This is a genomic window from Pseudoalteromonas rubra (assembly GCF_001482385.1).
GTDB classification, from domain to species: Bacteria; Pseudomonadota; Gammaproteobacteria; order Enterobacterales; family Alteromonadaceae; genus Pseudoalteromonas; species Pseudoalteromonas ardens.
On record NZ_CP013611.1, the window covers coordinates 3107501 to 3164640 of the forward strand.

Annotated in this window: 55 protein-coding genes, 1 tRNA gene, 2 rRNA genes and 1 pseudogene (1 of these 59 cut by a window edge); 47 read left to right on the forward strand and 12 right to left on the reverse strand. The window is 48.2% G+C overall.

Annotated features, from left to right (window positions below):
- Positions 1-23 precede the first annotated feature (23 nt).
- From AT705_RS13510 to AT705_RS13545, 9 genes and pseudogenes are all read left to right on the forward strand, one after another.
- Positions 24-99: transfer RNA gene (locus AT705_RS13510), tRNA-Ala, on the forward strand.
- Positions 100-377: 278 nt separating this feature from the next.
- Positions 378-3257, forward strand: a 23S ribosomal RNA gene (locus AT705_RS13515).
- Between the two features lie 116 nt (positions 3258-3373).
- Positions 3374-3488 (forward strand): 5S ribosomal RNA (gene rrf / locus AT705_RS13520).
- A 964-nt stretch (positions 3489-4452) separates the two neighbouring features.
- Positions 4453-4575 carry a hypothetical protein gene (locus AT705_RS25970; RefSeq protein WP_257721225.1) on the forward strand — a complete coding sequence of 41 codons (123 nt, stop codon included), beginning with the start codon at positions 4453-4455 and terminating at the stop codon, positions 4573-4575.
- 168 nt (positions 4576-4743) lie between these two features.
- Positions 4744-5352 carry a transcriptional repressor LexA gene (lexA, locus tag AT705_RS13525; protein WP_010387178.1) on the forward strand — a complete coding sequence of 203 codons (609 nt, stop codon included), beginning with the start codon at positions 4744-4746 and terminating at the stop codon, positions 5350-5352.
- 331 nt (positions 5353-5683) lie between these two features.
- A complete protein-coding gene (gene coxB / locus AT705_RS13530) occupies positions 5684-6796 on the forward strand; it encodes a cytochrome c oxidase subunit II (RefSeq protein WP_237113830.1) in 1113 nt (370 codons plus the stop codon).
- On the forward strand, positions 6793-8385 hold the full coding sequence (ctaD, locus tag AT705_RS13535; protein WP_049865969.1) for a cytochrome c oxidase subunit I: 1593 nt from the start codon (positions 6793-6795) through the stop codon (positions 8383-8385). Before coxB ends, ctaD begins: the two co-directional genes overlap by 4 nt.
- A pseudogene (locus tag AT705_RS13540) lies at positions 8382-8891 on the forward strand (cytochrome c oxidase assembly protein); the annotation flags it as partial. The gene ctaD and the pseudogene AT705_RS13540, both read left to right, overlap by 4 nt.
- Positions 8892-9024: 133 nt before the next feature.
- Positions 9025-9888 carry a cytochrome c oxidase subunit 3 gene (locus tag AT705_RS13545; protein WP_058796969.1) on the forward strand — a complete coding sequence of 288 codons (864 nt, stop codon included), beginning with the start codon at positions 9025-9027 and terminating at the stop codon, positions 9886-9888.
- On the opposite strand, the gene AT705_RS24940 is transcribed toward AT705_RS13545, so the two are convergent.
- Positions 9883-10095, reverse strand: coding sequence for a DUF2909 domain-containing protein (locus AT705_RS24940; RefSeq protein ID WP_082668995.1), 213 nt, complete (start codon positions 10093-10095; stop codon positions 9883-9885). The genes AT705_RS13545 and AT705_RS24940 overlap by 6 nt on opposite strands.
- A gap of 71 nt (positions 10096-10166) precedes the next feature.
- Here AT705_RS24940 and AT705_RS13550 point away from each other — a divergent pair, with 71 nt between their 5' ends.
- The 13 genes from AT705_RS13550 (at position 10167) to AT705_RS13610 (ending at position 22556) form a co-directional block, all read left to right on the forward strand.
- The gene (locus AT705_RS13550) at positions 10167-10832 is read left to right on the forward strand and encodes an SURF1 family protein (RefSeq protein ID WP_167551989.1); all 666 of its coding nucleotides are present in this window, start codon (positions 10167-10169) and stop codon (positions 10830-10832) included.
- Positions 10825-11322 (forward strand): hypothetical protein, encoded by a 498-nt coding sequence (locus AT705_RS13555; protein WP_058796971.1) that lies wholly within the window; start codon positions 10825-10827, stop codon positions 11320-11322. Before AT705_RS13550 ends, AT705_RS13555 begins: the two co-directional genes overlap by 8 nt.
- Positions 11319-12311 carry a COX15/CtaA family protein gene (locus tag AT705_RS13560; RefSeq protein ID WP_058796972.1) on the forward strand — a complete coding sequence of 331 codons (993 nt, stop codon included), beginning with the start codon at positions 11319-11321 and terminating at the stop codon, positions 12309-12311. Before AT705_RS13555 ends, AT705_RS13560 begins: the two co-directional genes overlap by 4 nt.
- Positions 12312-12314: 3 nt before the next feature.
- Positions 12315-13220, forward strand: a complete 906-nt coding sequence (cyoE, locus tag AT705_RS13565) for a heme o synthase (protein WP_058796973.1) — start codon at positions 12315-12317, stop codon at positions 13218-13220.
- Positions 13217-13819, forward strand: coding sequence for an SCO family protein (locus AT705_RS13570; protein ID WP_058796974.1), 603 nt, complete (start codon positions 13217-13219; stop codon positions 13817-13819). Before cyoE ends, AT705_RS13570 begins: the two co-directional genes overlap by 4 nt.
- Positions 13820-13944: 125 nt before the next feature.
- A complete protein-coding gene (locus tag AT705_RS13575; RefSeq protein WP_058796975.1) occupies positions 13945-14217 on the forward strand; it encodes an STAS domain-containing protein in 273 nt (90 codons plus the stop codon).
- 9 nt (positions 14218-14226) lie between these two features.
- The gene (locus tag AT705_RS13580) at positions 14227-14589 is read left to right on the forward strand and encodes a response regulator (RefSeq protein ID WP_010387164.1); all 363 of its coding nucleotides are present in this window, start codon (positions 14227-14229) and stop codon (positions 14587-14589) included.
- 18 nt (positions 14590-14607) lie between these two features.
- On the forward strand, positions 14608-16719 hold the full coding sequence (locus AT705_RS13585) for a chemotaxis protein CheA (RefSeq protein WP_058796976.1): 2112 nt from the start codon (positions 14608-14610) through the stop codon (positions 16717-16719).
- The gene (locus AT705_RS13590; protein ID WP_058796977.1) at positions 16716-17231 is read left to right on the forward strand and encodes a chemotaxis protein CheW; all 516 of its coding nucleotides are present in this window, start codon (positions 16716-16718) and stop codon (positions 17229-17231) included. The genes AT705_RS13585 and AT705_RS13590 overlap by 4 nt, the downstream gene beginning before the upstream one ends.
- Position 17232: 1 nt before the next feature.
- Positions 17233-19920 (forward strand): methyl-accepting chemotaxis protein, encoded by a 2688-nt coding sequence (locus AT705_RS13595; protein WP_058796978.1) that lies wholly within the window; start codon positions 17233-17235, stop codon positions 19918-19920.
- Positions 19921-20082: 162 nt separating this feature from the next.
- Positions 20083-20904, forward strand: a complete 822-nt coding sequence (locus tag AT705_RS13600; RefSeq protein WP_058796979.1) for a CheR family methyltransferase — start codon at positions 20083-20085, stop codon at positions 20902-20904.
- Entirely contained in the window at positions 20901-21515 is a 615-nt protein-coding gene (gene cheD / locus AT705_RS13605; protein ID WP_058796980.1) for a chemoreceptor glutamine deamidase CheD, read from the forward strand. Before AT705_RS13600 ends, cheD begins: the two co-directional genes overlap by 4 nt.
- Before the next feature lie 9 nt (positions 21516-21524).
- Positions 21525-22556, forward strand: coding sequence for a protein-glutamate methylesterase/protein-glutamine glutaminase (locus tag AT705_RS13610; RefSeq protein WP_058796981.1), 1032 nt, complete (start codon positions 21525-21527; stop codon positions 22554-22556).
- On the opposite strand, the gene AT705_RS13615 is transcribed toward AT705_RS13610, so the two are convergent.
- Entirely contained in the window at positions 22543-23580 is a 1038-nt protein-coding gene (locus AT705_RS13615; RefSeq protein WP_157576788.1) for a polysaccharide deacetylase family protein, read from the reverse strand. The genes AT705_RS13610 and AT705_RS13615 overlap by 14 nt on opposite strands.
- Positions 23581-23619: 39 nt before the next feature.
- Between AT705_RS13615 and AT705_RS13620 the strand changes: the two genes are divergently transcribed.
- Entirely contained in the window at positions 23620-24888 is a 1269-nt protein-coding gene (locus tag AT705_RS13620) for an MATE family efflux transporter (protein ID WP_058796983.1), read from the forward strand.
- A 46-nt stretch (positions 24889-24934) separates the two neighbouring features.
- Here the strand turns inward: AT705_RS13620 and AT705_RS13625 are convergent, their stop codons facing one another.
- On the reverse strand, positions 24935-25213 hold the full coding sequence (locus tag AT705_RS13625) for a hypothetical protein (RefSeq protein ID WP_058796984.1): 279 nt from the start codon (positions 25211-25213) through the stop codon (positions 24935-24937).
- A gap of 6 nt (positions 25214-25219) precedes the next feature.
- Complete coding sequence (gene nfuA, locus AT705_RS13630; protein WP_058796985.1) at positions 25220-25795, reverse strand: Fe-S biogenesis protein NfuA; 576 nt, start codon at positions 25793-25795, stop codon at positions 25220-25222.
- Between the two features lie 155 nt (positions 25796-25950).
- On the opposite strand from nfuA, the gene AT705_RS13635 reads away from it, so the two are divergent.
- Entirely contained in the window at positions 25951-28482 is a 2532-nt protein-coding gene (locus AT705_RS13635; RefSeq protein WP_058796986.1) for a M14 metallopeptidase family protein, read from the forward strand.
- Here the strand turns inward: AT705_RS13635 and AT705_RS13640 are convergent.
- The gene (locus AT705_RS13640; RefSeq protein WP_058796987.1) at positions 28479-29153 is read right to left on the reverse strand and encodes a ComF family protein; all 675 of its coding nucleotides are present in this window, start codon (positions 29151-29153) and stop codon (positions 28479-28481) included. The two genes, AT705_RS13635 and AT705_RS13640, sit on opposite strands and share 4 nt — an antisense overlap.
- Positions 29154-29210: 57 nt before the next feature.
- Here AT705_RS13640 and bioH point away from each other — a divergent pair, with 57 nt between their 5' ends.
- From bioH to AT705_RS13655, 3 genes are all read left to right on the forward strand, one after another.
- Positions 29211-29948 (forward strand): pimeloyl-ACP methyl ester esterase BioH, encoded by a 738-nt coding sequence (bioH, locus tag AT705_RS13645; protein ID WP_058796988.1) that lies wholly within the window; start codon positions 29211-29213, stop codon positions 29946-29948.
- Positions 29949-30050: 102 nt separating this feature from the next.
- On the forward strand, positions 30051-30359 hold the full coding sequence (locus tag AT705_RS13650) for a hypothetical protein (RefSeq protein ID WP_010387144.1): 309 nt from the start codon (positions 30051-30053) through the stop codon (positions 30357-30359).
- Positions 30359-31264 carry a putative metalloprotease CJM1_0395 family protein gene (locus tag AT705_RS13655; protein WP_058796989.1) on the forward strand — a complete coding sequence of 302 codons (906 nt, stop codon included), beginning with the start codon at positions 30359-30361 and terminating at the stop codon, positions 31262-31264. Before AT705_RS13650 ends, AT705_RS13655 begins: the two co-directional genes overlap by 1 nt.
- 80 nt (positions 31265-31344) lie before the next feature.
- Here the strand turns inward: AT705_RS13655 and AT705_RS13660 are convergent, their stop codons facing one another.
- Both AT705_RS13660 and greB read right to left on the reverse strand, forming a co-directional pair.
- On the reverse strand, positions 31345-33681 hold the full coding sequence (locus AT705_RS13660) for a Tex family protein (protein ID WP_058796990.1): 2337 nt from the start codon (positions 33679-33681) through the stop codon (positions 31345-31347).
- An 85-nt stretch (positions 33682-33766) separates the two neighbouring features.
- Entirely contained in the window at positions 33767-34240 is a 474-nt protein-coding gene (gene greB, locus AT705_RS13665; protein ID WP_010387141.1) for a transcription elongation factor GreB, read from the reverse strand.
- Positions 34241-34461: 221 nt separating this feature from the next.
- On the opposite strand from greB, the gene ompR reads away from it, so the two are divergent.
- The 3 genes from ompR to AT705_RS13680 are packed head-to-tail and all read left to right on the forward strand — an operon-like array spanning position 34462 to position 37228.
- Positions 34462-35181, forward strand: coding sequence for an osmolarity response regulator transcription factor OmpR (gene ompR / locus AT705_RS13670; RefSeq protein WP_010387140.1), 720 nt, complete (start codon positions 34462-34464; stop codon positions 35179-35181).
- Entirely contained in the window at positions 35182-36531 is a 1350-nt protein-coding gene (gene envZ, locus AT705_RS13675; protein WP_058796991.1) for a two-component system sensor histidine kinase EnvZ, read from the forward strand. It abuts the gene before it with no gap.
- Positions 36532-36583: 52 nt separating this feature from the next.
- Positions 36584-37228, forward strand: a complete 645-nt coding sequence (locus AT705_RS13680) for a hypothetical protein (protein ID WP_237113730.1) — start codon at positions 36584-36586, stop codon at positions 37226-37228.
- A gap of 322 nt (positions 37229-37550) precedes the next feature.
- On the opposite strand, the gene AT705_RS13685 is transcribed toward AT705_RS13680, so the two are convergent.
- The 3 genes from AT705_RS13685 to hslR form a co-directional block, all read right to left on the reverse strand.
- Positions 37551-39089, reverse strand: coding sequence for a phosphoenolpyruvate carboxykinase (locus AT705_RS13685; RefSeq protein ID WP_058796992.1), 1539 nt, complete (start codon positions 39087-39089; stop codon positions 37551-37553).
- Between the two features lie 259 nt (positions 39090-39348).
- On the reverse strand, positions 39349-40194 hold the full coding sequence (gene hslO, locus AT705_RS13690) for an Hsp33 family molecular chaperone HslO (RefSeq protein ID WP_058796993.1): 846 nt from the start codon (positions 40192-40194) through the stop codon (positions 39349-39351).
- Positions 40195-40205: 11 nt separating this feature from the next.
- Entirely contained in the window at positions 40206-40616 is a 411-nt protein-coding gene (gene hslR, locus AT705_RS13695) for a ribosome-associated heat shock protein Hsp15 (RefSeq protein WP_058796994.1), read from the reverse strand.
- Between the two features lie 241 nt (positions 40617-40857).
- Here hslR and gspC point away from each other — a divergent pair, with 241 nt between their 5' ends.
- The 13 genes from gspC to AT705_RS13760 all read left to right on the forward strand — a co-directional run bounded on the left by gspC (position 40858) and on the right by AT705_RS13760 (position 52847).
- Positions 40858-41748, forward strand: a complete 891-nt coding sequence (gene gspC, locus AT705_RS13700) for a type II secretion system protein GspC (RefSeq protein ID WP_058796995.1) — start codon at positions 40858-40860, stop codon at positions 41746-41748.
- 28 nt (positions 41749-41776) lie between these two features.
- Positions 41777-43837: a type II secretion system secretin GspD gene (gspD, locus tag AT705_RS13705; RefSeq protein WP_049863344.1), complete on the forward strand. Its 2061-nt coding sequence runs from the start codon at positions 41777-41779 to the stop codon at positions 43835-43837.
- Positions 43830-45383 carry a type II secretion system ATPase GspE gene (gene gspE / locus AT705_RS13710; RefSeq protein ID WP_058796996.1) on the forward strand — a complete coding sequence of 518 codons (1554 nt, stop codon included), beginning with the start codon at positions 43830-43832 and terminating at the stop codon, positions 45381-45383. The genes gspD and gspE overlap by 8 nt, the downstream gene beginning before the upstream one ends.
- A complete protein-coding gene (gene gspF, locus AT705_RS13715; RefSeq protein ID WP_058796997.1) occupies positions 45383-46609 on the forward strand; it encodes a type II secretion system inner membrane protein GspF in 1227 nt (408 codons plus the stop codon). The genes gspE and gspF overlap by 1 nt, the downstream gene beginning before the upstream one ends.
- 72 nt (positions 46610-46681) lie before the next feature.
- Positions 46682-47107 (forward strand): type II secretion system major pseudopilin GspG, encoded by a 426-nt coding sequence (gene gspG / locus AT705_RS13720; protein WP_010387120.1) that lies wholly within the window; start codon positions 46682-46684, stop codon positions 47105-47107.
- A gap of 5 nt (positions 47108-47112) precedes the next feature.
- The gene (locus tag AT705_RS13725; protein ID WP_237113731.1) at positions 47113-47736 is read left to right on the forward strand and encodes a prepilin-type N-terminal cleavage/methylation domain-containing protein; all 624 of its coding nucleotides are present in this window, start codon (positions 47113-47115) and stop codon (positions 47734-47736) included.
- Entirely contained in the window at positions 47733-48128 is a 396-nt protein-coding gene (gspI, locus tag AT705_RS13730; protein ID WP_049863346.1) for a type II secretion system minor pseudopilin GspI, read from the forward strand. The genes AT705_RS13725 and gspI overlap by 4 nt, the downstream gene beginning before the upstream one ends.
- Positions 48128-48847, forward strand: a complete 720-nt coding sequence (gene gspJ, locus AT705_RS13735) for a type II secretion system minor pseudopilin GspJ (protein ID WP_058796998.1) — start codon at positions 48128-48130, stop codon at positions 48845-48847. The genes gspI and gspJ overlap by 1 nt, the downstream gene beginning before the upstream one ends.
- A complete protein-coding gene (gene gspK / locus AT705_RS13740; protein ID WP_058796999.1) occupies positions 48828-49826 on the forward strand; it encodes a type II secretion system minor pseudopilin GspK in 999 nt (332 codons plus the stop codon). The genes gspJ and gspK overlap by 20 nt, the downstream gene beginning before the upstream one ends.
- The gene (gene gspL / locus AT705_RS13745; RefSeq protein WP_058797000.1) at positions 49826-51034 is read left to right on the forward strand and encodes a type II secretion system protein GspL; all 1209 of its coding nucleotides are present in this window, start codon (positions 49826-49828) and stop codon (positions 51032-51034) included. Before gspK ends, gspL begins: the two co-directional genes overlap by 1 nt.
- On the forward strand, positions 51031-51507 hold the full coding sequence (gspM, locus tag AT705_RS13750) for a type II secretion system protein GspM (protein WP_049863350.1): 477 nt from the start codon (positions 51031-51033) through the stop codon (positions 51505-51507). The genes gspL and gspM overlap by 4 nt, the downstream gene beginning before the upstream one ends.
- A gap of 2 nt (positions 51508-51509) precedes the next feature.
- Positions 51510-52268: a type II secretion system protein N gene (locus AT705_RS13755; RefSeq protein WP_058797001.1), complete on the forward strand. Its 759-nt coding sequence runs from the start codon at positions 51510-51512 to the stop codon at positions 52266-52268.
- A 3-nt stretch (positions 52269-52271) separates the two neighbouring features.
- Positions 52272-52847, forward strand: coding sequence for a UPF0149 family protein (locus AT705_RS13760; protein WP_058797002.1), 576 nt, complete (start codon positions 52272-52274; stop codon positions 52845-52847).
- A 5-nt stretch (positions 52848-52852) separates the two neighbouring features.
- Here the strand turns inward: AT705_RS13760 and AT705_RS13765 are convergent, their stop codons facing one another.
- Together AT705_RS13765 and AT705_RS13770 are read right to left on the reverse strand one after the other, a co-directional pair.
- On the reverse strand, positions 52853-53056 hold the full coding sequence (locus AT705_RS13765) for a hypothetical protein (RefSeq protein WP_058797003.1): 204 nt from the start codon (positions 53054-53056) through the stop codon (positions 52853-52855).
- Positions 53056-53412: a hypothetical protein gene (locus tag AT705_RS13770; RefSeq protein ID WP_058797004.1), complete on the reverse strand. Its 357-nt coding sequence runs from the start codon at positions 53410-53412 to the stop codon at positions 53056-53058. The genes AT705_RS13765 and AT705_RS13770 overlap by 1 nt, the downstream gene beginning before the upstream one ends.
- A 233-nt stretch (positions 53413-53645) precedes the next feature.
- Here AT705_RS13770 and ccoG point away from each other — a divergent pair, with 233 nt between their 5' ends.
- The 4 genes from ccoG to AT705_RS13790 all read left to right on the forward strand — a co-directional run.
- Positions 53646-55073, forward strand: coding sequence for a cytochrome c oxidase accessory protein CcoG (ccoG, locus tag AT705_RS13775; RefSeq protein WP_058797005.1), 1428 nt, complete (start codon positions 53646-53648; stop codon positions 55071-55073).
- A gap of 116 nt (positions 55074-55189) precedes the next feature.
- Positions 55190-56164: a serine/threonine protein kinase gene (locus AT705_RS13780; RefSeq protein WP_058797006.1), complete on the forward strand. Its 975-nt coding sequence runs from the start codon at positions 55190-55192 to the stop codon at positions 56162-56164.
- A 19-nt stretch (positions 56165-56183) separates the two neighbouring features.
- Positions 56184-56807 (forward strand): thiol:disulfide interchange protein DsbA/DsbL, encoded by a 624-nt coding sequence (locus AT705_RS13785; RefSeq protein WP_058797007.1) that lies wholly within the window; start codon positions 56184-56186, stop codon positions 56805-56807.
- A 12-nt stretch (positions 56808-56819) separates the two neighbouring features.
- Positions 56820-57140, forward strand: the 5' portion of a protein-coding gene (locus AT705_RS13790) for a thiol:disulfide interchange protein DsbA/DsbL (RefSeq protein ID WP_010387104.1). 315 nt of this gene lie beyond the right edge of the window; only the first 321 of its 636 coding nucleotides appear in the window; its start codon is at positions 56820-56822; its stop codon lies beyond the right edge, outside the window.

Sequence of the window (57140 nt, forward strand, 5' to 3'; positions counted from 1 at the left end):
AACAATGTTATTCCTAGTAATGTGGGGCTATAGCTCAGCTGGGAGAGCGCCTGCCTTGCACGCAGGAGGTCAGCAGTTCGATCCTGCTTAGCTCCACCACTTTACTACCTACTCCTCATAGATAAACACTCTTACCAACGACTTGGTACTCTGAGAGTTTTTAACTCTGAGAAGTAATTCTCTTGCTCTTTAAAAATTTGGAAAGCTGATATTAAATTCTCGGAATGACAATGAAAATTGTTGTTCTATAGAGTTTTCGAAAGAAAAATGCCGATAAATTCGAAAGAATTTATTAGCGTCTACTTTAGTATTACTTAACTTCTGGCGAAGTTAAAACTGTCTTTGACACTACAATTCAAAACTATTTTGGGTTGTATGGTTAAGTGACTAAGCGTACACGGTGGATGCCTTGGCAGTTGGAGGCGATGAAGGACGTACTAACTTGCGATAAGCCTAGTTGAGCCAGTAAGAGGCGCTTGAGACTAGGATTTCCGAATGGGGAAACCCGGCCCTTTGGGTCATCATGCAGTGAATACATAGCTGTATGAAGCGAACGCGGAGAACTGAAACATCTAAGTACCCGTAGGAAAAGAAATCAACCGAGATTCCGAAAGTAGCGGCGAGCGAAATCGGATTAGCCCTTAAGCTTTAATGTAGTTAGTGGAACATTCTGGAAAGTATGACGATACAGGGTGACAGTCCCGTACACGACAACTTATTTAAAGTGAAATCGAGTAGGTCGGAGCACGTGAAACTTTGACTGAATATGGGGGGACCATCCTCCAAGGCTAAATACTCCCAACTGACCGATAGTGAACCAGTACCGTGAGGGAAAGGCGAAAAGAACCCCTGTGAGGGGAGTGAAATAGAACCTGAAACCGTGTACGTACAAGCAGTAGGAGCCCCTCGAGGGTGACTGCGTACCTTTTGTATAATGGGTCAGCGACTTATATTCTGTAGCAAGGTTAACCATTTAGGGGAGCCGTAGCGAAAGCGAGTCTTAACTGGGCGCTTAAGTTGCAGGGTATAGACCCGAAACCCGGTGATCTAGCCATGGGCAGGTTGAAGGTCAGGTAACACTGACTGGAGGACCGAACCCACTAACGTTGAAAAGTTAGGGGATGACCTGTGGCTAGGAGTGAAAGGCTAATCAAACCGGGAGATAGCTGGTTCTCCCCGAAATCTATTTAGGTAGAGCCTCGGACGAATACTTACGGGGGTAGAGCACTGTTAAGGCTAGGGGGTCATCCCGACTTACCAACCCTTTGCAAACTCCGAATACCGTAAAGTACTATCCGGGAGACACACGGTGGGTGCTAACGTCCATCGTGGAGAGGGAAACAACCCAGACCGTCAGCTAAGGTCCCAAAGTGTATGTTAAGTGGGAAACGATGTGGGAAGGCTAAAACAGCTAGGAGGTTGGCTTAGAAGCAGCCATCCTTTAAAGAAAGCGTAATAGCTCACTAGTCGAGTCGGCCTGCGCGGAAGATGTAACGGGGCTAAACATACCACCGAAGCTACGGCTGCGAACTTAGTTCGCGGGGTAGGGGAGCGTTCTGTAAGTGGCTGAAGGTGTGCCGGGAGGCATGCTGGACATATCAGAAGTGCGAATGCTGACATGAGTAACGATAATGCGGGTGAAAAACCCGCACGCCGGAAGACCAAGGGTTCCTATCCCATGTTAATCAGGGTAGGGTGAGTCGACCCCTAAGGCGAGGCTGAAGAGCGTAGTCGATGGGAAACGGGTTAATATTCCCGTACTTGGTATAAATGCGATGGGGGGACGGAGCAGGCTAGGCAAGCATGGCGTTGGTTGTCCATGTGAAAGGCTGTAGGCTGGTGACTTAGGAAAATCCGGGTTGCTAAGGCTGAGAGTCGAGACGAGCCACTACGGTGGTGAAGTTGTTGATGCCCTACTTCCAGGAAAAGCCTCTAAGCTTCAGTTTATATCGAATCGTACCCTAAACCGACACAGGTGGTCAGGTAGAGAATACTAAGGCGCTTGAGAGAACTCGGGTGAAGGAACTAGGCAAAATTGTACCGTAACTTCGGGAGAAGGTACGCTCTTACTTGTGAAGACTTCGCGTCGTAAGCAGGCGAGAGCCGCAGTGACCAGGTGGCTGGGACTGTTTATTAAAAACACAGCACTGTGCAAAATCGTAAGATGACGTATACGGTGTGACACCTGCCCGGTGCCGGAAGGTTAATTGATGGGGTTAGCTTAGGCGAAGCTCTTGATCGAAGCCCCGGTAAACGGCGGCCGTAACTATAACGGTCCTAAGGTAGCGAAATTCCTTGTCGGGTAAGTTCCGACCTGCACGAATGGTGTAACCATGGCCACGCTGTCTCCACCCGAGACTCAGTGAAATTGAAATCGCAGTGAAGATGCTGTGTACCCGCGGCTAGACGGAAAGACCCCGTGAACCTTTACTACAGCTTGGCACTGAACATTGACCCTACATGTGTAGGATAGGTGGGAGGCTTTGAAACGCAGTCGCTAGATTGCGTGGAGCCGTCCTTGAAATACCACCCTTGTAGTGTTGATGTTCTAACTTAGGTCCCTAATCGGGATTGAGGACAGTGCCTGGTGGGTAGTTTGACTGGGGCGGTCTCCTCCCAAAGAGTAACGGAGGAGCACGAAGGTTGGCTAAGTACGGTCGGACATCGTACGGTTAGTGTAATGGTAGAAGCCAGCTTAACTGCGAGACAGACACGTCGAGCAGGTACGAAAGTAGGTCATAGTGATCCGGTGGTTCTGAATGGAAGGGCCATCGCTCAACGGATAAAAGGTACTCCGGGGATAACAGGCTGATACCGCCCAAGAGTTCATATCGACGGCGGTGTTTGGCACCTCGATGTCGGCTCATCACATCCTGGGGCTGAAGTCGGTCCCAAGGGTATGGCTGTTCGCCATTTAAAGTGGTACGCGAGCTGGGTTTAGAACGTCGTGAGACAGTTCGGTCCCTATCTGCCGTGGGCGTTTGAGAATTGAGAGGGGCTGCTCCTAGTACGAGAGGACCGGAGTGGACGAACCGCTGGTGTTCGGGTTGTCATGCCAATGGCATTTCCCGGTAGCTACGTTCGGAATCGATAACCGCTGAAAGCATCTAAGCGGGAAGCGAGCCTCGAGATGAGTTCTCACTTTAACTATAAGTTAACTGAAGGGCCGTTGAAGACTACAACGTTGATAGGCGAGATGTGGAAGTGGTGTGAGCCATTGAGCTAACTCGTACTAATTACCCGTGAGGCTTAACCATACAACGCCAAAGTGGTTTTGTTTGTTAGAAGTTAAGAAATAAAGTAGACGATAAGAATTTAATACGCTTTTCCAGATTTTAGTGAGATGTTGATAAACATCTTGCACACAGAATTTCCTGGTGAACATAGCATTTTGGAACCACCTGACCCCATGCCGAACTCAGTAGTGAAACGAAATAGCGCCGATGATAGTGTGGGGTTTCCCATGTGAAAGTAGGACATCGCCAGGGCCTAATAAAAGAAAGCCCGATTCGAAAGAGTCGGGCTTTTTTGCGTTTGAAATTTTAAAAAGCGTCGATGAAGCTGTAGATAGAGTAGCGTTGTCTATTCATCCATGAAGTTGGTATCTAGCAACCTTTGGACACACTTCCTTGTGGAGGGCTCCCGGCGCGTAACGCGTGTTATCGGCGTCCATACCTCGCGTTCATTGCGCTGCGAAGCGGTGCTTCGGTCACAATTCACCCATGTGAAAGCAGGACATTGCCAAGCTCCTAATAAAAGGTCGATGAAAGACATTCATCCATGAATTTCATCGACATTCGTACTTCCATGTACGTCAAACCCGTTGCAGCAATGCAGCTGGTTTTTTGCTATGTGCGATTTAAAAACGTGCCGAGGAAGCCGTAGATAGAATAGCATCGCCTATTCATCCATGAAGTTGGGTTGGATGTTGGAATAGGCCTGCGTTCTCTAAAAAGGCTTATTTCACCTTGCGCAAAGTAAATGCACTCGCGTTGCTCGCTGTCATTGTACTTTACACTTAATTCATCCATGAATTTCATCGACATTCGTACTTCCTTGTACATCAAAGCCCGATTCGAAAGAGTCGGGCATTTTTGCATTTGAAATTTAAAAAAGCGTCGATGAAGCTAGTATCTAGCAGTCTTTGGTGACACTTCCTTGTGGAGGGCTCCTTTTTGCGTTGTGAACAGGTCTGCGTTCTCTAAAATAGCTCATTTCACCTTGCGCAAAGTAAATGCACTCGCGTTGCTCGCTGTCATTGTACTTTACACTTAATTCATCCATGAATCTCATCGACATCCGTATTTCCATGTACGTCAAACCCGTTGCAGCAATACAGCGGTTTTTTTGCTATATGCGATTTAAAAAAGTTGTATAACTTTGCGATCACAAAGCCGAACCCCCGTCATCCCGCACTTGATGTAGGCACTGCTGACAGGCGATACGGAGAGCATGAATGGCAAGTCATCAGTGCAGCAGAGTAAGGAGGAAGTAGGTCCGGAAGCCCCCAATCTCGATACTCTATCGAATGCGTTCAGTGAAACAGAGAAAAACGAGTGTAGCGTTGATTGGTAAGTACCGTTTCACATAGAAGTCGGTTACTTTATACATGATGCTGCAGAGGTGGTGTATTATTAGGCTAGGTAATTGAATACGAGTTTAAGGTTCGCGCAGAATAACCGTTGCGAAAAAATGATAACTGTATATACTCACAGTAAATGCACTGTATGGAAAACCAGTTATATGCGACCACTCACCAAACGACAAGAACAAGTTTTTGAACTCATAAAAGTCTTTATCAAAGATACGGGCATGCCTCCGACTCGGGCTGAGATTGCTGAGTCGCTTGGGTTTCGTAGTGCGAATGCTGCAGAAGAGCATTTAAAAGCGTTAGCGAAGAAAGGTGTTATAGAAATGGTACCAGGTGCAAGCAGGGGAATTCGGCTAGTAGAAAATGAACCTGAACAACTTGGTTTGCCCTTAGTTGGTCGAGTTGCTGCCGGAGAACCTATTCTTGCTCAGGAGCATATTGAGAGTCACTGTTCTGTCGATCCTACAATGTTTCACCCTGCGGCCGATTATTTGTTGCGCGTCAACGGTATGAGTATGAAAAATATTGGCATCATGGATGGGGATCTACTTGCAGTGCACCGTACCCAGGTTGTAAATAATGGCCAGGTTGTCGTCGCACGCGTAGAAGAAGACGTCACGGTTAAGCGCTTTGAAAAGTTAGGAAAGAAAGTCTATCTACATGCAGAAAACGAGGATTTTTCGCCCATTGAAGTTGATTTAGAGCAGCAAAGCTTTTCGGTAGAAGGCCTGGCAGTCGGTGTTATCCGAGGTGATGTTTAAATAATTTCCGTGTGCAGCCTGGTTTTTCTTGACTGGGCTGTTTTTACTTCTTGTATACACTTTCAAGCAACCATATCAATGGTGCTTGTGTATAAGTAACCCCTAACAAACAGCTATTTTTCAACTGTTTCCCAACCTTAAAAACAAAATCTACAAGAGACAAAAACTTGCTAAACGGTCAAATTTTGACTAATTGTTAAATGGTCGTGCAGTACTCATGGGATAACCCAAGTGAAATGACAGTCATCCGATAATAAGAACCATTGCTTCTCACGCTCGAAGCAATTGAGGGAGACGTCTAATGAAAATAGCCAAACTCATCACAATTGCGATGTGTTTATTCGTCAGTGTGGCCACGCTCGCAAGCGACTACAATATGCGTACAGGCGTAACTGACATCAGTAATCAGGTATATCAGTTACACATGACCATCTTCTGGATCTGTTGTGTAATTGGGCTGATTGTCTTTTCAGTTATGTTTTGGGCATTAATCCATCATCGGCGCTCTAAAGGTGCGGAGCCTGCGCAGTTTCATGAAAGTACAAAAGTTGAAATCCTCTGGACCGCTATTCCATTTCTAATTTTGGTTGCGATGGCTGTGCCTGCGACAAAAACACTGATTGCGATGGAAGACACTGATAAGGCAGATCTGACTATCAAAGTAACCGGGTCACAATGGAAGTGGCATTACGAATACTTAGGTCATGACGTCGATTTTTACTCTCTGATGTCCACACCAAGAGCTCAGATAGATAATATGGAAAGTAAGACTGAAAACTATCTGTTGGAGGTCGATAAGCCACTGGTGATCCCGACGGGTAAGAAAGTGCGGTTTTTACTGACTTCTGATGATGTGATCCATTCTTGGTGGGTACCTGATTTTGCGGTAAAAAAAGATGCTAATCCGGGGTTCATTAATGAAGCATGGACGAATGTCAATGAGCCCGGCACCTATCGAGGCCAATGTGCAGAGCTATGCGGCAAAGACCATGGTTTTATGCCTGTTGTCGTAGAAGCCAAGCCCGAGGCGGAATTTCAGGCATGGCTTACCAACGAGAAAGCACAAAGAACACTTGCCGCGCAGCAAGAGGCTGCGCTTTTGGAGCAAACACTTAGCAAAGATGAGTTAATGGCGACTGGAGAGCGTGTTTACATGGCTTACTGCGCAGCATGTCATCAACCCACAGGGCTCGGCCTGCAAGGGGTGTTTCCTGCCTTAAAGGGAAGCGCTATGGTCACCGGCGACCTCCAAGCACATATTGAAATTATTATGGACGGACGCCCTGGCACTGCGATGCAGGCTTTTGCAAAGCAGTTGTCATTAAAAGAAGTCGCTGGAGTTATCACTTACAAAAGAAATAGTTGGGGTAATGATACCGGAGAAGTTATTCAACCTAGCCAAATACAAGCTTACCTTGACGGCAAACAGGAGGAAGCCAAATGACTTCGAGTACACAGCAGGCTGCTCATGAACAAGAGCATGAACATCATGGTCCGGCAACTGGTATCAAGCGTTGGCTTTTTACGACAAATCACAAAGACATAGGATCTTTGTATTTGCTCTTTTCTTTATTGATGTTCCTGATTGGCGGCGGTATGGCCATGGTTATTCGGGCAGAATTATTTCAGCCGGGCCTTCAGCTCGTCGACCCACACTTTTTCAATCAAATGACTACAGTGCATGGGTTGATTATGGTATTTGGTGCTGTGATGCCTGCCTTTACTGGCCTGGCGAACTGGATGGTTCCCATGATGATTGGTGCCCCTGATATGGCATTACCGCGGATGAATAACTGGAGTTTTTGGATTCTGCCGTTTGCCTTTCTCATATTACTTGCTTCATTATTTATGGAAGGTGGCGGCCCTGCGTTTGGCTGGACTTTCTATGCACCACTTTCCACCACTTACAGTAACGACAATACAGCACTGTTTGTTTTCGCTGTGCATATCATGGGAGTAAGCTCCATTATGGGCGCTATCAATGTGATCGTGACGATAGTGAACATGCGTGCGCCAGGTATGACATGGATGAAGCTCCCTCTGTTTGTGTGGACTTGGCTAATTACGGCATTTTTATTAATCGCTGTGATGCCCGTATTAGCGGGTGCCGTTACTATGGTTTTGACAGACAAGTATTTTGGCACGAGCTTCTTCGATGCGGCAGGCGGAGGTGACCCAGTGATGTTCCAGCATATTTTCTGGTTCTTCGGTCACCCGGAAGTATATATTATGATTTTGCCAGCGTTTGGCGTGATTTCTACCATAGTGCCTACTTTCTCAAGAAAGAAGCTTTTTGGATATGCTTCTATGGTATACGCAACCTCCTCCATTGCGCTGTTATCTTTCATCGTGTGGGCACACCATATGTTCACCACCGGTATGCCGTTGGCCGGTGAGCTTTTCTTTATGTATGCGACCATGTTGATCTCTGTGCCTACGGGTGTGAAGGTGTTCAACTGGGTAGCCACAATGTGGCGTGGCTCTATCAGTTTTGAAGTCCCTATGCTATTTGCTATCGCGTTTATTGTATTGTTTACACTCGGTGGTTTTTCCGGGCTGATGCTGGCCATTACCCCTGCCGATTTCCAGTATCACGACACTTATTTTGTGGTCGCACATTTTCACTATGTATTGGTCACGGGGGCGGTCTTCTCAATCATGGCGGCTGCTTACTACTGGTTACCTAAGTGGACTGGTTATATGTATAGCGAGACATTGGCTAAGTGGCATTTTTGGTTGTCTCTGGTGAGTGTGAATATCCTATTTTTCCCAATGCATTTTGTGGGGCTTGCGGGCATGCCGCGACGGATCCCGGATTATGCGCTTCAGTTTGCTGATTTCAATGCCTTGATCAGCATTGGTGGTTTTGCATTTGGCTTATCACAGTTGCTATTTGTGGCTGTGGTGTTTAAGTGCATCGCAGGCGGTCAGCGTGCGCCTGCCAAAGTATGGGATGGTGCAGAAGGGTTGGAGTGGGATGTTGCTTCGCCAGCACCTTACCACACTTTCAGCACGCCACCAGAGGTGAAATGATGCATACCCCGTTACTGAGAAAACTCGTGCTATTGGTTTTGGGTATGTTTGCATTTGCATTTGCCCTGGTACCGCTGTACGACGTGTTCTGTGACATAACGGGCTTGAATGGCAAAGTTGAGTTGACCGCCGCTGAGGCCAGCGAAGAGCAAGACTTGGCAAGGCAGGTCGATGTGAGTTTCACAACCCATACGCAAGGGCAGGCGCCGTTCAAAGTAAAAGCTGCGACATATCAGGTAACAGTGACGCCCGGTACATTAACAGAAGTGAGCTTTACGGCCGAGAATCTGAGTGGAGATGCTCGGGTTATGCAGGCAATTCCGTCTGTTTCACCTGGCATGGCGGCTAAATATCTACACAAGCTCGCGTGCTTTTGCTTTGACCAGCAAAGTATGCAGGCGCGTCAGAAAATGTCGTTTACGCTGCGCTTTTATGTGGATACCGAGCTGCCAACTGACATCGCCGAACTGACTCTTGCCTATACCTTATACGACATCACCGACAAAACAGCGACAGTTATAAGTCCGCTATTGCACCCAGGCACAGCGCTATTCGGTGAGCTCAGGCGTGGCACAGTCGGGGACGATTATGTTCACAGTATACAAGCCGCGGTGTATCAACAAATACGAGGATTAAGTCATGGCTAGTGGTTATGAAAAATACTATGTACCAGAGCAAAGTCCATGGCCCATTGTGGGGGCTGTTGCTTTGTTTGGTGTAGCCGTAGGAGGTGGATTAACGGTGATGAAGAGCCCCGGTGGCCAATTCATTTTGTATGCCGGGATTGGTCTACTGCTGTTTATGTTGGCTGGGTGGTTTCGACATGTTATTCGGGAGTCCCAAGGAGGGCTCTACTCAGCGCAAATGGATCGCTCATTTCGACAGGGGATGGCGTGGTTTATTTTCTCTGAAGTGATGTTTTTCGCCGCGTTTTTTGGGGCCTTGTTGTACGCTCGCATGTTTGCGGTTCCTTGGTTGGGTGGGGCTAGTAATAATGCCATGACACATGAGTTACTGTGGCCAAGCTTCGAAGCTGTGTGGCCATTACTTAACACCCCGGGGGGAGACACAACGCAAGCCATGGGTTGGCAAGGTCTCCCTTTGATAAACACCGTTATTTTATTGATTTCTTCCGTGACACTTCATTTTGCTCATGCTGCGATGGAGCAAGGGCAGAGAAACAAAGTAAAGCTGTTCCTAGGATTAACCATTCTACTGGGTTTTGCATTTTTGGTCTTGCAGATAGAAGAGTATGTTTATGCTTATCAGGATTTAGGACTGACTCTGGAGTCAGGTATCTACGGCAATACTTTCTTTATGCTCACCGGTTTTCACGGTATGCATGTGACACTCGGCGCGATTATCTTGACGATTGTTTGGTTACGGGTGATGAAAGGCCATTTCAGTGAACATAACCACTTTGCGTTTCAGGCCGGTGCTTGGTATTGGCATTTTGTTGATGTGGTTTGGTTGTGCCTGTTTGTATTTGTTTATGTGTTATAAGCCTGGGGCTGGATTGAAATGAAGCCAACCTAACCCTTTTGCAATGAGAATAAGCAATAACACACTTGCTGAAAAAAATACTCTTTTACCCAGGAGCCGGGACATTGACTCACCAGAGTGAGTGCCTTTGAGCATAATAAACAAAGCTCGAAACAAGTTGTAGATGGTGCTGAAAAGCAAAACAATAATAATTAATTTGAGTAGCATGGCATATGACGCAGATAAGTATATGTAGATCAAAGGTTAGCGCATATTGCACGATTTTGGCAGTGTCCCTTGTGGTATGCACATGCCTGGCTCTCTCTGTTTGGCAATGGCAAAGAGCAGCCCAAAAGGCATACCTGCTCGAAAAGCGACAAAGTGGTCAGGTAATTGCCGATTTTAATGCGACCACTGACCTGCAAAATCAACGAGCGTTGGAAGGGCAACAATTTCGATTGCATGGCCATTTTGATGATTCGCGCTATTGGTTGCTCGACAATCAGATTGTTAATGGGACACCTGGCTACGATGTGATTACCCTATTTCGTCCCATCTATAGCGAAGAATGGCTGGTTGTGAACCTTGGGTTTATTCCCGCGACACACAGCCGGGCTGTGTTGCCTCAGGTAGCGCTCCCCAGCTCGTTACAAACCGTGAATGTGGAATTCAAAATAGGCAAGTGGGCTGGCTTTACGTTAGCTACCCAGCCAGACTTGAACACGGCCCAACCTGAGCTGCTCCAATATCTTGACCACGCCTTTTTCGTGGGACAAACACAACGGCCTATTGCCGTGTCCTTAGCTTATGCGTCAGACCAAATCATAAACGATATTCAGCCTCACTATGAAGCCGTTGTGATGGGGCCGGATAAGCACCGGGCTTATGCGTTGCAATGGCTTTTGTTAGCTGTGGCAGCAATGGTCGTCCCCTACTTAGCTTACAAAAGGAAAAGTGATGAATAAGGTGCCTGGATTGTTTTTAGCGTGTTGTATTTTACCTCTGATTGTCGCGTGGGGGGTACTTTGGTCTGGGTGGCAACCAGACAGTACGACTAACAACGGGAGTTTTTTAACGCAGGAGGTTGTACTGAATGTGCCTGTTCAGGCGCACAAGTCATGGTTTATTGCGTTAAGTCAGCCTGACGATTGCACTCAGCTATGTTTGGGCCAGCAGGCCTTAATGGAGCAGCTTACTGTGGCATTGGGTAAGCACCGTCAGCAAGTCGGTTTGCTCTTGTTAGGTCAAGGGCAAAGTGACAAAGCCAGCGTGTTACCCGAAGTACCGTCTTTATCACCGGGGGCATTCTATTTGGTCGATAAACGTGGATTGGTGGTGCTTGAGTATTTACCACAGCAAGATCAAACCGCTAACCGGGTATTGCTTAAAGGGTTGTTGAAGGATTTGAAAAAGCTGCTGTCTTATGAGCGAAGTAGTTCAGGAGGTAAGTCATGACACAAAGTTTTAAAAAATTGGTGCTCATGTCGGCACTGCTAGCAGCGCTGGTTGTGTCCTTGGGGGCTTATACCAGACTAAGCAATGCAGGTTTGGGGTGCCCGGATTGGCCTGGGTGCTATGGGTTTTTGACGGTGCCGAACGAAGCGCATGAGTTGGTGTCAGCACAACAGCAGTTTCCCGGTAGCGAAGTACACCAAAAGAAAGCTTGGATCGAAATGATCCACAGATATTTTGCTGGTAGCTTAGGTTTGGTTGTTGCTGCAATTTTCTTTATGGCGCTGCGTCAGCCCAACTACGGTGCAAGTGTCAGAGGTTTGTCGACATTACTGGTTGTATTAATTGTGTTTCAGGCACTACTCGGCATGTGGACCGTGACAATGAATTTGCAGCCCCTGATAGTGATGGGCCACTTGCTAGGCGGGTTCACCATACTGAGTTTATTAACTTTGCTTTGGCTCAGGGCCAGTCAGCCAGCGACTGTCGTCATTCCTCATGCCACTGGATTGAAAGTGATGACGCTGGTAGTACTTACAGTGTTGGTATTACAAATTGCATTAGGTGGGTGGCTTGCCGCGAATTATGCTGCACCACACTGTCGTGGATTGCCATTGTGTGAGAACGGAGAGTTGTTCTCACTGAGCAGCCTATTTCAGCTACCGCATTCTTCTGCCAGTTACGAATTTGGTGTTTTGCCTTTTGAAACTCGCTTGTCTATTCATCTGGTCCATCGGCTTTGGGCTATGGTGACACTCATCGCTATATTGGCACTGTGCTGGCGCTTATATTTACGAATTCCTGACACACAAGTACGACCCGTCATTTTGCTTCCGGCAATTCTGGTGCTTTGTCAGGTGTTGTTAGGCGGTGCGATAGTGCATTGGCAGTTCCCATTATTGCTGACGCTATTTCACAATGTCATGGCAGCGCTGCTACTGCTGAGTATGGTGCGGGTTTGCTATCTGCTGTTTTATCAATCTAGGGGATAAGTTATGGCCATTAGTGTGCAACAACTCGGATCAGCAATCCCTGATTTCTATGCAGGCTTTAAGCCTTATGTGGCGATCACCAAAGCTAAGGTGGTCATGATGTTGGTACTGACTGCCTGGGTGGGGGTTGCGCTCGCCCCGGATGTAGGACGAAGCATCGGCCATCAACTGATGAGCTTATTGTCAATTGGGTTAATCTCTGCCTCAGCTGCGGCAATTAATCATGTTGTTGACCGTAATAGAGATCGAAAAATGGCGCGGACACGCCACCGCCCCCTGGCGATGCAGCAACTCTCAGTGTCAAAAGCACTCATTTTTGCCGTTAGCCTGGCTGTTGCCGGAACCCTTGGCCTGTTGTTGTTCAGTAATTGGCTGTGTACGGTTCTAACGCTACTAGCTTTACTTGGCTATGCTGTTGTTTACACTATGTTCCTTAAGCACATGACACCGCAGAATATTGTTATTGGCGGGCTGGCAGGCGCTTTACCTCCTTTGCTGGGGTGGGTCAGTGAAACAGGCGCTTTGGCAGCGGAGCCTTGGCTGCTCGTTATGATTATTTTCGCTTGGACGCCGCCGCATTTCTGGGCATTGGCCATCGCCCGAGAAGCTGATTATGCCAGAGCGGGGATCCCCATGTTGCCTGTCACACATGGGATCCAGTTCACTAAATTGTGTATGGTCGTTTATACCTTGCTATTGGCTGTAACATGCGTACTGCCCTATTTGATAGGCATGGTCGGGTATGCGTATCTGGTTGCCGCAAGTATTCTTAATGGACTGTTTATTTACCTGATTGTACGGTTGTATATAAGTCATACAGTGCAACAAGCGATGGGGGTTTTTCGTTTTTCTATCTGGTATTTGCTGTTACTCTTTGTCTCTCTATTTGTTGACAGAGCACTGGTATGAAAATCATTTTTCCTCTTTTTTTAATGTTCTCGCTACTTAGCGGGTGTCAGCCTGCTCCCCAAGTGTCAGAGTTCGCTGTTCATTATGAGCAACCTCGTACGCTCAAGCCTTTTGCTTTGGAAGACCAAAATGGGGCGCAAATTACGGCTGAGCAGTTAAAAGGGCAATGGAGCTTATTATTTTTGGGGTACACTCATTGTCCCGATATATGTCCAATGACTTTGGCAAAACTTACTAATATTGCCGCGCAGTTAGAGTCTCATCAGGCTGTTAACGTGTGGTTTGTAGCAGTAGACCCGCAGCGGGACACGCAACCAAAGCGAAAGCAATATATTGATTACTTTAACCCGGATTTTGTCGCAGCGTCTGCGCCTCACAACGTACTGTTTCCTTTTGTGCGTGACATTGGCTTGATCTACGCGATCAACAATAGTGATCAACCTGAGTACTATGTTGATCATAGTGCTTCGATTGCATTGGTGAACCCACAGGCACAACTGGAAGCCATATTTAAACCGGAATTTAAGGCCGGTGAAGTGCCTGTTATTAATGAGGCTCAGCTAATTAACGATTTTAAAATTATTGTGCCGGGACAGTAGGTGACGGATGTAAAGTCACTGAATTTAATAATTAATTATTTCTTTTCCGTGATAAGTATGGCAATTTCACGGTCACGGTCTAATCTATTCATATCAATAAGATTTGCAAGGAATGTGCAAGGCACATGATTAAACTTCCCTCGGAGCTGGTCATAAACCAGGTTGAAGAATTACATCAACAGTTGCTGCTCGAACTTGATGCTGGCCATGCTATTTCACTAGACATCAGTGAAGTCCAGCGTGCAGATACCGCATCGATCCAACTGTTGTGCGCGTTGCAAAAATATTTACTGGATATTGGGCAACATATTTCCTGGGTGGGAGAAAGTGCTGCATTGTCTTCATCTGTTGAAAAATTAGGGTTAACCGAACTTTTATCTATCAGTAGTACGAATTAAGAGGTCATTATGAAAAAGATTTTAGCTGTGGATGATTCTGCTTCGATGCGTCAAATGGTTGGCTTTACACTAAAAAAAGCGGGGTTTGATGTTGTAGAGGCAAAGGATGGCAGTGAAGCACTCAATCTGGCTAAGCAACAAGGGTTTGATGCCGTGATCTCGGACGTGAACATGCCTGTTATGGATGGCATTACCTTGATTCGAGAGCTGAGAAGTTTGCCAGACTATAAATTTACACCGCTTCTGATGCTCACAACCGAATCAGGCCTAGACAAGAAAAGTGAAGGTAAAGCCGCAGGCGCAACGGGCTGGATTGTTAAACCATTTAACCCTGAACAATTACTGGCTGTGCTGAAAAAAGTCATCCGTTAACCCCCGTGAGGTGCTGCCATGAGTATCGATTTAAGTCAGTTTTTCGATGTTTTTTTTGAAGAAAGCTTTGAAGGGCTCGATGCGATGGAATCTGAGCTGCTTAACCTCGAGCCAGGGAAAGAAGATCAGGAAACCATTAATACTATTTTCCGGGCTGCACATTCGATTAAAGGGGGCAGCGGTACTTTTGGTTTTACAGCAGTTTCTGATTTTACTCATGTATTAGAAACCTTGCTCGACCAGATCCGCAATGGGCAGCGACAACTCGTTGCTGAGCACGTCAATTTATTACTCAAAGCAATCGATTGCTTACGGGCTATGCTGACGGCCTTGCAAGCCCAAGAAGAGCCAGAGCAACAAGAAGCCAATGAATTAAAACAACGCTTCGAAGCGATTTTAAATGGCGAAAACAGCACCGGTGTACCGGAACAGGCGATCAGCGAGCCTGAAGAGCAAGCTGCTCTTCCCATCACTTTTCAGATCGATTTTAAGCCATTGCCCTACTTATTTAAAACCGGTAATGAACCGTTATATATGATTGCGGAGTTGTCTGAGCTGGGAGAGCTGGAAACGCAGGCATTGCACGATGAAGTCCCCAAATTAAAGCAGCTCAATGCTGAAGATTGTTATCTTTATTGGCGGTTTTTCCTGACCACAACGCGCGGTGAAAGCGCGATCAGAGAGATTTTCGAGTGGGTTGAAGATGACGCGGAAATCACCATAGTGCAATGTGGAGGCCTGTTCGAGGAGCCTGATGATCATAGCGAGTCACCAAATATCCCGCTGAGTGTTCCGGCGGAAGCTGAGTTGCCGGTACAGGCCCCAGAGCCTTCCAAAATGGTTCAAGACAACAAAGAAGAAACGGTGCCGGTCAAGGATGCACGTAAAAACACAGACCCCAGCACAACCTCTATCCGGGTTGGCATAGACAAAGTAGATTCGCTGATTAACATGGTTGGTGAACTGGTGATTACACAGGCTATGTTGAGTCAGATTGGAGAGCAGGAAATTACCGAGTCTAGCATTGCAGCACTACAGGAAGGTTTGGCACAGCTGGCACATAATACGCGTGATTTGCAGGAAAATGTGATGCGTATTCGCATGCTGCCCATCAGCTTTGTCTTTAGTCGGTTTCCAAGGTTGGTACGGGACATCTCTCAAAAACTCAATAAGCAAGTTGAACTCAAGCTGATCGGAGAGCAAACCGAGCTTGATAAAACCGTCATGGAAAAACTGTCTGATCCTATGGTGCATCTGGTACGCAACTCCTTGGACCATGGACTAGAAACGCCCGAAGAGCGCATCGCTCAGGGCAAGGACCCCGTTGGTACTGTCACATTAAATGCGTTTCACCAGGGGGGCAATATTGTCATCGAGATTATGGACGACGGAAAAGGGCTGGATACAGAGAAAATTCGCAGCAAAGCCATCCAGAATGGGCTTATTCAGGAGCAGGATGAGCTCACTGTTGATGAGATTAATGAACTGATTTTTATGCCGGGATTTTCAACCGCTGACAACGTTAGCGAAATATCCGGTCGCGGTGTCGGGATGGACGTCGTACGTAAAAATATTCAGGCATTGAATGGCTCTGTAGAGGTTAGTTCGGAAGCGGGAGTGGGGTCTACTTTTACGATTCGCTTGCCATTGACACTGGCGATACTGGATGGTCAGCTGGTTCAGGTTGCTGATCATACTTATATAATTCCACTGATCTCTATTGTTGAGTCGTTGCAAATTGATATTGCTAAAGTCAGTAATGTGGGTAAAGGTTTGCAGGTTCTGCGTTTGCGTGATGAGTATATTCCGATTCTTCGATTGTATGACATTTTTAATCACAAGGGCGCACGAGAAGAACTGGACAAGACCTTGTTGGTGGTAGTTGAAAACGATAATTACAAAGTAGGCATATTGGTCGATGACCTGCTAGCGCAACAGCAGGTGGTAATCAAAAGTTTGGAAGCCAATTATCAGCGTGTTGATGGTATATCAGGCGCTACGATTTTAGGCGATGGCACGGTGTCTTTGATCATCGATATCAGCGGGTTAATAAAACTGAGCGGCTTGAGGCGGCCGGGGTCTTCTGAGTTGCTTGTGGACTTAAAAGCGGATGAGGGTATCCCCGCATGACAGAGCATATGAACTTAAATCAGCAGCTGGTACTGGATACAGAGACGGACGAAAAACAGTTTCTGACTTTTATGATGGATGAAGAAGAGTATGGGATTGATATTTTGGCGGTCCAGGAAATTCGAGGCTGGGAGCCTGTAACGGTGATCCCTAATTCCCCACCATTTGTGAAAGGGGCGATGAACCTGCGCGGCACGATTGTACCAATCATTGATTTGCGACAGCGATTTGGCATTACTCACATTGGCTATGGTCCACTCACTGTGGTGATAGTGGTATCAGTAACACTGAAAGAGCAAGACAAGTTGATGGGCATTGTTGTAGATGCAGTGTCCGATGTGTACAGCATTTCAGAGGAAAAGGCGAAGGATGTCCCTGACTTTCAGGACTCTGATAATGCTCAATTTGTTCATGGGTTGGTTAATGTTGGGGAAAAAATGGTGGTGTTATTAAATTTGAAGAAAGTGCTTGATTTACACGACAAGAGTTGTGCAAAGAGCAACGGGGGCTGAAATGAGTAGTCAGAGTATCCAAAGTAGTTTAAACAATAAAATCGTAATTGCGGGTGTGATACTGGTTATCAGCATCGTACTGGGCATTCAGCTTGGAGCATCGGGCTCTGAAAGCATGCAGCTGGTGGCGGTGGCGCTACCCTTATTTGGGGTGGTTGTCGCGCTGGGTTACCTCAAAATGGCTCTGTCATCGGTGAGTGCCCAACTGGGTTGTGTATATCGAGTGTTGCCACATATGACAGTGGCAGATCAGGAACAATTACAAGGCCTGGACCTGACGGATTTTCCCGAGCTATTTCAAGCGCTAAAAACCGCGCATGATGAGGATGACCAAACGGATCTGACGCAAAGTCTGATGCTGGCCCTGAAAGGCTGTCAGGCGAACATCATGGTGGCAGATGCTGACTTGAATATTGTGTATCTGAATGACTCCGTAAAATCAATGTTGAGGGTGAATGAACAGCAGTTACAGGTTGATTTACCGGGCTTCAGTGTTGCAGGCTTGATAGGCACAAACATTGATTCCTTTCACAAAAACCCAAGCCATCAGCGCAGCATCTTGGCCAACTTGCGCGAAACTTATCAGACCCGAATCACAGTTGCAGGACTGACTTTTGATTTGATAGCGACGCCGGTATTTGATGAAGGGCATCGCATCGCAACCTTGGTGGAATGGAAAGATCAAACAAAGTGGCTTGCCGCAGAAGAAAAGCACAGGAATTTGGCAGAGAAAAACGCACGAATTTCTCGTGCTCTAGATGTGTGCCAGGCGAATGTCATGTTGGCAGATGAAGACCTTAACATTGTGTATGTGAATGAGTCTGTATCTGCAATGCTCAGACGTAATCAGGCACAGCTGCGCACCGCATTGCCGAACTTTGATGTTGATACCCTGATTGGTACCAATATTGATGTATTCCACGAAAACCCTCAACACCAGAGGGGGTTGCTGAACACACTGTCGAATGTGTATAACACGGATATTGTGGTAGCTGGATTTAATTTTGGCCTGATCGCAACACCAGTGTTTGATCAGACCGGGAATCGGATTGGTACTGTCGTTGAGTGGGAAGACAAAACAGAGCGTTTGGCTGCTGAACATCAAGCTAAACAGACTGCTGGCGAAAACCTTCGCGTACGTCGTGCTCTGGATAACGTGCAAACCAATACGATGATTGCGGACTCAGACAACATCATTGTGTATATGAATCAGTCGGTACTCGAGATGATGAGAAACGCTGAGTCAGATATTCGTAAGGATTTACCTAACTTTGACAGCAGCCAACTGATTGGTCAGAACATAGATGTATTCCACCGCAATCCAGCCCATCAAAGACGCTTACTGGAAACCTTGTCTCAACCTTACAAGACCGAAATAAAGGTAGGCGGACGCACCTTTGGTTTGGTTGCTAACCCAATTGTGACTGACACGGGCGAACGAGCTGGTACTGTGGTTGAGTGGGAAGACAGAACGGGTGAGGTTGCAATTGAGCAGGAAGTGAATACGGTCGTTGAGTCTGCTCGCTCTGGTGATTTGTCTATGCGCTTGGAAGAAAATGATAAGCAGGGCTTTTACTTGCGTTTGACCCAGGGGCTAAATGGCCTGCTGGAGAGTGTAGATAGCGCAGTGGCAGATACCGGAAATATGCTTGATGCACTTGCCCGGGGAGATCTGACACAACGTATTGAGGCAGACTATCAAGGGGCTTTTGACAAGCTAAAACAGGATGCGAACAGCACCGCAGATAAACTAACTAATGTATTGGAGCGGATCAGTACCTCTGCGTCTTTGGTCGCCAGTGGCGCTGAGGAAATATCGCAGGGTAATGCCGATCTGAGTCAGCGTACGGAAGAACAGGCGTCCTCATTGGAGGAAACTGCTTCGAGCATGGAGCAAATGACCAGCACAGTGCGACAGAATGCAGACAATGCCAAGGTTGCCAATGAACTGGCTGAAGATACCAGTGAGAAAGCAACCCGAGGCGGAGAAGTGGTAAATCGAGCGGTAGAAAGCATGTCAGCTATCAACGATGCCAGTAAAAAAATAGCGGATATCATAAGCGTGATTGACGAAATAGCCTTTCAAACTAACTTGCTGGCATTGAACGCTGCGGTGGAAGCTGCGCGTGCAGGAGAGCAGGGGCGTGGCTTTGCCGTGGTCGCGGGTGAAGTACGTAATCTGGCACAGCGTTCGGCCGGAGCGGCAAAAGAAATCAAAGATTTGATCCGTGACAGTGTAAGTAAAGTTGAGGATGGTACTTTACTAGTGAATGAGTCTGGTGAAACGCTCAAAGAAATTGTGGCGTCGGTGCGGCGTGTCACCAATATGATCTCGGATATTGCGGATGCATCGGTAGAGCAAAGCTCAGGAATTGAACAGGTGAATAAAGCTGTTACGCAGATGGATGAAATGACGCAGCAAAATGCAGCGTTGGTAGAGCAAGCATCCGCTGCAGGTGAGTCAATGTCTGAGCAGGCCAATGATATGCGTAATATGCTTAACTTCTTTAAGGTCGGAGAGGCGTCTGATAGTCGAGAAGCCATTGTAGAAAAACCGGCTGCCGCGAATGGTCAGGCGCGTACGTCCGCGATTGGTTTATCGGCGCCGGAAAGTCGCAGTACGCGACAGCCACTGGAAACAGCGGCTAACCGCTTTGCGGATGATTCTGAGGAGTGGGAAGAGTTTTAACAGTTCTGGTTTGTTTGTACCCCTGGATGAGCTGTACGTCGTATTTGGTGTCAGCTCTGCCATCGTGACACACCTGACTCACCGGGATAACCACATAATGAATGCAAAAGACGGCGCAGGTAACACGTAGTCGAGGGTCGCTGTGCATAGGTGAGGAGGGATATGAAAGAGTTTTTGATGACGGATGAGGATTTCAGCAGTATCTCTCAGCGTGTATATGAGACCTGCGGCATCGTACTCGGACCCCATAAACGCGATATGGTTTACTCACGGCTTGCCCGCAGAGTGAGGGCTAACGGTCTCGCGTCTTTTGCTGAATATCTGACCTTATTAAATGAAGAGCCAGATGTCGAGTTTAGCCATTTTATTAATGCGATTACGACTAATCTCACGTCATTTTTTCGCGAAGCACATCATTTTGATTTTTTACACCAACAAGTGATCCCAGAACTGAAGATCAAACATAAGTCAGACAAACGCATACGAATTTGGTCTGCTGGTTGTTCCACTGGTGAGGAGGCATACAGTATTGCGATGACCATCGCGAATGCCTTTCCCGCAGACTGGGACGTGAAAGTGTTGGCAACTGATTTGGATTCAAATGTACTGCACAAAGGTCAAGAGGGTGTGTATAACAGTGCGTCGGTCACAGGCCTCGATAGTGAGCACCTGAAAAAGTGGTTTATGTGTAGTTCGGATGGCACCCAGTACAAAGCAAAAGATGTATTGCGAGCTAGGGTGTTTTTTAAACGCCTTAACTTGCTTGAACCCTGGCCTATGAAAGGTCCTTTTGATGTTATTTTTTGTCGTAATGTATTGATTTATTTTGACAAAGAAACCAAAGACAGATTGTTTGATAGTTATTACCAGCTATTAGCAGAGCAAGGTTATCTGTTTATAGGTCATTCAGAGACAATGGGGAAAGAGCATTTGGGGTTCAAAAATCTGGGGAAAACTATGTACCAGAAGGTAGCGCAGCTATGAATCAGTTTCAGCCCGTACTACATGGCTTTGAACACGTAAAGCGGTTTTGGGACACAGGACGCGGCGCTGTGGTGGCAAAAGTACTCCCGGGGGAGTTTTATGTGTCAAAAAGTGACGAGCTAATCTCTACTGTATTGGGCTCCTGCATTGCAGCCTGTATTTATGATGAGCAGCAGGGCGTAGGAGGAATGAATCACTTTATGCTGCCTGGCGTGAAGGGGACTTCAGCGATTCATGCCGATGACCTGAATTGCCGTTATGGCAACTGGGCAATGGAATATCTGATTAATGAAGTGATAAAAAATGGTGCCCGGCGGGATCATCTGAAGATAAAGCTGTTTGGTGGTGGGAAAATCATCAGTTCGATGACCGACATCGGCGTTGGTAATATTCGATTTGCCGAGGCGTATGTTGAGGAAGAACAGCTCACTCTGGTATCCCACGATGTGGGTGGACCCTGGCCGCGCAAGGTGGTGTTTCATCCACAAACGGGTAAAGCTCAGGTGAAGAAATTGCGTCAGATGCACAATGACACCATTGAAAAACGTGAGGCTAAGTACCTTCATGATATTGAAGAGCAAGGTAAACAAACAGACATTGAGCTGTTTTAGAGAGATTGCATGATTAAGGTATTGATAGTTGATGATTCCCCTTCACTCAGAGCAATTCTGACTGAGGTGCTGGAGTTGGCGCCCGATATTAGGGTCGTAGGGGCAGCAGAGGACCCCTATGAAGCACGCGAGATGATTAAAAAGCTCAATCCTGATGTGTTGACGCTGGATATTGAAATGCCAAAGATGAATGGGCTGAGCTTTCTAAAAAATCTGATGCGCCTGCGCCCGATGCCTGTGGTTATGCTATCTACCTTAACGCAGCAAGGCTCTCCTGCAACGTTAGAAGCGCTAGAGCTGGGGGCAATCGACTTCATTGCCAAGCCAACCACGAATGTCGCCGCTAAATTAAATGCTTATGCAGAGACCTTACACCAGAAAATCCGTATTGCCCGACAGGCCAATCTTTACGCTTTTAGAGCCGAAAAAGGCGAAAAACAGGCTCCAGTTTCACAGGATGCTCAATTTAAAAACAGCGCGGTGTTGGCTTTGGGCGCGTCTACTGGTGGCACAGAAGCGCTGCGTGAGGTACTGGTCCGTCTGCCTAAACACTGTCCACCGGTGGTCATTGCGCAGCATATTCCACCGGTATTCAGTACTTCATTTGCACTCCGTATGGACCGCTGTAGTGATGTGCATGTCAAAGAAGCAGAAGAGGGGGATGTGCTTGTGTCAGGACATGTATTTATCGCACCAGGAGACATGCACCTTAAAGTGGTGCAAAAAGGCGGGCGACTGCAATGTCATCTGAGTCAGAGCGAGAAAGTTAACCGACATCGCCCTTCGGTAGATGTGCTGTTTGATTCCTTATTGCCCTGGGCGAAACAAATCAGCGCCGGGCTACTGACTGGTATGGGTAGTGATGGGGCAGCAGCCTTGCTACGTCTCAGAGAAGCTGGCGCAAAAACACTGGCTCAGGATGAGGCCACTTCGGTGGTGTGGGGTATGCCCCGGGCCGCTGTTGAAATGGCTGCGGCCGAGCGGGTTGTGCCTCTGTCTAAAGTGACGATGGAGTTACTTAATGCGGTTAAGCGCGCGTAATCACCCAGGGCTGAGAGTACCAGTAGAATTGACCACTGAACTGTTTTGATGGTGCTGTGCAGTTGTATCGGGAGCGCCCTGCAGGTAAGTCCTTAGGTGTTGTTATTGTCACGGTTTTCTTTCCCTCCCAGGTGAGCTCCGCTCTGCCTGCACCTGATACAAAGCAGGCAAATTGATTCTGATAAAAATCCATTTCTTTGAAGGTCAAAGTGATCGATGGGGTCGGGTCATCCGTGACCGAGTCCTGATATTTGGCTTGTGCCAGTGAAAAGGGCAATGAGTGAAGTTTGGTTTTCAGCGTCTTCAGGTTGGCATAGATACCGGACGCGGGAAAGCGGGGCAGGCGCGTGAAGTCTGAATCGGGCCCCACGGCGCCGGAATGCTGACCAATACCCACTAAGCCCAGCTCAGCGACTAATTTCTGTAGCGGACGATCAAATTCGCCGTACGGATAAGCTATATAAGGAAAGTCATGGCCTGTTTCTGCTTTGATACGAGCTTGCGACCAAACTAAATCCTGACGGATCCGATTGTGCCACTGACTCTGCGTTTCTCCGGCTTGCTTGTGATGCAAATAGTCGTGCAGGGCACTGTGATTCGCAATGATTGCGCCGCGTTTTGCCAGCTGGCGTAGTTGTTCCCAGCTCATCACGTACCCTTTCTTCTCATCAATGAGTTTAGGATTTACAAAGATAGTGTAAGGATAACCAAACTGCTCAAGTAATGGCGCTGCGGCTTCCATGTTATTCAGGTAGCCATCGTCAAAGGTGATTGCCACGGTTTTTGGTGGCAGAGCTTTGCCTGCTTGCAATTGCTCAATGAGCTTATCTAATGCAATGACTGTGAATTGTTCTGTTTTGAGGAAGTTCAGGTGCGTAAGAAAGGTGGTTTCGCTGACACTGGTCACGGCCGGCAGTTTTTCACTGACATGATGATACTGTAGAATGACCGCGGCCAGACCTGCCCGGGTGTTGAACAAAACGAGTATAAGAACTAAAACATGAAACCACTTAATCGCGCGCATACTTCTCACCATATTCAATTGCTTGCTATTGCTGCTCCGATGATTTTATCAAATATCTCGGTGCCCCTGTTAGGATTAGTTGATACGGCGGTCATTGGTCATCTGAGCGAGGCTTATTATCTTGCCGGGATAGCGCTGGGGTCGGGGAGCATAGCCTTGTTGTTCTGGCTCGCCAGTTTCCTGCGCATGAGCACCACTGGTGAGATCGCCCAGGCAAATGGTCAGCAAGACAGTGTTCGGGCATTACAATCGCTGTCGGCCAGCATGAGTTTTGCGGTGTTGTTTGCTCTGTTGCTGATAGTGTTTACGCCCTGGTTGTTAGAGCTGATTGCTGTATTGTCCGGAGCAACGCCTGAGGTATTTGAACAGGCGAGTGTGTATTTTTCTATTCGTATCTTCAGTGCCCCGGCGGCCATGCTGAACCTGGTGATGCTCGGGTTTATGCTAGGGATGCAATACGGACGCGGGCCTTTTTATGTCGTGCTGTTTACTAACTGTGTCAACATAGTGCTCGATGTCTTGTTTGTAGTGGTGCTAGATTTTGCCGTTGCAGGTGCAGCCTGGGCATCGGTGATTGCCGATTATTCAGCACTGCTGTTGTCTTGTTATCTGTTGCGTGGCGTGCTGAATCGCGCAGGTTGGCGCTGGCAGCTCAAAGTACCACACAGAGAAGAAATACAGCGGTTATTGCACCTGAATCGCGATATCTTTATTCGCTCACTCATGTTGCAGCTGTGTTTTAGCTTCATGACGTTTTATGGTGCGAGGCTGGGAGAGGATATTTTGGCTGCCAATGCGGTGCTACTGAACTTCCTGATGCTGGTCAGTTTTGCAATGGACGGCATTGCCTATGCGGTGGAAGCGAAAGTTGGGCAGGCCAAAGGCGCGCAGGATGTGTCGATGCTCAGACGTTGGGTACAGATCAGTTGTTTTTGGGCTGGGTGTTTTGCGCTTATCTATAGTGGGATATTTGCCCTATTTGGCCCGGCAGTAATAGGGCTGCTAACCGACATCCCGGCTGTGATAGACACCGCACTGGTGTATTTACCCTGGCTGGTGGTTCTGCCTTTGATTGCAACAAGCTGCTTTTTGTTTGATGGGGTATTTGTTGGCCTGACTCGGGCCAGGGAGATGCGAAACAGTATGTTGTTGTCTGCCCTGTTAGGTTTCTTTGTGCCTTTTTGGCTGGCGCAGCAGTGGGGGAATCATGGGTTATGGTTTGCCATGAGTTGCTTTATGGGGTTGAGAGGGCTGACGCTGGTCATTAAGTATCGACAGCTGAGTGTCACGCAACAGCTGCTGGAATAAAGAATAGAATGGGGTGTTGTCGCCGACACAGCGAGCGGTGTATGGCCTATTTTAAATCCTCAAAGGCTTTTTTGGCAGTCGCTTTGGCTGAGTCACGTGCTGACAGTACCTGAGAAAAACGGTTAGCGAAAATGCCCAGGTAGCCATATCCTGCCATACCTAACGCAATAGCAAGAATAATCAGGCCGGGCAGCTGAAGCCAGGCCTGATAAATATAGCCCAGTGCAATGAACACCACACTGAGAGCAAACAAGGCTAGTCCGCTGAGGAAAAATCGCAGGCTCCGCTTAGGGTGAGACCCTAAGCGATAGATTACACGGCGCATACTCAATTAATAGTATGAGTGATCGCCTCGTGAGTGTTCTGTAATGTCACGTACACCGGTGATTGCTTCGAACTTTGCGATCATTTCTTTCTCGATACCCTCTTTCAGAGTGACATCAATCATAGAGCAGCCGTTACAGCCACCACCGAATTGTAATACTGCAACGCCTTCAGCCGTGATTTCTACCAGGCTGACCTGACCACCGTGGTTGGCCAGTTGCGGGTTCACTTCAGTCACCAACATGTGTTCAACTTGCTCTTCCAAAGAAGCATTTGAGCTAAGCTTTTTGGCTTTCGCATTTGGCGCTTTTAGGGTTAGCTGGCTGCCCATTTTGTCGGTGACAAAGTCAATTTCAGCCTCTTCCAGAAAAGGAGCGCTTTCGGCGTCGACGACGGCATCAAATCCGTTAAAGGGGAGGCGAATATCGCTGTCTTCTACAGCATCGGCAGGGCAATATGATACTCCGCACTCTGCCTGAGCAGTACCGGGGTTGACGACGAATACGCGAATGTTAGTGCCATCGGCTTGATCGGCCAGTAGCTTGGCAAAATGTGACTGAGCGGTCTCTGAAATTGTGATCATAATCTACGCTATACTTGACTAAATTACTCGGTTAATCCCTATGATACTCCCCTCATCTTGTTGTAGCTAGTGTTGGGCGTAAAAATTTGCAGCAACTTAAGTCGCATTGATAGCGTACTGGCTGGTCAAGAATTGCCGGAATAAATGGAGCCTTTATGTATCGTCTGTTAGTTGTGCTGTGTTTGCTGAGCTTGCAGCTAAGTGCCAAGCCATTGAATTTTTATTTTGATGACACAAGCCAGTTTGATCCTGCAATTCCAAAACCGCATGAGGTGCTCGGTTATGAGGTGGGTGAGTGGCATGTTCGTCCAGAGCAACTAGTGCAGTACTTACATACCCTGGCACAAGCCAGCCCCAGGGTTGAAATAAACACCATTGGCTACAGCCATGAACGCAGGCCGCTCATCCTGCTGACGATCACAGAGGCTGCGCGACTGAAAAACATCGAAGCTGTGAAGCGCGCGCACATCGCTGCACTTGCGCAACCTAAGCAACGCACAGAGGCGCCAGCGGTTGCCTGGCTGGGTTACAGCGTACATGGGAATGAACCATCCGGGAGTAATACTGCCATGCTGGTGGCTTATTATCTGGCTGCTGCACAGGGCGAGAAGGTCGAAGCTTTATTACGCGACACCGTGATCCTGCTCGATCCGTCTTTGAATCCAGACGGGCTAGCGCGTTTTGCGAACTGGGCAAACAGCCACCGGGGCCGGGCATTATCAAGCGATCCCCAACACCGGGAACATGTAGAGCGATGGCCTTCTGGCAGAACCAATCACTATTGGTTTGATTTAAACCGGGACTGGCTGTTGTTGCAGCATCCGGAATCTCGTGCCCGAATTGCGGCATTTCATGACTGGAAACCCAATGTGCTGGCCGATTTTCACGAGATGGGTCCTAATTCGAGTTATTTTTTCCAGCCTGGGATCCCCTCACGTACACACCCTTTGACGCCTGAGCGTAACCAGAGTTTAACGGCGGCCATTGGCCAGTTTCACGCCGATGCGCTGGACCAGGCTGGGCAGTTATATTTTACTCAGGAGAGTTTTGACGACTTTTACTATGGCAAAGGCTCAACTTACCCGGACATTAACGGCGCGGTGGGGATATTATTTGAGCAGGCTAGCAGCCGTGGTCATGCACAGGAAACCATCAACGGCTTGTTGACCTTTCCGCAAACCATCAAAAATCAGCTTATTACTTCACTCTCTACGTTACGCGGTACAGTCGCTCAGCGTCAGGCTTTGCTCGACTATCAGCAGCACTTTTATCAAAGCGCGCAAAAAGAAGCCAAGCAGCAAGATTTTCTGGGGTATGTGGTATCGGCAGGTCAGGACCCGTATCGATTCAGCCAGTTTACTGAGCTGCTCAGTCAGCACCAGGTGCAAGTGCAACAGTTGGAAAAGGCGTTGAAAATTAAAGACCAGCAATTTAAGGCGGGCGATCTGTATATTCCTCTGGCACAGCCGCAAGTCCGTTTGGTCAAGGCCATGTTTAGTGAGCAAACCCAATTTAAAGACAATACCTTTTATGATGTGTCAGGGTGGACGCTACCTTATGCCTATGATTTGGATTTTGCCAGTGTAACCAGCAGCTGGGGATTGAAGGTCACTGAATCAAAGGCACAAAACGATGGTATGGGTGCAAAGACGCCCCTGATAGAGGCGTATGCTTACGCTTTCTCCTGGCAGCATTACCTTGCACCTAAGTTACTTAACCGGTTGCTGACAGAGGGTCTGGAGGCGCGAGTCGCACTGCAGCCCTTTACCGCTAAGTTGACTCAGAGCGAACATAAGTTTGATGCCGGTACTGTAGTGATCCCGGCGGGGTTGCAAAATCAGGAAAACTGGCGACGTATCCTGTCAGAGCAAGCCAATGCGCTTGGTATTAAGGTCATGGCGATTCGCTCAGGCCTGACGCCGCAGGGCATTGATTTAGGCTCACGGCGGATGATGCCACTGCACAAACCCGAAGTCTTGCTGGTTGGTGGTCAGGGGACCAGTCAATACGAAGTCGGTGAGCTTTGGTATCATCTTGACAGGCATGTCGGAATTGCACCCAGCGTGATAGAAATAGACCGTCTTGGACGCGTGGACTTAAGTCGTTACAGCCATATTGTGCTGGCGGATGGGCGTTATTCAGCAATGAGCAAGAAAGCGCAGGCCGCGATTATCAGCTGGGTCCACAAAGGCGGGGTTATCTGGGGTCACAAGCGCGGCGCACAATGGTTGATTGAGCACCAGTTGCTGAATGCTGAGATCATCAGCAACAAAGATTTACGAGCGTCTTTTGATACTCAGGGGATGCGTTTTAAAGACAAAGAGCAACTGGCTGCACAGCAACGGATCGCGGGGGCTATTTTTGGCACGCAGTTGGATCTCTCACATCCACTGGCATTTGGTTTTGAGAACAGTAGCTTACCTGTATTTAAAAACAGTGCCTGGGTGCTTCAGGCCAGTGAAAAACCGTTTTTGGATGTGGCCGTGTATCAGCAACAACCTCTATTGGCAGGCTATGCTGATGAACGAAATGTATCGCAGATAGCGCAGTCGGCGGCATTGATGGCAGATACCTATGGCCAGGGCGTGGCTGTCGCGATGACGGATAATCCGGTATTTCGCGGTTTCTGGTATGGTAGCAGTCGGCTGTTTAATAATGCGCTATTTTTCTCACAGGCGATTCATTAATACGGTGTGAGGCAGGTTGCACAAGCCCAGATCTGAGCGGCGCCAGCACGCCGACAGAGCTGGGCAGCAGCATTTATGGTAGCGCCTGTGGTGATCACATCATCAACCAGCAGTATCTGGCGACCTGTTAAATCCCCCTCTAACCTGAAAGCCTGTGCTTGATTTTTCAATCGTGCACGGCGATTTAGCGACTGTTGTGCGGGTGTCATATGTTTTGATAAGACGGGCAAGATTGTGAGCTGGGTTTCGATCACGCGGCCCCAGGTTTGCATTACCTGATTAAAACCTCGAGTGATCAACCTGTGTCTGGGTAACGGAATGAGAATAGCCGCATCCACATCGATTATTTGTTCGGCACAGTAGCATTGCCACTGATGCGCAATGACCTGACGCAATAAGCAAGCTGCATGACTTCGTTGACGTAGCTTGAGTTCGCATAGCCAACGTTTCAGCATGCCTCTGTACCAACCACACGCAATCAGACCATCGCAGCAGGGTAAATTAAACTGTGCCTGAATATCCGCACGCAATAGCAGGTTACCCTGGCCAGGGGCAAATAGTGGCAGTGCACTCAGGCAGGGTGCACATATCCCTTGAACATCAACCGGGCTGTGGCAACAGGGGCAGTAGCAGGGAAACAGCGTGTGTGTGAGTGCGCGGGCTAATGACATTGCTTTCCATCCTTGAATCGCTATCATAGCCACAAGTTTGGTTGAGGAAGTGAATGAATGCAAAGCGAGATTGTCCTATTGCACGGTTGGGGTATGAATAAACAGGTATGGCAACTGAGCATTGAGCAGCTTCAGCAAGTACAGCCTTTACCCGTGCGGGCGATAAATTTAGCGGGGTTTGGCGGAGCTGCATTTCCTGAACACTGCAAATCGCTTGACGACATTGCAGATGAGATTGCGACAGAGCTTGTCGATGGTTCGGTGTTGATTGGCTGGTCGCTGGGCGGGCTGGTGGCGCTTAATCTGGCGCATCGATACCCCACTAAAGTAGCCAAAGTGGTGATGGTCGCTTCCAATCCATGCTTTGTGGAGCAGCCTGACTGGCCGGGGATCAAATCTAAAGTGCTGGCGGGGTTTAAGCAGGCGCTGGCTGACGACAGCGCTAAAACCATAGAACGTTTTTTGGCTATTCAGGCGATGGGCAGTGAGCATGCCCGTGATGATATTAAACAATTACGCCAGTTATTGGCGCAACTGCCTGCGCCACATCCTGAGGCATTAAGCTTGGGCCTTGATGCGTTGAACCGGTGTGACTACAGAGCCTATTTTCGTGAGCTTACGCAGCCAGTGTTTGGCCTCTTTGGCCGACTCGATGCACTGGTGCCCGGTGATGTGATTGAACGTATGAGTGCGCTCAACCCACATTTCAAGGCGTTTGTTTTACCCAAAGCATCGCATGCCCCATTTATCTCACATAAAGATGAGTTTGTTACTCATTTAAAATCAATTCTTTAGTTTCCCACATGAAAAAAGCGGCAATTTTTTGCCGCCCAGACTTTATTTCGTTTATAAATTGAGCAATAATTAGGGTGAGATTTTCTAACTGTGGGGCGATATATGGCAGTCAGTGACATCCTAAATGCAGGTGTTCAGGGGTTTGAGCTTGCCCGCCAAAGTGCCGAGCAGGCAGCAGCCGACATCAACAAGGCGACACTGGACCAGCAAAGCGAGCAGCAGGTCGCACAGCAACGACAACTTCAGGGCGCATCCAGCAATGAAGGCGTGACGGCACCTGTGGGTCAACCACCAAGGTTGGACGAGGCGGTTGTAGACCTCAAAGTGGCAGAATTTAATGCTAAAGCCAATGCACAGACGATCCGCACAGCTGACGAAGTCCTAGGTACCTTAATTGATATTAAAGCGTAATGAACATAGTAACGCCACCCCCGGCGATGAACTTAAACACGGCGAACGTCTATACTGAGACGGCGCAACGTGACAATCAACTCCGCGAGGTAATTCCAAAACCTGCGCCGGTCTCCCCTGCGTTTACTGAAAACAAACCCCTCTCAGATGGCGACAAGCAAAAACCTTTGTCTGCGGATGATTCCGGCTTGTATGACAGCACAGGTCAGCTTAAAGATGGCAAAACCATTGAGGAGCGTGAGGAAGGCGGACAAAACAGCCAGGGGGAACAACAGGATCAACAAGACTCGCAAGAGCTGAGTGACCGAGAGCAGGCAGAGCTGGAGGTAGAGCAGGCACAGATTCAGGAACTGAAAGACAGAGATCGCGAAGTGCGTCTGCACGAAGAAGCCCACGCCAGAGTGGGGGGGCAGTACGCTGGGTCACCGACTTATGAATATCAGCGTGGTCCGGACGGCAATAATTATGCGGTTGGCGGCCAGGTGATGATAGACGTGGCACCCACTGGGGATCCACGCGAAACCATTGATAAAATGCAAACAGTGCGTGCTGCGGCGCTGGCACCGGCAGAGCCATCGGGTGCTGACAGAGCCATCGCAGCAGATGCGACAGCCAAAATTGCCCAGGCACAGGCGGATCTTGCCAAACAATCTATCAGTGGCGATGAGGATGAAGACGACAGCAGCAATCGTGTTGTGGGTTACCAAACCCGTCGTCTTAACGAGGATGAGATAAGTGAGCAACAACCTGAGTCTGCCCGGTTAGAAGAAGAAGTGGACCCGTTTGCAGTGGCATTGCCCATTGAACGGGATCCGGAAATTGCTTCACGCGCACTGAGGATCGAAGGATTTTATGGGGACGTTGCCAGGCCCAAAGGGGCATCGCAGTTATCCGTGGTGATTTAACCTCTCGAATCGATAAAACTACTTTGTGTTAAACGACAGAGGCCCGCAATTGCGGGCCTCTGTCGTTGTGGTATCAGTCGTTACTTTTTCAGCTTTGCAAAGGCCTCTGCAAAGGCATTGCCCATAGCTGCGTTGCTGTTGTCACGTCGATTATCACGGCGAGGTTCTTTACGCTGTGCCGGTCGCTGAGACTTGCCGCCAGGTTTTTGCGAAGCAGGTTTACTCTGCTTCTGCCCGGTACTTGCTGGGATCTCATCGTTCAGTCGCATGGTAAAACTGATCCGTTTACGGGCAACGTCCACTTCGATGACTTTCACTTTAACAATGTCACCGGCCTTAACCACTTCACGAGGATCGGAAATGAACTTGTCCGTGAGTGCCGAAATATGCACCAGGCCATCCTGATGTACGCCAACGTCAACAAAGGCACCGAAGTTCGCAACGTTTGAGACGACACCCTCAAGGGTCATGCCGACTTTCAGGTCAGCAATGGTCTCAACGCCCGCTTTAAATTGGGCTGTTTTAAACTCAGGACGCGGGTCACGGCCCGGTTTGTCCAGCTCACCCAGAATATCCGTGATGGTTGGTACGCCAAATTTATCGTCGACATACTCGGCTGGATCCAGTTTGCTCAGCACATCGCTGTTGCCGATCAGTGCAGTGACATCAAGTGCCTTGCTGCCACAGATCTTTTTGACGACCGGGTAAGCTTCCGGGTGAACCGCTGAGGCATCCAGCGGATCGTCACCATTAGCAATACGCAAGAATCCAGCGGCCTGCTCAAAGGCCTTAGGGCCCAGGCGCTCAACTTGTTTTAGCTGTTTGCGGCTGCTGAATGAGCCATTGCTATCACGGAACTTAACGATGTTGGTGGCCAGGGTTTTATTTAAGCCAGATACGCGTGTCAATAAAGGCACAGACGCGGTATTAACATCGACACCCACTGAGTTTACGCAGTCTTCCACTACGGTCGTCAGTGTCTGACCCAGCTGGCTTTGTGACACATCGTGCTGATATTGGCCTACACCAATGGATTTCGGTTCGATTTTAACCAGTTCAGCCAGCGGATCTTGTAGTCGGCGGGCAATGGAGACGGCACCACGCAAAGATACGTCGAGATCCGGGAACTCATTGGCGGCAAACTCAGAAGCAGAGTAGACCGAGGCACCGGCTTCACTGACCATCACTTTGGTCAGTTTTAGCTCACCGGCTGCTTTTAGCAATTCAGCCGCTAGTTTATCGGTTTCGCGAGACGCCGTGCCATTACCGATCGCAATCAGTTCAACCTTGTGCTGACGACATTGCTGTTCCAGTGTACGCAGTGACTTATCCCAGTGATTTTGCGGTGCGTGGGGGTAAATGGTGGTGGTTGCCAGTAACTTTCCTGTCTTGTCGACAATGGCGACCTTACACCCGGTTCTTAAACCGGGGTCGATCCCCATGGTCACGCGTGGGCCTGCCGGGGCTGCCATCAGCAAATCTTTTAGGTTTTTGGCAAAGACATCAATAGCGCCTTGCTCGGCAAATTCTCGGGTGGCGCCCAACATTTCATTTTCAAGGTGGGTGGCGAGTTTGATTTTCCACGCCCACTGTACCACAGTCATGAGCCAGTTACTGACCGCGCGGCCCGAGACTTCCAGGCTATAATGGTCTGCTATCATTTGCGCACAGTACTGTTGTGGGTCTTCTGCTTGTGGCTCCGGGTTGATAGACAGCTGCAAAATACCTTCATTGCGAGCTCTAAGCATTGCAAGGGCACGGTGAGAAGGAACTCCGGCGAGCTTTTCATCGTGCTCAAAATAATCGCGGTATTTGCTACCCGCGTCTTCCTGCCCCGGCACAACACGGCTCTGTAAATAACCATGCTGTTTTAACTGGTTTCTAAATTTACTGAGGAGTTTGGCATCCTCGGCAAAGCGTTCCATCAGAATAAATTTGGCCCCGTCCAGTGCCGCTTTACTGTCTGCAATACCCTGTTCGGCATTGATATAGGTTTCGGCAGCCTGCTCTGGTGTCTGATCCGGATCCGTGAACAGCAGGTCGGCCAGCGGCTCAAGCCCGGCCTCAATGGCTATCTGACCTTTGGTACGACGTTTGGGTTTGTAGGGGAGGTATAAATCTTCCAGTTCGGTTTTACTCTGAACCTGGTTTAGCTCTGCGGCTAATTGGTCGGTGAGCTTGCCCTGCTCATCAATGGTTTTGATGATAAAAGCCCGGCGTTCCTCTAGTTCCCGCAGATAACCGAGGCGCTGTTCGAGCAATCGTAGCTGAGTGTCGTCCAGGCCGCCTGTGACTTCTTTACGGTAACGGGCAATAAACGGAACAGTCGCGCCTTCATCCAGTAGTGCGGTAGCAGCATCCACTTGCTGTTGTGATGCGTTTAGCTCAGCAGCTAAACGGGCTGAGATATTGCTCATGCAAAATCCTTATATAGTTCAATTGGCTAGGCCTCTTTCTCGGCCTGCGTTTGCGGTCATCATATCATATCTGAAACGGAAGTGTTCAGGCCGTGTAGTCGATCTTATTGACATACCAAAGCATTTCACCTTGCGGGGTTTTTACACTGTATTCTTCGTCGACGGCTTTCCCAAGTAACGCGCGCGCCATGGGGGAATCGATGGAGATATAATCATTCCGTTCATAGATTTCGTCAGGCCCGACGATGCGAAAACGCTTTACTTCGCCGTCATCGTTTTCTATTTCGACCCAAGCACCAAAATAGACTTTGCCCTGCTGTTGTGGAGAATACTCAACAATTTTTAGATCGGGCAAGCGTTTACGCAGGTAGCGTACTCGACGGTCTATTTGTCGTAACAGGCGCTTGTTAAAAGTATAGTCGGCGTTTTCTGAGCGATCGCCCAAACTTGCTGCCCAGTTAACGATTTTGGTCACTTCCGGGCGTTTCTCAAACCACAGGTGATCGTGTTCCTGTTGCAGTTTGCGGTAGCCTTCAGGTGTAATTAGGTTGGTTTTCATTTTGTTGCTTACTTTGGCAGAACAACTACGTGTGTCTAGTGTAATTGGTATCCGGTCCGATACCAATCTTAGCTGGCTCAACTGGAGCCAGGTAAAGTAAAGCCATATCAGGCTGACACTTGTAACGTTCGGTAACAATCTTATTCACTGTTAATGGTGTCTAAGCGTATTAATTTCAATTATATTTAGGGTCAACTAAAGAAAAAATAAGAAGAATGCCAATGGGGAATGAAACCACCAAAGTGTTAGTCGTTGACGATGATATGCGTTTGCGCAGCCTGCTGGAGCGATATCTGGTCGAGCAGGGGTTTATCGTTCGCAGTGCTGCCAATTCTGAGCAAATGGACAGATTGCTGGAGCGTGAGAACTTTCATCTGATGGTATTGGATTTGATGTTACCTGGTGAAGATGGCTTGTCTATCTGCCGTCGTCTCAGACAAAAAGAAAACGAAATCCCCATTGTTATGTTAACGGCGAAAGGGGATGAAGTGGACCGCATTATCGGGTTAGAGCTGGGGGCGGATGATTATTTACCTAAACCTTTCAACCCGCGTGAATTGCTCGCCCGGATCAAAGCGGTACTGCGCCGTCGTGCTAAGGAAGTGCCGGGCGCTCCTGCAGTTGAAGAAAATGAAGTCGAATTTGGTGCCTTTAAGCTCAACCTGGCAACCCGGGAAATGCAAAAAGATGATCAAACCATTGCGCTCACCAGCGGTGAATTTGCGGTATTGAAGGCGTTGGTGAGTCATCCCAGAGAGCCATTGAGCCGTGACAAACTCATGAATCTGGCCCGAGGCAGAGATTACAGTGCATTGGAGCGCAGCATTGATGTGCAGGTCTCACGGTTACGCAGAATGATAGAAGAGGATGCCTCTAATCCCCGCTATATCCAGACTGTTTGGGGGTTGGGTTATGTTTTCGTGCCTGATGGCGAAAAGTAAATGAGTATCCTGCCACGCAGCGCATTTGGACAAACGGTGTTTTTTGTTGGTGCGCTGCTATTGATCAACCAGATCGTCTCCTATATCACAGTCACACTGTACGTGTTCAAGCCAACCTTTGAGCAGGTCAATTTGATGCTTGCCAAGCAGGTTAAAACCGTTTTTATAGACTGGGAAGAAGGGGTTGAGATCGACTCGGCTTTATCGAAAAAGTTTTTTGAGATCACAGGCATTGAAGTGATGAGTCAGCGCGAGGCTTATCGCAATGGGCTAGGTGAGGCAAAAGAATACACTTTATTGTCACGCAGCATGTCTGAGCAACTCAACGGCTCCGCTCGGGTACGGATCAGTCAGGGCGACCCTGTTGTTTACTGGGTAGAAGCGCCTCAGGCACCAGGTTATTGGGTTCGGGTACCACTCACCGGCTTCTCTGAAACCAAAATGGAGTTTCTGGTATTTTATCTCTCCAGTATCGGCTTTTTAAGCGTACTGGGCGGTTGGTTGTTTGCCCGGCATCTGAACCGGCCGCTCAAGGCTTTGCAGATTGCAGCCAGCCGGGTTGGGGTGGGGGACTTTTCTACTCGTCTGGTTGAGCATGGCTCTACGGAGGTCATCGAAGTCACCAGAGCTTTTAATAAAATGTCCAAAGGGATCGCTGAGCTGGAGAACGATCGGCGTCTATTGATGGCCGGGGTATCTCACGATTTAAGAACACCCTTGACCCGGATCCGACTGGCAACAGAAATGATGTCGGACGAAGAAGCCTACCTGAAAGACGGCATTATCGATGATATTGAAGATATGAATGCCATTATCGATCAGTTTATAGAGTATCTCAGGCACCATAATAGTGGAGAAATGGTGCTGGATGATGTCAATGCTGTCGTTGAGGAAGTGGTGCATGCAGAACAACAGCATCAGCGCGAAATTGTGTTGGCTACAGCGGCAAATGTTCCCGCGGTGATGATGAACCATGTGGCATTAAAACGGGTGGTGACCAACATGATAGAGAATGCCATCCGTTATTCAGACGACCAGATTGAGGTTGTGACGGAGTTTAGTGCTCGTCACAAAGCGGTGTTTATTAAGGTTAAAGACAGAGGACCTGGGATCCCTGAAGAAGAGCTGGAAACGCTATTTGAACCTTTTAAACAGGGCGATCTGGCCCGTGGTAGTGAAGGCAGTGGGCTGGGCCTGGCGATCATCAAACGCATCGTTTCTACCCATGGCGGTAAAGTACGTTTACGTAACCGCAAGGAGGGTGGCCTGAGCGCGGAGGTGATGCTGCCAGTTGCGAAAAAATTTGTCCCTCTGACAGCCGCACCTGAAGTGTCAAAGCCCAGTGAATAAGCGCGACTTATCGTACGAGGCTGGGTGTCTGAGCACAGGAGAAAGAGCCCAGTTGTTGTCTATTATTGGCTTGTGTTTTGAGGGGATCGACCCTGAAGCATATTTTGCTTATTACTTTGAGCAAAGTGGGCCTACACATCGCCGGCTGAGACTTTATTACTCTGACTCAGCAGAGCTGACGGGGTACTGTTTGCTGACTTTTGACGACAGCCATAAGGCATTTTGTGTCATCGGGGCGTCGGCTGGTTTTTTACCGCAGTTCCGGGGTAAGAATAATACCTTTTCATTTTCTATCCTTGAAGTGACCAAGGCTTATCTGCGCCGGCCCTGGCGCACTTTGTTATATGCAGACACTATGCTCAGTCCGGCCATGTTCCGGGCGATGGCGAAGAATATTGCTACTGTATATCCAACGGCAACAGGCTCTGTTGTTGAATCCCAGCTTTATGTAGCGTTAAACCCGGCTGGGTTAGTATCTGAGGTGAATGGTTTGCCGTGTCTGAAAGTGGTGGGGAGAAAAACGCGTTATTCGGCGCTGGAAGTGGCCCAGTTTAAAACCAGCAATAAACCCGAAATCGCCCATTACTGCGCGCTGAATCCCGATTTCGATAAGGGGGTGGCGTTACTCACTGTGATCCCAATCACATTGGGTCAGTTGCTTTCAACAGTCTGGAAACAGATAAAGTACTCCCGATAACTTTATACCCATGTCAGTTAGTACCTGTTCTATTTAAAGGCGCAAATATGACGCTAACGATGTTAAAAATTGCTCATTTAGAACCTTTTCCTAAGGTTTAAGTTCGCAAATTTTTGCCTCGCCTATATGGATGTAGGTGCCTCAGAGATAGCAGGACGCGGGAGCAGTGTTATCGCCCCTATTTTCGCGCCTCAAAATAGAACTCTTAATGAAGCAAATTGGTATTGCTCCAAACGGTGCGTACCAGAGAAGGGGGCTATCAGGCATAAAAAAACGCCCAACGAGGGGCGCTTTTGATAAAGGAATTTGCTTCTAAACCAGCTTAGCCGCGTGGACCTGCTGATTTGATGGCGTCAGAGACATCGTATTTTGCGAAGTTCGCTTCGAAGTCTGCAGCCAGTTTAGACGCATACTCAGCATATTTCGCTTTGTCTTCCCACGTATTGATTGGGTTAAGCAGCTTGCTGTCTACGCCTGGTACAGCAACCGGTACGTCCAGATTTAGCGCGTCAATGTGTTGTGTTTCTACGCCTTCCAGGGTGTCGTTAACGATTGCGTCAATCACAGCGCGTGTGGTTGGGATATCGAAACGCTTACCAATGCCGTAAGGGCCGCCAGTCCATCCAGTGTTAACCAGGTAAACTTTTGAGTTGAACTCACGTACACGCTTCATTAGAAGCTCTGCGTAAACACCTGCCGGGCGTGGGAAGAAAGGTGCGCCGAAACAAGTCGAGAAAGTTGATTCGATGTCTGATGTAGAACCAATTTCTGTAGAGCCGACTTTCGCCGTGTAACCACTTAGGAAGTGATAAGCCGCGGCTTCTTCCGAAAGAATAGACACTGGTGGTAGTACACCACTGACGTCACAAGTCAGGAAAACCACTGCGCGAGGTTCGCCTGCGCGGTTCTCTACTTTACGCTTTTCAACATGCTCAAGCGGGTAAGCTGCACGAGTATTTTGTGTCAGGCTGGTATCATTGAAATCAGGTACACGATCTTCGTCTAGTACCACGTTTTCAAGGATTGTACCGAATTTGATAGCATTCCAGATAACAGGTTCATTCTTTTGAGACAGGTCAATACATTTTGCGTAACAACCGCCTTCGATGTTGAAAACACTGCCAGGTGCCCAGCCATGCTCGTCATCACCAATCAGGAAGCGTTTAGGATCTGCCGACAAGGTCGTTTTACCTGTGCCAGACAAACCAAAGAATAAGGTGGTGTCGCCTGCTTCGCCTACGTTCGCACTACAGTGCATTGGCAGTACACCCTTCGCTGGTAACAGGAAGTTTTGTACTGAGAACATAGACTTTTTCATTTCACCGGCGTAATGCATACCTGCGATAAGCACTTTGCGCTCTGCAAAGTTGATAATCACTGTACCGTCACTGTTCGTGCCATCGCGCTCTGGGTCGCAAACGAAAGAAGGTACATTCATTACCTGCCATTGGGGTAAATCAGCTGCATTGTATTTTTCAGGCTCGATAAACATGTTTTTGGCAAAAATATGGTGCCAAGCTGTTTCTGTTGTTACAACAACGGGCAAATAGTGCTCAGGATCTGAACCCACTTCAAGGTGAGAGACGAAGTGGTCATTGCTGTTCACGTGTGCTTCTACACGGGCCCACAGCGCGTTGAATTTGTCCGCATCGAATGGGCGGTTAACGTTACCCCATTGGATGTCGTTTTCTGTGCTTGGCTCTTTAACGATAAAACGGTCGTTAGGTGAACGCCCTGTGCGGCGGCCAGTTTTTGCTACAAAAGCTCCATTTGCGGCCAAAGTCCCTTCACCACGGCGGATGGCGTGTTCGACAAGTTCAGCTGCAGTTAAATCGACAAAACGAGTAGCGCTAGAAGTCATGTTTATACCTAAATGTGAGAATTGAACGGGATAGCTCTGGAGAAGTTTCACCAAAAGCTGAAATCATAGTAACAGATGAAATTCAGATATTCGAGCCCTGAAACCGGGTAAAACGCCATAAATTTGTCAAAAAAATCGAATAATTTCAATGATACCGGTGTCATAAAATGTGACCTTAAAATGACACCGGTATCAATTTTTGGCGACAAAAAAGCCGCCAAAATGGCGGCTTGTCTCCAAAATGTTAAAAATACCGCGGCTAATTAAAAATTGCCTTGATATCTTGTTCTTCAAATCGGTAGTTTTTTAAGCAGTAATGACAGCTGATATTGATCTCACCTTGCTTCTGGATATCCTCTAACAGTGCCTCCTGGCCGATGTTGGCCAGTGCACTGATGGTTTTGTCACGGCTACAACCGCAGACGAAGTTAATCTCCTGGGGTTCGAACAGCTGCGGGTTATCTTCGTGGTATAAGCGTGTCAGGACTGTTTGTGCGTCCAGCGTAAGCAATTCCTCGTCTTTAATGGTATTGCTCAGTGCTTCTAAATGCGAAAAATCTTCTTCTGACTTGGTTTTGTCTACTGGCAGTACCTGTAAAAACAATCCGGCTGCTTTAGCACGCTCACCATTAACATCGGTGGCGAACCACAAGCGGGTCTTGAGTTGTTCAGATTGGATAAAATAGTCTTCCAGACAGGCTGCTAAGGTCTCCCCGTTCAATGGTACAACCCCTTGATAGCGTTCGCCCTTATTGGGGGTGATGGTGATCACCATGTAGCCTTTACCCATCAAATCCTGAATACTGCCGCCAGTGATTTCACCTTGCAGGCGGGCGATACCGCGCATATTTTGCTTATGATCACCGTTTATGGCCGCGTATTTAACCGGACCATCACCTTGTAATTGTACAGTGATGTCGCCTTCAAACTTTAAAGTGGCAGTCAATAGGCTGGATGCAAGCAATAGCTCACCCAATAAAGTTTGCACTTCCTTCGGGTAGTCATGGCCACTGATAATGTCATTAAAGGTTTGTTCAATTTGTACGAGTTCGCCACGTACATCGAGTTGATCGAAAATATATCGATGAAGTAAATCTTGTTGCATCAATTTGGATCCTAGCTAGATTTCAGTTTGAGCAGTTCGCGACGCTGCTTTTTATCTGGTTTATGCTCAGGGCGCGGTGCAAAAAAACTGTTGTTTTTGCGCGCAATCGCATTTTGTGCCCGTTTTTCAAGGCTGGCTGCCGACTCTTCATAGAGGGTCTGGGCAATGGGGGCGCTTTGGCGCTTTTCCATAAGTTGTAGCACGGTGACTTCTTTCTCATCAAAACCTTGTGCCAGTTTGATCACTGCGCCAGCCTCAACCATTCGGCTGGGTTTACAGCGTTGGCCATTGTAGTGTACCTTGCCACCTTGGATCATCTCGCGGGCGATGGTACGGGTTTTATAAAAGCGTGCCGCCCAGAGCCACTTGTCCAGGCGTACTTTCACTTCGCTTAGGTTGTTTTCTTGATTGACTTTTGTCACAATTCGTTAACTAATGCCCAAAGCTAATTTAATCGGTGAAATTTAACACATTTGATGAGGCAAAAAAAGCATCTGAACACGCTCTGATGTGGTTACATCTCAGCCACAGGCACTGTTAATGCTGTGTTCAGTTAGGTATTCTAAGTTGTACCTATTTACTTTAAAGTTTCATATACGCGTGCTTGTTGAATCGAATTCGAGACGGTACACTGAGGCGCTCAACAGAATAAGAATATGACATATGGAATTACAGCTACAACAGTTGCAAAAATTACTACATAACTTACCCCACGCGAAGCTTAGCCGCCTGGTGGTGTATTTGGCTGTTGTGTATATCGCATTTCTTTTTGCTAAGTTATTTTGGCTGCTTTGGCCAGTACCACAGACCCAGCCTTTACCTACCCAGTCTCAAGTGTATGCGCAGAATTCGGCAGCAGTCAGCAGTCGCTCTATTCTTGGCCACAACGTGTTTGGTAAAGCCAACAAAAAGCCTGTGGTTGAAGCGCCTAAACCGGTGATTTCTGATGCACCCGAAACGCAGCTAAATGTGCGCCTGACTGGTATTGTTGCAGTCAGCCAGAATGATGCTGCCGGGCTGGCGATAATTGAATCTCAGGGGCGTCAGGAAACCTACGTGGTCCAGGATGCTGTTAAGGGTACCCGTGCCAAGCTCGCTCAAGTTCTGCCAGATAGGGTGATCCTGGATGTGAGTGGTCGGTTTGAAACTTTGATGCTTGATGGCATCGAGTTCAGCCGTCAGGTCGCAACACCTGTACAGCCACGTCGTACCACCGCAAAACCAAATAGAGTCAGTAATCAAACCCGTGAGGAGCTGAAGCAACGTCGTGACGAATTGCTGGCTGAGCCGGGTAAATTGTTTGACTACATTCGTATTTCGCCTGAACGACGCAATGGCCAACTGGTTGGTTATCGCTTGCGCCCAGGCAAAGACCCCGAACTGTTTAAGAAAATGGGGCTTAAAAATAACGATCTCGCCATTGCTATTAATGGCTTCCAACTCACGGATATGAAACAGGCTATGTCAGCAATGAATGAGCTGAGAAATAGCACTGACGCCAATATCACGATTGAACGTGACGGCCAGACTGTCGATGTGCAATTTAGCCTGTAAAGACAATAATTTTGGAGTTATAAAAATCATGGGTAGAAAGCTACACCTCACAAAAATCAAAAAAGGGTTAGCTAAGTATGCAGCTCTGTTATTTGCGGCTGGATTGTCCTTGTCTGTTTCTGCGGTTGAGTATGCGGCCAACTTTAAAGGCACTGATATTAACGAGTTCATTAATATCATCAGTAAGAATCTCAACAAAACCATCATTATTGACCCAAATGTACGGGGCAACATTAATGTTCGCAGCTATGAGCTGATGGATGAGGCGCTTTACTATCAGTTTTTCCTTAACGTACTGGAAGTCTACGGCTACGCGGTCGTTGAAATGGAAACTGGGGTACTGAAAGTCGTGCGCAGCTCGGATGGTAAAAAAGCCAATGTACCTCTGGTCGGCGATAGCAACGACAATAACGGGGATGTGATGATCACCCGGGTTGTGGAAGTTAAAAATGTTAGCGTACAAGAACTGGGCCCATTGATCCGTCAGTTCAGTGACCAAAAAGATGGCGGTCATGTGACTAACTTCAACTCCGCCAACGTAATGATGTTGACGGGTCATGCTGCGTCGGTGAATCGCTTGGTTAATATCATCAAGTCGGTTGACCAGGCGGGTGATCAACGCGTTGACATTGTTCGTCTGCAACATGCCACGGCTGACGACGTGGTTCAGGTGGTAGAGAAAATTTACAAAGACGGCGGTAAAAATCAGGTTCCTGAATTCTTGATCCCGAAAATTGTTTCGGACAACCGAACTAACAGTGTGGTGGTCAGTGGTGAAGTACAAGCGCGCACCCGAGCCATTGAGTTGATTAAACGCCTGGATGAAGAATTGCAAAACCAGGGTAATACGCAGGTATTTTATCTGGATTACGCAAAAGCCGAGGAGCTGGTTAAAGTACTGCAAGGGGTGAGTAAAACCCTGCAAGAAGAAGCGCAGGGGGGGAGTAAGACCCGTACCCGCAGTAACAAGAACGAAACCAGTATCGAGGCGCACGAAGATTCAAATTCACTGGTTATCACCGCACAACCGGACACCATGCGCTCGCTGGCCAGCGTAATCGAAAAACTTGACGTCCGTCGTGCTCAGGTACTGGTTGAAGCCATTGTTGTAGAAGTACAAGAAGGTGATGGTATCAACTTTGGTCTGCAATGGATCACCGAAAAAGGCGGTATGTTGCAGTTCAATAACGGCACAACAGTACCGGTTGGCTCTTTGGCTGTGGCGGCTGAACAGGCACGAGATAAGACGGTTGTTCGTACTCAGGCAGGTACAGAAGACCCGACCAAGATAACCGAATACAACGAAACCGTTGAAGGTGATTTAGGTGCACTGGGCTCTTTGCTGGGCGGCATCAATGGTCTGGCAATGGGGGTGGTGAAAAACGACTGGGGTGCGATCATCCAGGCCGTATCAACCGATACCAACTCAAATATTCTGGCTACACCATCAATCACGACCATGGACAACGAAGAAGCGTCTATGATTGTCGGTCAGGAAGTGCCTATCATCACAGGCTCAACGGCCAGTGAAAACAACTCTAACCCATTCCAGACCGTAGACCGTCAGGAAGTGGGTGTTAAATTGAAAGTCACGCCACAAATTAATGATGGCACCGCAGTACAGCTAACCATTGAGCAGGAAGTTTCCAGCGTCAGCGGTGCAACAGCGGTTGATATCTCAGTGAATAAACGTGCTATCAACACAACCGTCATTGCGGATGACGGCGGTATGGTTATCCTGGGTGGTCTGATTGATGAAGATGTTCAGGAAAGTGTCTCTAAAGTACCTCTGTTGGGTGATATCCCATTCTTAGGGCACTTGTTCAAGTCAACGAACACGACTAAGCGTAAGCGTAACCTGTTGGTATTTATTCGTCCGACGATTGTTCGTGACAGCCGCAGCATGAACGAGCTGAGCCATGCTAAATATAAGTTTATCCGCGGTGAGCAGACTAAGCAACGTGAAGATGGTATTGACCTGATGCCGCTGCAGGATGCTCCTATCCTGCCACAGTGGGATGATGCCATGGTATTGCCACCCACGTATGAAGAGTTTCTGAACGAGCAAAACGAGAAGAACAATGACTGAGGCAATACAGGAACTCATTGACGATCATGATGAAACAGCGTTGGCGCTGGATGATTCAATGGATGCAGAGGCCGGGTCGCATGTACGCCTGCCCTTTGCCTATGCCAGACGCCAGAGCTTGCTGTTAAGTCAGCAACCAGAAGGGTTGAAAGTTTACTATAAAGGGCAACCTTCGCTGGATGCATTGCTTGAAGTACGTCGTATTGCACAGGCTGGGTTTACCCTTGAGCAGCTGGATGATGACAAGTTTGAGCTGCTGCTGGAAGCGTCGTATCAGCGAGACAGCTCAGAAACACAGCAGATGATGGAAGACATTGGCAACGAGGTCGATCTATTCTCGCTCGCCGAAGAAATGCCGCAAACCGAAGACTTGCTTGCTGCCGATGACGATGCGCCGATCATCAAACTGATCAACGCCATGCTGAGCGAAGCAATCAAAGAAGGGGCCTCGGATATTCATATCGAGACCTTTGAGCAGGAGTTAGTGATCCGGTTCCGGGTGGATGGTGTGTTGAAAGAGGTGCTTAAACCTAATCGTAAGCTCTCTTCACTGCTGGTATCTCGGATCAAGGTTATGGCCAAACTCGATATCGCTGAAAAGCGTGTTCCACAGGATGGCCGGATCAGTTTACGTATCGCTGGTCGTGCTGTTGATGTGCGGGTTTCCACCATGCCATCCAGTTTTGGTGAGCGTGTTGTATTGCGTCTGTTAGACAAGAACAATGCGCGTCTGAATCTGGAAGATTTGGGAATGACGGAGCGTAACCGAGAGCTATTTGCTGAGATCATTGCCAAGCCACACGGCATCATTTTGGTTACCGGGCCGACAGGTTCAGGTAAGAGTACCACCTTGTATGCCGGTATGACGCAGATTAACTCCAGAGATCGCAACATACTGACTGTAGAAGATCCTATTGAGTATGAGATCCCCGGGATTGGTCAGACTCAGGTGAACCCCAAAGTGGATATGACTTTTGCCCGTGGTCTGCGCGCGATACTGCGTCAGGATCCGGATGTGGTGATGGTCGGTGAGATCCGGGATTTGGAAACAGCCCAGATAGGCGTTCAGGCGTCACTGACAGGTCACTTGGTGATGTCAACACTGCACACCAACACCGCGTCGGGTGCGATCACCCGGATGGAAGACATGGGCGTTGAACCCTTCCTGCTATCTTCATCTTTGTTGGGTGTCTTGTCTCAACGACTGGTACGAACTTTATGCCCTAACTGTAAAGAAGCCCATCTGGCGGATGACCGCGAGTGCGAGCTACTGGGGGTCGAGAAAGGTGCGCAAACGACCATTTATCGTGCTGTTGGCTGTGAAGAGTGTAACTTCAACGGCTACAAGGGCCGAACCGGTATTCATGAATTACTGATAGTGGACGAGCACATTCGTGAATTGATCCATAACGGTAAAGGTGAACAGTCGGTTGAGAAGTACATACGGACGTTCAGTCCGAGCATTCGTCAGGATGGCTGTGCTCGAGTACTGAAAGGTCAGACGACGCTGGAAGAGGTGATGCGGGTCACCCGTGAGGAAGGCTAATGGCTGCGTTTGAGTATCGTGCTTTAGACGGCAAAGGAAAAGAGAAAAAAGGCATACTGGAGGCAGACACTGCCAAGCAGGTTCGCCAGATGCTGCGCGAAAAAGCCATGATGCCACTAGAGGTGGCGCCGGCTGCGGAAAAAGAAAAGTCCGCCAGTTCAGGTGGCTTTAGTTTGTCACGTGGTTATAAACCTTCGGTTTCCGATATTGCCCTGATCACCCGCCAGCTAGCGACGTTGATCCAGTCCTCTTTGCCTGTAGAAGCCGCCGTAATGGCAGTGGCAGAGCAGTGTGAAAAGCCACGTCTCAAACGTATGCTGATGGCAGTTCGTTCTAAAGTTGTTGAAGGTTACACGCTGGCTGATGGTATGTCAGAGTTCCCGCATGTGTTTGATAATTTGTATCGGGCCATGGTGGCAGCTGGTGAAAAGTCGGGCCATTTGGATCAAGTATTAAATCGCCTGGCAGACTATACCGAACAGCGTCAACATATGCGCAGTCAGATCACGCAGGCGATGGTTTACCCTACCATTCTGGTGATATTTGCTATTGCTATCGTGTCGGTTCTGCTGGGTACTGTGGTACCAAAAATCCTAAAAACCTTTGAGAAATCTAAACAGGTTCTGCCGTGGACAACAGAATGGGTTATGGCAGCCAGTAATTTTGTGCAGGCCTACTGGATGGTGTCTCTTATCGCCATTTTCGGCAGCGTCTTTTTAATCAAACAAGCGCTTAAACGGCCCAAGGTTCGCTTTTGGTACGATGCCAAGCTGTTACAGCTACCGGGCATTGGTAAAATTAGCCGTGGCATCAATACCGCGCGTTTTGCCCGTACTCTGAGTATTTTGTCTTCCAGTTCCGTACCTTTGCTGGAAGGGATGAAAATCTCTGGTCAGGTACTGGAAAACGAGAAGATAAAAGCGGCCGTGACCGAAGCGGCAATCCATGTGAGTGAAGGTGCAAGCCTGCGAGCTGCATTAGCACAAACAAAGTTATTTCCGCCCATGATGCTTCATATGATTGCAAGTGGTGAAAAGTCCGGGGAACTGGAGCAAATGCTAGAGCGTGCTGCTAACAACCAGGACAGGGAATTCGAAAGTATGGTCAGCGTTTCGTTAAAACTGCTCGAACCTGCCATGATTGCAAGCATGGCCGTGATCGTGCTGTTTATCGTAATGGCGATCCTACAGCCAATCATGGCGATGAACAAAGCAATTGGTCTGTAGTCAAATTAATTGCATATACAACATCAGCGTGCCGGTCTGGCACCGCACGCTAACAGCATTGAGGTAATCAACGTGAAAAAACAATCCGGCTTTTCATTATTAGAAGTAATGGTGGTTTTGGTCATCATCGGGATGATCATGTCTATCGTGGCGCCTAACATTATGGGTCAACAAGAAGAAGCAGCAAAAGAAAAAGCGATGCTGGACATTCGTCAGATTGAAGACGCAATGAAAATGTACAAGCTTAAGAATAAAAAGTATCCAACCACAGAGCAAGGTCTGGAAGCCTTGGTAACACAAACCACCATTGACCCTGTACCAAAGCGTTTTCCGGACGGCGGTTTCATTTCAAAGCTACCTGAAGATCCTTGGGGTAATCCGTATCAACTGGTTAGTCCGGGTGAAATGGGTAAGATCGACGTCTTTTCTATGGGGCCTGACGGCGAAGTAGGCACAGAAGATGACTTGGGTAACTGGGACAACGAAGAAGACCGTTAATTCTTATGCACACAGCAGTAAACCTTCAATCCGGTGTGCGTCAGGCACACCTGCCTAAATCTGGCCGTCAGGCCGGGTTCAGCCTTATCGAAATCCTGATGGTGCTGGTGATCATTGGCTTTTCAGTCAATCTGGTCACTTATACGCTGTCTGACGATATGGAAGAAGAATTGGAGCGTGAAGCGCTCCGACTGCATAGTGTGATCAACATGGCCTCTGAGTTTGCCATTCTCAATCAGATTGAGCTGGGCTTTCACCTGGATAAGAAAAAGCTTGAATTTCTGGTTTTTGACGGTGAAAAGTGGACGACTTTTGAGGCCGAAGAACTCTATCAGGCAGTAGAGTATTCAGATGAGTATAAAATTGTACTCACGACGGAAGATTTAGCCTGGGCACAGGACAATATGCTTGAGCAGGCCAATTGGCGTGAGTTGATGGGCAGCGGCGATGAAGAAAGCCTGCTGGAACTGAAAAAACTGAAGATCCCTCAGGTCTTGTTATTGTCGTCGGGAGAGGTCAGTGCGTTTCAGCTCAGCCTTGAGCTCGAGGAAGACAGTGAGCCCGTGTATTTTGTTGAAGGCGAGTTTATGGCGCCGGTGAATTTACGCAAGGAGCCGGAAGACTCATGAATGGCCTGGTAGCAAGGACAAAACAAGCTGGCTTTACACTCCTTGAGGTGATGGTTGCACTCAGTATCTGTGCCGTTGCGGGGATTGCTGCGATGCAGGCAACGGGTGAGCATATCAATCACATCAGTACCCTGGAACAGCAAGCTTATGCTTCCTGGGTGGCCGAAAACCGCCTTGTAATGATGCGCGCTGGCGCCAAAGAGGGCGCGGTACGCAATGGCCTTAAAGGCGATGAGGAAATGGGCGGAGTAACCTGGTATTGGTCACAATCTACTCTCGCAACGGCTGACCCCACTTTTGTAAAGGTCACCATTGAAGTGTTTTCCGATGAAAAACGTGAACACTCAGTGTATGACCTGACCACCTTTATTTATAAAAAAGGGAAGCGATAATGCGCGCGCATATCTCCTCCCGACAGGGCGGCTTTACCCTGATTGAGGTATTACTGGCCCTGGCTATTTTGGCCATGGTAGTCACTGCCACCCATCAGATCCTGGACACCACACTCAGAGCCAAAGAAGCATCTGAAGAAACCGTGGCAGAGCTGGAATCATTGCAAACCATGTTTCGTTTGATGGACCAAGATTTCAATCAGATGACCAAACGGGAAGTGCGTAATGAGGCGGGGGATTTTAGCCCAACCTATATCATTCATGGTCGCTACAACCTGAACAGTCAGTACGATGGGATTGCTTTTGTACGTGATGGCTGGACCAATCCAATTAGTCTGCTGCCTCGTTCTGAATTACAGGCTGTAGGTTATCGGGTAGTCGATGATAATCTGGAACGCATTTACCGAATTTATGTTGATCAGCTCGATGGCACTGAACCTCGCAGTCAGGTGATCCTGGAAAACGTTGAAGAGCTTAAATTTGAGTTTCTGGACGATAAGCAGAAGTGGCAGAATAGCTGGGATATTAAAGCGCTGCCTTTGGCGGTTGCTGTGACGATACAGCAACAAGAGGCTGAGCCAATCCGACGCATCTTTTTGACGCCAGGCGATGGCAAAGTGAAACAAGCCAGCAGCGGTGACGATAATCGCAACGGCAATAATAACAATAACAACGATAATAACGGTCGAAATGACAATGATGGACAAAGGAGGGGCTAGCGTGAAATCTCAACGTGGTGCAGCGTTAGTCATCGTTTTGTTTATTGTGGCTCTGGCTGCGACTATCGCCACAGAAATGACCATGAGTCTGATGGTACAGGTGCAAAAAGCCACCAATCTGCAGACCCATCAGCAAGCCAAGTGGTATAGCTATGGGGCGGAAGAGTTGGTTAAAAAGGTCTTGCTCGATAGCCGTAAAGACGAGCCGGACAAAGTCCACCTGGGACAACCCTGGGCATTGGAAGAGGTACCCTATCCGGTTGATCATGGCACCCTGAGCGGTGAGATCACGGATTTACAGGCCTGTTTAAACCTCAATGCATTGCGTAATAAACCGCAAAACAGCGGCGGCCGAAATGAGACAAGCCCGGCGCACAAAGCGCTGCTTGAGCTGTTAAAAAACATCGAAGACTTGCCCAGTGAAGAAAGTGAAGAGGCTATGGCAGATAGCGTCTATGACTGGCTGGACGATGACAGCATTACGTTCCGCTCGGGTGCTGAAGAAGATGAATATATGTCACTCAGAACCCCTTATCTGACAGCAAATAACTTGTTTGCTTCAGTCAGTGAGCTGAGGATCATCAAAGGGTTTAACCCTCTGGTGATGGAAAAGTTACTGCCTTATGTGTGCGTTATCCCGGGCAGCACTGAGTTGGCGATTAATGTAAATACCATTCAGCCTGAGCAAGCATTGTTGCTGAGCGCGTTAATGGAGGGGCTGAGCGAGTCTGGCGCAGAGGCGATTATTTCGGCTCGTCCTGAAAAAGGCTTTGACTCAATACAGGAATTTTATTCGGAAGCGGCAAATCAGGGTGCTTCCGACAAACAAAAGAACGATAAAATTTTTACTATTTCAAGCAATTATTTTAAGTTACGAGCAAAGGCTCAGTTCGATGAGCGTTTGTTTCGCCTGACCTCAATAATCGAAATAAAAGATGGTCGAGCGAGCATCCTAGCGCGTAAATTTGGAGGCGTTTAGTGTCAGAAAAATTGATGATCCGTGTGGGTCACTCACAACAAGAGCCGGTTCACTGGTTAGCCTGGTCGGCGCAAGACGCGCAGATCATTGCCAGCGGTGAGCTGGAGCATGCCGGACTGCTCGGTGAGCTTAGTGAAAAAGCACAAAGCCGCTCGGTTGTCGTGTTGCTGCCAGCCTCTAGCGTGCAGTTAAAAACGATTGATTTACCGGCCAAGTGGAATCGAAAACTGGAGCAGGCCCTGCCTTTCATGCTGGAAGAGCAAATTGCCTGCGATATTGATTCGGCCTTTATCGCAGTAGGTAAAGCGGGTCAGCGTGACGAGCAGCACACCATAGATGTGGCCTTATGTGATAAAGCCTGGTTAGTAGCCTGGATGGCGTTATTCGATGATTTTGATATCAGTGTTCAGCGCTTGCTGCCTGATGCATTATTATTGCCTGCGCCGCCAGACAATGCTATCAGTGCCATAGAGCTGGGCACGCAGTGGTTGTTCCGCTCAGCAGAGTGGCAGGTCAGTGGCGTTGAATCTGACTGGCTGGCTGGTTTCTTAGGATTGCTACCTGAGGAACGCATTCAACACTTCAGCCCGGGTGAGGCACTGGCGTCGAACAAAACGCTCGATGCGATGGAAAGCGAGTATGACTTACCATTGGCGTTATTTGCCAAACAACTTGAGCAGCAAAGCTTTAACTTACGTCAGGGTAAATTTGCCGCCAAGAAAAAGCAGCCTCAGTGGTGGCGTGATTGGCAAGCAGGCTTAATTGCCGCGTCAATCGCCCTGGTCTGTTTTATCGGCATAAAGTCAACGCAGCTGATCTTGTTGCAGAATCAGGCTGACGAACTAAGCGCGCAGGCTGTTGCCAGTTATAAGCAAGCTTTTCCGAATAAAGTGGTGCGTCCGCACTTGTTGAAAAAACAGATCCAGAATGAGCTGAATAGTTTATCAGGCGAGCAGCAAGGTGGCTTCCTTGAGTTGACCAATCACTTTGTGACTGTATTCGATGAAGTGAAGGACTTTGAACCCGAAACACTGCGCTATGACCAACGTCGTAACGAACTGCGGATCCGGGCAAAAGCCAACGGCTTCCAGGTCTTTGGACAGGTGAAAAGCATCCTGGAGCAGCGCGGCATGACTGTGCAGCAAGGTGCACTTAATAATGATGGCGACTACGTGATTGGTGAGATCCGCATTCGAGGTGCAGCATGAAACAGCAAGTGATCAATTATTGGCAATCTCTTAAAGAGCAGGAGCAAAAGCTCCTGATCCTTGGCGGGGTTGTGTTTTGTGTGTTTGTGCTGGTGATGGGGATCATCCGTCCACTCAATAGCGCGGTTGAAAAAGCAGAAAAAGAAGTCGATAAACAGCAGGCACTGGTTTCCTGGGTAGGCAAAAGTGTGACCCAGCTGAAGAGCCAGGGGGCTGGCCGCGCCTCTGCGGCCAATGTTAACCTGACTCAATTGGTAAACCGTACGCGTGGTAAATATAAAATTGTCATCAGCAAAATGCAGCCCAATGATAATGCGCTGCGCGTCAATATCGACAATGTGGAGTTTAACCAGTTGATTGCCTGGCTGGACGAGCTGACCAATCAGCATGGTGTTAAAGTGGCTAATCTGGATCTGGGTAAGGAAGATGCGCCCGGGTATGTTCGAGTTAGCCGTCTGGTATTAGAGAATTAAGTATGAAGAAGATCATCAGTTTAGTGCTGGTTTTTTTGCTGGCCTTTGGTGTTTTTGCTGCCATTAGCATGCCAGCCAGTATAGTTTTGCAGCTTTCGCAGGGCTCTTTACCTCGTGCGTTGGCCATTGGGGCCGTATCGGGCTCGGTATGGGAAGGGCGGATCAGTGAAGTCCGTTACGAAAATGTGCAACTGAATGACGTCACCTGGCAGCTAAATGGCTGGGGACTGTTAACGGGTCAGTTACAGGGTAAAGTACGTTTTGGCTCACCCAGAGCACTGGATGAAATTTCTGGTAGTAGTAATTTCTCTGTGTCTTTACTGGACCAGGCTGCGCAGCTGGATGATGCCACTTTGCGTTTTAGCGTCGAACAGGCGATGCAGCAGGTTACCCTGCCGCTGCCCGTGGATGCTAAGGGTCGCGTGATCCTGAGTATTGATGAGTACCATACCGGTCAGCCATACTGTGAGGCGCTCACCGGTGAGATCAGTAGTCCCAATATTGATATCAAAGGGCTTAGTGGCTGGTTCAGTATCGGTGATATGAGTGGTGTACTGAGCTGTAAATCTGGCGATATTGCCGTCACAGTGGATCCGGAGAATCGCTTAGGCCTGCGTGCTGACGCAACGTTGGCTGCCAACATGCAGTTCCGCGTTGCAGGCAATATCAAACCCGAAGCCTCTTTACCAAAAGAAGTCCATGATGCGGTTAAATTCTTAGGTCGTCCTGACAGCGAAGGGCGTTACCCGGTGAACTTATAAATCATGATGACGTTTAACTACGACGCGCAGCATCAAACTGCGCTGACTAATTATCTTGAGCAGCGGCCTGGTGCATTGAGCCTGCGCGCTGTTGAAGGCTATTTGTTTGGGTTGATTTGTAGCCCGGACGGGATAGAGCCAGAGCAATGGCTAAGCGAGCTGAGCCTGGATGATGAGGCGCTGGAAGAGCACATTGTGTTTGCTTTCTTAGCACTGCATCATCATATCAGCGAGCAGGTTTTCTCTGATCAATTTGCTCTGCCTGCACACGCACAGTCTCCTTGGTCGGAAAAGCAACAGTGGAGCCAGGGCTTTTTACTGGCCAGCCAACCCTACTATGAGCGCTTAGTGACCGCTTCTGAGGTGCCACAAGAATTGGTTGAGGCGTTGCAAATGGCAACTGAGCAACTGGCATTTTTCAGTTTGCAAGAACAGCAAGTAGCCCAGTTTTGTCAACAGTCGGGGCAAGAGATGTCGGCCTTTTGTGACCAGCAATTGAGCTTAGCCAATGACTTTGCGCAAGGCTATGCAGCCTTGATTGAGCAGGTCGCTCTGGCGAGCGGCCTGTACAACGAGTAATTCAGTTATATCAAATCCAGTTCAATGTGAGTGCAGCCTTTTGCGCAATGTGCACTCCCTTTGGTTCCCTTTGCAGCGGTCAGGTCAAGTTGGATTGGCTGCTTACAATGCTGACACAGCACCGTCTGGCCTTTGCTCAGTTTCTTTAGCAGCGCTTTTTGTTCATTGAAAGATTTTGCGCTGGTTTTGTTCAGTTGAGAAAAGTCCATTACAACCCCGCCTCACGCAGAGAGCCGGCCGCGATTTCACACACATCCAGTAGCTTGGGACCATAAAAGTACATATTCAGCTCATTGCCTTCACAAAACTTGAGGTGAAACACTTTCATTTTTTCATTGGTCGACAGGGCAGACATAATGTAGTTCTGCTCTGACTCGGTTAAGGTTAGCTCTTTTTTGATCTGCTGGCGTGCGAGCTTGGCTGCCAGGCTATACTGGGCTTTGCTTGTGTCACCAAGCAGATCAACGCCGTACTGGATAATCTGCTCACGCGGCTCTTTGATACTTGGGTGGTCAATGGTAAACAGAGCCAGTATTGCCACGACTAAAATTAAGTACTTTTTCATAACTGCAACAACTTTGATCTAAACAGCTAAAAGATGTCGCCAGTGTAATAAAATGACGGAATTAAAAGCAAGTTTAACGCTCAGAATTTTTTATTACCCGAAATGAACGCGATGCTGTTTTATGTCGGGTTTTCCCTTTAAAATGAGCGAGATCTGATCCAGATTGATATACTACATATATAAAATAGAGGTCACTGTAGCAAGTACCTGTCCCAGGCGCGTAAGGAGCTGTGATGGACAAGCAAATTAAGGTCAAAAATATTCCCGTCGACGTCAAAATCCACAAACCCGACGATTTACAACCAGACAGGTTTAACCCTCGTAATCGCATTTATGTCAGGGCCGTCACCGGATTGCACCAAAAACTCAGAAAGCAGGTCGGCTTTATCGGCATGCTGGCATTCATGCTGTTGCCCTGGATTAATTACAATGGTGAACAAGCGGTGCTGTTCGATATCTTTGAGCAAAAATTTAATATTTTTGGTCTGACACTGTGGCCTCAGGACCTCACCATTCTGGCCTTTATTTTGATGATAGCGGCCTTTGCCTTGTTTCTGGTAACGACTTTCTATGGTCGGGTGTGGTGCGGTTATACTTGCCCGCAGACGGTCTGGACGTTCATTTTTATCTGGTTTGAAGAAAAGCTGGAAGGTACCGCCAATCAGCGTAAGAAGCTTGATCAGCGGCCCATGGACTTTGACAAGTTCTGGCGTAAATCAGCCAAACACCTTAGTTGGGTGCTGTTTTCTCTGTATACCGCCATTTCGTTTGTCGGCTATTTCACGCCTATTCGAGAATTACTCCCCGACTTGCTGATGTTTTCAGCTTCGGGGTATGCGGCGTTAAGTGTTGCGACCTTTACTCTGTGTACCTATGGTAATGCCGGCTGGATGCGCGAGATCATGTGTCTGCATATTTGTCCTTATTCACGTTTTCAGTCTGCGATGTTCGACAAAGACACTTTCACTGTTAGCTATGACACCGCGCGTGGCGAAAATCGCGGACCTCGTGGTCGTAAGGAGGATCCGAAAGCACTGGATCTGGGTGATTGTATCGACTGTAAATTGTGTGTGCAGGTTTGTCCGACCGGTATCGACATCCGCAATGGGCTGCAATACGAGTGTATCAATTGTGGTGCCTGTATCGATGCATGTGATGGTGTAATGGATAAAATGAACTATCCGAAAGGACTGATCTCATACACAACGGAACGCAACTTGGAAAGCAGCATTGAAAAAACCAAAGCTGTGCGGGGCAAGTTGATTGGCTACCTGCTGATCCTGATTGTCTTAAGTGGTGCTTTGGTTGCCAATGTTGCGATGCGTAAAACGCTCGATTTGGATATTATCAGAGACAGAAACCAGTTGTATCGCGTCAATGTAGAAGGGCTGGTTGAAAACACGTATACACTGAAGATGATCAACAAAGCACAAGTGCCTCAAACTTTCCTCATCAGTATTCGCGGTTTGTCTGATTTCACAATTCTGGGCAAACAGGAGATCCATATTGCGGCTGGCTCGACGGTGGATCAGCCGTTGTCAGTCGTCATTGACCCTTACGATTTGACGTTACCGGTTACCGAGTTTGAGTTCGTCATCACAGTTAAAGATGCGCCCTCTGAGTCTATTGCACAGCCGACAAACTTTTTTAAAGGTCGTTAGCAGAGATAGGGTACAATGGGGTAACTCAGATAGACATTATAAAAGCGGGGTAGCCCGCTTTTTTGTTACTTTGTCCTATGCCAGTCTATGGAACAGGGCAGTGAAAGGTAAACATTATGACAGATTTCAGCTTTCAAAATTTAACGCCCGATCTGATCCTAGATGCCATTGAAAGCGTCGGGGTTTATCCTGAATCGGGGTTGTTGCCCCTCAATAGTTATGAGAATCGGGTGTATCAGTTTCGTGCTGATGATAACCGTCGCTACGTGGCGAAGTTTTATCGTCCTGAACGCTGGCATTCCGAGCAAATCCAGGAAGAACACGACTTCACGCTTGCCCTACAGCAAGCTGAAGTACCGGTTGTTGCCCCTCACCGTGTAGAGGGGCGCAGTTTGTTTGAGCATCAAGGCTATCGATTCTGTCTGTTTCCAAGTGTCGGAGGTCGCCAGTTCGAGGTGGACAACCTGGATCATCTGGAAATGCTAGGGCGTTATATTGGGCGCTTGCATAGTGTTGCGAAGCAGGATGACTTTGTGCACCGTCCGGCAATTGATGTGACCAGCTATCTGCATCAGCCGCGTGTCGATATTTTGGCTTCTGAGTGCTTGCCTGATACATTGCGGCTTGCATTTACTACCGTGCTTGATCAGGTCATTAACAAAGCAGAAGAAAAATTCACACCAATCCAGCCGATCCGTTTGCATGGTGATTGCCATGCTGGCAATATTCTATGGTCTCAGGAACAGTTAATGATAGTGGACCTTGATGATTGTCGTCAGGGACCCGCGGTTCAGGATCTCTGGATGATGTTAAGTGGTGACAGGCAGAATCAGGTGATGCAACTTGATACCCTGTTATCTGGCTATGAAGAGTTTGCCTCGTTCGATGCGCGCGAGCTCGCCTTAATTGAGCCGCTGAGGGCCATGCGTATGGTGCATTACATGGGATGGCTGGCTAAGCGTTGGCATGATCCGGCGTTTCCCCGGAACTTTTCGTGGTTTGCAACAGACAAATACTGGGAACAGCAGATCCTGGCATTAAAAGAACAACTTGCCGCTCTGGATGAAGCGGCGATCAGTCTTTATCCATAAAAATTTAGAGAGAATAGTAATGTTAAAATCGATCAAGGTTGCGCTAATTGCGTTGTGTATGCCAGTGTTGGCAATGGCAGCCGACTTCACGGATGGTAAGCACTATCAGACGTTAACGACAACAAAAAGTGAGTCGGCCAAAGTCACCGAGTTCTTTTCTTTTTATTGCCCGCATTGCTTCCAGTTCGAACCGGTTGCTAAAGCGCTGGAGAAAAGCCTGCCACAAGGTGCTGTGTTTGAAAAAAGCCACGTTAACTTCCTGGGTGGCCTGGCACCAGAAGTTCAGAGCAACCTGAGTTATGCCTACATCATTGCAAAACACCATGGTAAAGCACAGCAGGTGAGCGACCAGCTCTTCAACACCATACATGTGCAGCAAGTGCAACTAAAAGACTTAAAAGATGTCAAAAAGTTACTGGAAGCGAATGGGATCAGTGCTGAGCAGTTTGACGCTGCTATGGCAAGCATGCCGGTGATCAGCGCTGAGAAAGCGATGGTTGAGAAGCAAGATGCATTTAGTAAAGCGGGTGCCTTAACGGGTGTCCCCACTTTTGTTGTGAACGACAAATATAAGATTAACCTGAGAGAGCTGAGCAGTCAGGCTGAGCTTGATGCTCTGGTTAAACACCTATTAGAAAAATAAGGGAAGCAGACTATGTTTAAATCTATTTGCGCCGCCGCATTGGCGCTGTTCCTACCTTTAATGGCCAATGCTGCTAACTTCCAGGAAGGCAAGCATTATGAAGTGGTTGCGGAGCGCGGTACAAAGAAACCTGAAGTCACAGAGTACTTCTCTTTTTATTGCCCTGCCTGTAACAACTTTGAATCATTGATTGGTGAATTTAAGCCAAAACTGGATCAGGATGTGAAGTTCAAAAAGAGCCACGTCGACTTTGTTGGCGTCAGAGACCCTGAAATTCAGCAAATGATGAGCACGGCATTGGCGACAGCGTCAGTTCTGCCGCAAAAAGACAAG

What these genes read in the sequence shown, in the direction of transcription:
- envZ (WP_058796991.1), top strand. Translation starts at nt 35,182, where the DNA reads ATGAGTATCCTGCCACGCAGCGCATTTGGACAAACGGTGTTTTTTGTT.
- AT705_RS13650 (WP_010387144.1), top strand. Translation starts at nt 30,051, where the DNA reads ATGGCAGTCAGTGACATCCTAAATGCAGGTGTTCAGGGGTTTGAGCTT.
- gspI (WP_049863346.1), top strand. Translation starts at nt 47,733, where the DNA reads ATGAATGGCCTGGTAGCAAGGACAAAACAAGCTGGCTTTACACTCCTT.
- AT705_RS13770 (WP_058797004.1), bottom strand. Translation starts at nt 53,412, where the DNA reads ATGAAAAAGTACTTAATTTTAGTCGTGGCAATACTGGCTCTGTTTACC.
- gspE (WP_058796996.1), top strand. Translation starts at nt 43,830, where the DNA reads ATGACTGAGGCAATACAGGAACTCATTGACGATCATGATGAAACAGCG.
- AT705_RS13555 (WP_058796971.1), top strand. Translation starts at nt 10,825, where the DNA reads ATGAATAAGGTGCCTGGATTGTTTTTAGCGTGTTGTATTTTACCTCTG.
- coxB (WP_237113830.1), top strand. Translation starts at nt 5,684, where the DNA reads ATGTGTTTATTCGTCAGTGTGGCCACGCTCGCAAGCGACTACAATATG.
- AT705_RS13755 (WP_058797001.1), top strand. Translation starts at nt 51,510, where the DNA reads ATGAAGAAGATCATCAGTTTAGTGCTGGTTTTTTTGCTGGCCTTTGGT.
- AT705_RS13615 (WP_157576788.1), bottom strand. Translation starts at nt 23,580, where the DNA reads ATGCGCGCGATTAAGTGGTTTCATGTTTTAGTTCTTATACTCGTTTTG.
- AT705_RS13760 (WP_058797002.1), top strand. Translation starts at nt 52,272, where the DNA reads ATGATGACGTTTAACTACGACGCGCAGCATCAAACTGCGCTGACTAAT.
- AT705_RS13545 (WP_058796969.1), top strand. Translation starts at nt 9,025, where the DNA reads ATGGCTAGTGGTTATGAAAAATACTATGTACCAGAGCAAAGTCCATGG.
- AT705_RS13600 (WP_058796979.1), top strand. Translation starts at nt 20,083, where the DNA reads ATGAAAGAGTTTTTGATGACGGATGAGGATTTCAGCAGTATCTCTCAG.
- gspF (WP_058796997.1), top strand. Translation starts at nt 45,383, where the DNA reads ATGGCTGCGTTTGAGTATCGTGCTTTAGACGGCAAAGGAAAAGAGAAA.
- AT705_RS13625 (WP_058796984.1), bottom strand. Translation starts at nt 25,213, where the DNA reads ATGCGCCGTGTAATCTATCGCTTAGGGTCTCACCCTAAGCGGAGCCTG.
- AT705_RS13780 (WP_058797006.1), top strand. Translation starts at nt 55,190, where the DNA reads ATGACAGATTTCAGCTTTCAAAATTTAACGCCCGATCTGATCCTAGAT.
- cyoE (WP_058796973.1), top strand. Translation starts at nt 12,315, where the DNA reads ATGGCCATTAGTGTGCAACAACTCGGATCAGCAATCCCTGATTTCTAT.
- gspJ (WP_058796998.1), top strand. Translation starts at nt 48,128, where the DNA reads ATGCGCGCGCATATCTCCTCCCGACAGGGCGGCTTTACCCTGATTGAG.
- greB (WP_010387141.1), bottom strand. Translation starts at nt 34,240, where the DNA reads ATGAAAACCAACCTAATTACACCTGAAGGCTACCGCAAACTGCAACAG.
- cheD (WP_058796980.1), top strand. Translation starts at nt 20,901, where the DNA reads ATGAATCAGTTTCAGCCCGTACTACATGGCTTTGAACACGTAAAGCGG.
- AT705_RS13655 (WP_058796989.1), top strand. Translation starts at nt 30,359, where the DNA reads ATGAACATAGTAACGCCACCCCCGGCGATGAACTTAAACACGGCGAAC.
- AT705_RS13725 (WP_237113731.1), top strand. Translation starts at nt 47,113, where the DNA reads ATGCACACAGCAGTAAACCTTCAATCCGGTGTGCGTCAGGCACACCTG.
- nfuA (WP_058796985.1), bottom strand. Translation starts at nt 25,795, where the DNA reads ATGATCACAATTTCAGAGACCGCTCAGTCACATTTTGCCAAGCTACTG.
- AT705_RS25970 (WP_257721225.1), top strand. Translation starts at nt 4,453, where the DNA reads ATGAATGGCAAGTCATCAGTGCAGCAGAGTAAGGAGGAAGTAGGTCCG.
- AT705_RS24940 (WP_082668995.1), bottom strand. Translation starts at nt 10,095, where the DNA reads ATGCTACTCAAATTAATTATTATTGTTTTGCTTTTCAGCACCATCTAC.
- AT705_RS13580 (WP_010387164.1), top strand. Translation starts at nt 14,227, where the DNA reads ATGAAAAAGATTTTAGCTGTGGATGATTCTGCTTCGATGCGTCAAATG.
- hslO (WP_058796993.1), bottom strand. Translation starts at nt 40,194, where the DNA reads ATGCAACAAGATTTACTTCATCGATATATTTTCGATCAACTCGATGTA.
- AT705_RS13785 (WP_058797007.1), top strand. Translation starts at nt 56,184, where the DNA reads ATGTTAAAATCGATCAAGGTTGCGCTAATTGCGTTGTGTATGCCAGTG.
- AT705_RS13595 (WP_058796978.1), top strand. Translation starts at nt 17,233, where the DNA reads ATGAGTAGTCAGAGTATCCAAAGTAGTTTAAACAATAAAATCGTAATT.
- AT705_RS13585 (WP_058796976.1), top strand. Translation starts at nt 14,608, where the DNA reads ATGAGTATCGATTTAAGTCAGTTTTTCGATGTTTTTTTTGAAGAAAGC.
- ompR (WP_010387140.1), top strand. Translation starts at nt 34,462, where the DNA reads ATGGGGAATGAAACCACCAAAGTGTTAGTCGTTGACGATGATATGCGT.
- gspM (WP_049863350.1), top strand. Translation starts at nt 51,031, where the DNA reads ATGAAACAGCAAGTGATCAATTATTGGCAATCTCTTAAAGAGCAGGAG.
- AT705_RS13765 (WP_058797003.1), bottom strand. Translation starts at nt 53,056, where the DNA reads ATGGACTTTTCTCAACTGAACAAAACCAGCGCAAAATCTTTCAATGAA.
- AT705_RS13610 (WP_058796981.1), top strand. Translation starts at nt 21,525, where the DNA reads ATGATTAAGGTATTGATAGTTGATGATTCCCCTTCACTCAGAGCAATT.
- AT705_RS13635 (WP_058796986.1), top strand. Translation starts at nt 25,951, where the DNA reads ATGTATCGTCTGTTAGTTGTGCTGTGTTTGCTGAGCTTGCAGCTAAGT.
- AT705_RS13640 (WP_058796987.1), bottom strand. Translation starts at nt 29,153, where the DNA reads ATGTCATTAGCCCGCGCACTCACACACACGCTGTTTCCCTGCTACTGC.
- AT705_RS13685 (WP_058796992.1), bottom strand. Translation starts at nt 39,089, where the DNA reads ATGACTTCTAGCGCTACTCGTTTTGTCGATTTAACTGCAGCTGAACTT.
- AT705_RS13590 (WP_058796977.1), top strand. Translation starts at nt 16,716, where the DNA reads ATGACAGAGCATATGAACTTAAATCAGCAGCTGGTACTGGATACAGAG.
- gspK (WP_058796999.1), top strand. Translation starts at nt 48,828, where the DNA reads ATGGACAAAGGAGGGGCTAGCGTGAAATCTCAACGTGGTGCAGCGTTA.
- AT705_RS13575 (WP_058796975.1), top strand. Translation starts at nt 13,945, where the DNA reads ATGATTAAACTTCCCTCGGAGCTGGTCATAAACCAGGTTGAAGAATTA.
- gspC (WP_058796995.1), top strand. Translation starts at nt 40,858, where the DNA reads ATGGAATTACAGCTACAACAGTTGCAAAAATTACTACATAACTTACCC.
- ctaD (WP_049865969.1), top strand. Translation starts at nt 6,793, where the DNA reads ATGACTTCGAGTACACAGCAGGCTGCTCATGAACAAGAGCATGAACAT.
- AT705_RS13570 (WP_058796974.1), top strand. Translation starts at nt 13,217, where the DNA reads ATGAAAATCATTTTTCCTCTTTTTTTAATGTTCTCGCTACTTAGCGGG.
- AT705_RS13620 (WP_058796983.1), top strand. Translation starts at nt 23,620, where the DNA reads ATGATTTTATCAAATATCTCGGTGCCCCTGTTAGGATTAGTTGATACG.
- lexA (WP_010387178.1), top strand. Translation starts at nt 4,744, where the DNA reads ATGCGACCACTCACCAAACGACAAGAACAAGTTTTTGAACTCATAAAA.
- gspD (WP_049863344.1), top strand. Translation starts at nt 41,777, where the DNA reads ATGGGTAGAAAGCTACACCTCACAAAAATCAAAAAAGGGTTAGCTAAG.
- ccoG (WP_058797005.1), top strand. Translation starts at nt 53,646, where the DNA reads ATGGACAAGCAAATTAAGGTCAAAAATATTCCCGTCGACGTCAAAATC.
- AT705_RS13660 (WP_058796990.1), bottom strand. Translation starts at nt 33,681, where the DNA reads ATGAGCAATATCTCAGCCCGTTTAGCTGCTGAGCTAAACGCATCACAA.
- AT705_RS13560 (WP_058796972.1), top strand. Translation starts at nt 11,319, where the DNA reads ATGACACAAAGTTTTAAAAAATTGGTGCTCATGTCGGCACTGCTAGCA.
- bioH (WP_058796988.1), top strand. Translation starts at nt 29,211, where the DNA reads ATGCAAAGCGAGATTGTCCTATTGCACGGTTGGGGTATGAATAAACAG.